Here is a 57,671-nt window from a genome sequence, read left to right on the forward strand (position 1 = left end):
TTGGGTGCCCTGAATGCTCCAGTGGTAAATCCCCAAGGAGCAGCCACTGCATATAATCCCAATATGCCCTATGCAAAAGAGAAGGTAATGAGAGGAGGATCTTTTTTATGTAATGCTTCCTATTGTGCCAGTTACAGGATATCTTCCAGGATGGCTTCCAGTTTGGATTCTTCCTTGGAGCATCTGGGATTTAGGACCGTGGCTACTGTGGACATGCTTACAGAGGAAAAGTAGTATTTTCTAGAATATTTTAAATTTTAAATCCCCTTTGGCTTGCCAAGGGGATTTTTTTTTGCCAAGATGTTTTAAGTGTAAGTTTTGACGGAATAAGCAGCTACTATAAACGTAAATTATACATTTATAAAAGATATTTTTTTATATTTGCGCTCTAACACACTTTAAAGTATATGTCGTTTCCGGAAAATTTCACCCCTGAACTAGTTGTTGAATCCCCAGGAAGGATCAATTTGATCGGGGAACACACAGATTATAATCTTGGTTATGTAGTGCCTACGGCCATAGAGAAGAAAATTACTTTTAAATTCAAAAGGAACCATACGGATAAGGAGTGTAACTTGTATAGTTTGGGTTACAATACCGGGTTCACCTTTCAATTGGATAAAATTGCCAAGAGCAATGTGGAATGGGAAAACTATATTCTGGGCGTTTTAAATGAGATATTATTAAGGACCGATAAATTAAGGGGTTTTGACTGTACCATTGAAAGTAAATTACCAATGGGTTCTGGTCTAAGTTCTTCTGCAGCCTTGGAATGTGGACTGGCTTTTGGACTCAATGAACTGTTTGATCTTGGGCTTTCCAAAATGGATATTGTGCTGCTTTCGCAAAAGGCGGAACATACCTTTGTAGGAACTCAATGTGGAATCATGGACCAATTTGCTTCCGTAATGAGCGAAAAAGGGCACGTAATCTTGTTGGATTGCCAGTCTTTGGAACATCAACAAATACCTATCCAAATAGATCCATATAAGATGATAATGCTGAATACAAAAGTGTCGCACAACTTGGCCTCCAGTGAGTACAACACTAGGAAAAGGGAATGCGAGGAGGGTGTTGCAATTCTACAAGGACACTATCCAGAAGTAACTTCCTTAAGAAATGCCAATAACGAAATGCTGGAAGTTTGTAAAAGTGAAATGAGTGCCACTATTTTTAAAAGATGTTCTTTTATCATCAATGAAAATGATAGGGTGTTGAAAACGGCAAATGCTCTAAAGTCTAATGATTTAAACCTCTTTGGAGCCTTACTATACGAGGCACACGAAGGAATAAGCAAATTATATGAAGTGAGCTGTCCGGAATCTGATTTTTTGGTCGATTTTTCCAAACAGTACGATGCCGTGTTGGGGGCTAGACAAACCGGTGGTGGATTTGGAGGTTGTACCTTAAATATTGTACATAAGGACAAGGTAGATGATTTTGTGGAAGCGGCCAGCAAGGCATACAAGGCAGCTTTTAATATTGAATTGGATGCATTTGAGGTAAAACCCAGTGCAGGAACCTACATACAAAATTAAGCGCAATGACAAATAGTTTCAATGATAATCCGCATAGAAGGTTAAATATTCTAACGGGAGAATGGATTTTAGTTTCTCCCCATAGGACCAAAAGGCCATGGCAGGGAAAGACCGAAAAAAGTGCTACTACGGACTTACCAGTGTATGACCCTTCATGCTACCTTTGCCCTACGAACGAAAGAATGGGAGGGGAGTTCAATCCCAGTTACGAAAAGCCATATTCCTTTGTCAACGATTTTTCTGCCCTACTACCGGATGTTAAAGAAGAGACATACGAAAATGGTCTTTTATATGCGGAAGCCGAATCCGGTATTTGCAAGGTGGTTTGTTTTTCGCCTAACCATGCCCTTACATTACCATTAATGTCTGTATCCGATATCACAAAGGTTATTTCACTTTGGCAGAAAGAATATATGGAATTGGGTGCCAAGGAAGGCATTAATCATGTTCAGATTTTTGAGAATAAAGGGGGGATAATGGGGTGTAGCAACCCACACCCACATGGACAAATTTGGGCACAGAATAAAATCCCACAGGAAGTCCATAAGAAAATAGGAAATCTACAAGCTTATTGGGAAAAGCATGGCAGAAGTATTTTGGAGGATTATATAGAACAGGAATTAAAGTTGGACGAGCGTATTATTGTAGAAAACGAGCATTTTGTAGCGCTTATACCCTATTGGGCAGTATGGCCTTATGAAACTATGATCCTTCCTAAAAGAAAATTGGCACATATTGGTTTACTTTCGGAGTCCGAAAAGATATCCTACGCTGATATCCTGAAACAACTTACCATAAAGTACGATAATATATTCAACACGTCCTTTCCATATTCTGCAGGAATACATCAGGCACCTACAGATGGGAAGGAGCATCCCGAATGGCATTTTCATATGTCTTTTTACCCACCCTTGTTGCGGTCGGCTACAGTAAAAAAGTTTATGGTAGGTTATGAAATGTTTGCCAATCCACAGCGCGATATCACGGCCGAACAGGCAGCAGAAACCATGAAGTCACTATCCGATGTTCACTATAGTCACTTGGGCTAAAGGAAGTAAATTATAATATTTGGAAATTGTGATAATCCCCAAAGGGAACAGTTACAATGGAGACTAAATAGGGTATTGGGTCTGTAGGGAATAACCTACTCGGCCCAATTCCTTTTTTGCCTTGTCCAATACAAATGGGTTATTGTAGACCAACGATATTGTCTTATTGATAACATCAATATCCAATATTCTCAAATCCAAAATCCGACTTAGGTTTCTGGAAATAATGTTTTTACTTTCTTCGGAAATAAGCTGTTCAACTTTAAGCAATGTCGTCATGGAATCAAGGTTTTTATTAATCAAGACGAAATTAGGTATTTAGGACCTTGTCCAAAATGACATAAATCAGTTTTGGTAATTATATGCTAATTCAATTCTCAAAAGTCCTAAGAATATGTATTTAATCCTAATAGGTGATATCCAAATATTTGGAAAATCCCTTGATCTTTGTTAGTGGAATGGGGAAATACAAATCCTATGGAAATGCGCCCCTATTTGTATAGATCCAATTTATTTTTTAACTGGGTAATTTCATTTTGCATTTTTTCCATCCTATTTAGAAGTCGTGTTATGACCGCTATACCTTCCAAATTGATGTCGAGATCGGAATGAAGTCTCAGTATTTTTTCCGCTTTTGGCAATTGCTGAATAGGGAGATAATGTATATTTTCTTTAACCACAACATCTACCAGTCCATACTCGTAAAGCTCCATTACAAAATGGGTTTCTATATTGTGACTCGTACAAAAGTCGGTAATCAGTATATATTCCTGTTCCATAAGGATTAAATTAGTTGAAGGTGATTGTTTGATGCCCTAGTGCAGGTTCCTCTTTTCATAGATAAAATTATTTTCGCTGGTTAGCCAATTCCTTAAGAAGTTCTTTCTCTTTGGCGGTTAAATTGGTAGGGGTAACAATATTGTAGGTAATATACAAATCCCCGTAAGCGTCTGTTTTTTTATAAACAGGGAAGCCCTTGCCTTTTAATTTAATTTTGGTACCGTTCTGCGTTTCTGGTTTAACTTTCAATTTTACCTGTCCATCAAAAGTATTCACCATTATTTCTCCGCCTAAGAGGGCAGTATACAAGTCCAGGTCTACAGAGGTATAAAGGTTGTTGCCATCCCTTTTAAAATCTGTATCATTTATGATACCAAAGGTAATATAAAGGTCGCCCTTCGGCCCACCTTGATGTCCTGGGCCGCCATGACCGCTAATTTTAATGGTTTGCCCATTTTCAATTCCGGCAGGAACGGTAATTCTGATATTTTTACCGTTTACATTAAGTGTTTGCTTATGTGCCGTATATACATCCCTAAGGTGCAATTTTAACTCGGCGTTTAGATCCTGGCCTCGAAAACGAGCCTTGCCACTTTGTGAAAAGCCACCGGAACCTCCAAACATGGATTCGAAAAAATCCGAGAAATCATGTTCCCCATAATTTTGGGAATAACTTTGCCCGCCACCTCCGTAGGCCGATTGTTGGGACGCCCTGGCTTTTTCAAACTCCTCGGCATGCTCCCAATCCTTTCCGTATTTGTCGTATTTTTTACGTTTTTCCGGATCGCTAAGTACCTCATTGGCTTCATTGATTTCCTTAAACTTTTTTTCGGCCTCCTTATCATTGGGGTTAACATCTGGATGATGTTTTCTGGCCAATTTCCGATAGGCCTTTTTAATTTCGCTTTGACTGGCGCTTTTGTCCAATCCCAAGATTTTGTAGTAGTCTATAAATTTCACTTAGCAGTTATTTATTTTCTTTATTCTTATCGATTGTCGAACCAAATGTAATGGATACTGGTAATGGGTATTTGAGCAATACAAATTGCAAAAATATTGGCAACCCTAATAAATACCATTGTAAAATTATAAAAAACCATAGTGTGTGAAACTGATTAAAATCATGAATTAATCGTTTTGTTCTTATTAAATTTAATGGAAAATAGTTAAGAATGGGACTTGAAACCTATTTTGTTATGCATAGTCCCTTCAAGGTAAATATTATAAGTACTGTTTGTTACCGTCTTACTTTTACCATTATTTATGATAAATAAAGCACGAAGAGATGAAAAATATTTTAATACCCACGGATTTTTCCGATAATGCCTATAAAGCGATCTCCTATGCAGTTCTTTTGCTCAAAGACGAGAATTGTACCTTTTATTTGTTGCACACCTATACTCCTGCTATTTATCAGTCCGAGTACTTATTGCACAGTCCGGGACAATTGGGGCTGGGGGATATTTATCGTACAGATTCCGAAAAAAAATTGGAAGATTTAAAACTAAAGGTCATTTCAGAATTCGATAACCCGAAACATCTTTTTAAAACCTATAGTGCCTTCAGTGTTTTAATGGAAGCAATTGATGAACTGGTAGAAAGTAAAAACATGGACCTTTTAATTATGGGAACCCAAGGGGCTACTGGAGCAAAAGAAATATTTTTGGGCAGTAGTACCGTGCATACCATACAAAGGGCCAAATGTCCTGTACTGGCCATACCCTTTGATTTCGATGTTAAGATGCCCACGAAAATTCTATTTCCAACCGACTATGAAATAGAATATAATTTTGAATTGATAAAACAGGTGTTGTTTATAGCCAAGGTGCATAAATCAACTTTGGATATTATGCATGTACGATCTGGTTATGAGCTCAATGAAGAGCAAAAAAAGAACAAAAGCAAATTGGACCATTTACTTGCGGGAACTAAACATAAGTTTCATGAATTACCGGATCAAGGAATCATTGAGGCTATCAATAGTATTCATTCCGAGTTGCATCCCCAAATGTTGGTTATGGTAAAGAACAAGCACAGTTTTTTGGAGAATCTTTTTCTAAAACCGGTAATAAATCAAATTGGTTTTCATTCAAGCATCCCCTTTATGGTCTTGCCTTATAATTTGTTGGGATAGCTAAATTAAGAACTACCAAAAAGCTTTTATATTTCCCCTAGAGCAATGAAGAGGTTTTCTTCTGGCAGAAGTATTTCCAATTTTACAACAAAATGGAACATTTCCGTTAAAAGGGCTAGCATCCATAATTTATACAACTAGTTTTATAATAACTTTTTATAACTTTTGACGTAAGTTTTTTATTGAAAATCCTACTTTTGCTTTCTAACAAGTATAATAGAAGTTTTTTATTATGGCAGATAAAGTAGAGCGTTTAAAAACGTTGATTATTGGTTCGGGACCTGCAGGCTATACTGCAGCTATATACGCCTCTAGGGCAGATCTACATCCGGTGTTGTATACCGGGATGGAACCTGGTGGACAATTGACAACGACAACAGAGGTGGATAACTTTCCCGGATACCCAGAAGGAATTGACGGACCTACCATGATGATGCAATTGCAGAAGCAGGCCGAAAGATTTGGTACCGAGGTTCGTATAGGTATGGCTACCGCTGTTGATTTCAGTGATGAAGTAGGTGGTATACACAAGGTTACTATAGATGACAGTAAGGTTATTGAAGCGGAAACCGTAATTATTTCCACTGGGGCTACGGCGAAGTATTTAGGCATCCCTAGTGAGCAAAAGCTTCGTGGGGGCGGCGTATCGGCCTGTGCCGTATGTGATGGTTTCTTTTATAAAGGACAGGAAGTAGCAATTGTAGGGGCAGGGGATACTGCTGCTGAGGAGGCTTCCTATTTGGCCAATATTTGTAAAAAAGTGACTATGTTGGTACGAAGGGACGAAATGCGTGCTTCAAAGGCTATGCAACATAGGGTAAATAGCTTGGATAATATTGAAATCCGTTATAATACGGAAGTGGATACTGTTTTGGGCGATCAGGTTGTGGAAGGTTTAAGAATGGTGAATAATGTTACCGGAGAAAAAGAGGACATTGCCATTACAGGATTGTTCATTGCTATTGGTCATAAACCAAATACCGATATTTTTAAGGGACAACTGGAAATGGATGAAACCGGTTATTTAATTACCCAAGGTAAAACTACCAAAACTAGTAAGCCCGGAGTTTTTGCAAGCGGTGATGTACAGGATAAAGAATATAGGCAGGCTGTTACAGCTGCTGGTACCGGCTGTATGGCAGCACTTGATGCGGAGCGATATTTGGCGACCATTGAAAGCCATGAAGAAGTTTCGTCTTAAACGATATTATAGTAGTTCCCAAAATTTAGATAATATTTAAATTAAGGGCAATTTGAAACGATCTGTACTCGGAACCTATGTTCAAGGTACAGATCGTTTTTTTTAGTCATGGGGTGTAAACTTGTTATACCTCAATGGAAAGTCTTACTAGAACCTAAATCTAGTTTAGACGTTTGTAGTTTTCAGAATTTATTCGGTTCCCATCCGCATCAATAAAGATTTGGCTGAATTTATCCCCTTCCAATTTAAGTTCCATATGCCATTCCATATTTTCATTGGCAACTTTTTTCATGGAAGCGGACATATATTCCAATTTTTCGGTTAATGTGCTATCGGTAGCTTTATAAGACCCGTAGCCAAACCATTCAATGGAATCTGTGGGTACATATCGGGTCCACATTACCTTTCCGTTATAATACATTTTAATTTGACGGTAGCCATCTGTAGGAGGTATGGTCTTTACAACATCGTTACCATCGTAATTGTTAAAGCTTACTAATTCCCAAGTACCTTCAAGGGTTTTGGGGTTTTGAATTTTTGTAGATGCAATTTCGGTCGCGGATACCAAAAACAACATCAAGAAAACTATTCCAAGTATTTTTTTCATGACGATTTCATTTATGAGTTTAGATACTAATAAGTTACGACTTTTTTAGAATATTAACATATGAAACTGAGAATATGTTAAAAAAATCTTATCAAAAAGAATTAAATAATAGCAGTATATATCCTGAATTTTGTGATAAAAGCTTTGAGAACTAGTGCTATTATTGTATAAATCACATTTCGTGCGATCAATGTTTGATTTTTATGATTTTTTTATGACTTTTAGCTCAGATTAATAAAAACAAACTAATATGATACAAAAACTATTGTTATTGTGCACCTTCATGCTTACTTGGCATGGCTTTGCGCAAAATGTTTCCGGTAACGTAAAAGATGAAAGTGGTATGCCACTTCCAGGGGTTACCGTTTTAATTGTTGGGACCAATACAGGAACCACCACTGACTTTGATGGTAATTTTGTTATTGCCGCCAAGCAAGGCGACCTTGTGCGATTCTCATACTTGGGAATGAAATCGCAGGATGTCAAGGTTACATCAAATGCTGAATTAAGTATTGTTCTTTCCGAAGATGCCAGTGCATTGGACGAAGTTGTGGTCACGGCCTTTGGTGTGGAGAAGAAACAAAAATCCCTGGGGTACTCCGTAACCCAAGTTAACACTGAAGACCTAAACCTTGCTGGGCAATCAAACCCCATGGAGAGTTTGCAAGGTAGGGTTGCAGGGGTACAGATCAATAGAACATCTGGATCCTCAGGTGGCGGTGTGGATATCTTGATAAGGGGTATTACTTCCGTTAACCCAAGTAGGAGCAATCAACCGTTAATTGTTGTTGATGGGATTGCCTTGAACAACGATACCTTTTCTGGAGAGGTAAGACCAAGTGCAGGGTCCAACTCCGCCAGCAGTTCCGAACAATTTGCCTTTTCCAATAGGGCAGGGGATATCAACCCTGAGGACATTGAAAGTTTCAACGTACTTAAAGGAGCTGCCGCAACCGCATTGTACGGTGTAAGGGCATCCAATGGGGCCATTATCATTACAACAAAAAAAGGAAAACAAGGGAAGGCCAAAATTAATCTAACGGCTTCAACCACCTTTAGGGATATACAAACAACACCTTCTTTACAAACTACATACAGGGAAGGATTTAGTGGCGCTCCCAGGACACTATACGATCCAGATTCCGAAACCGGTTTCAATAGGGTGCAAAATGCCACCTCTTTTTATAGCTGGGGACCCAAATATTCTGATGATTCCTATACCCTGGGCAATGGCACAGTGGTCGATTTAACAGGAGATCAATTTTACAGTCCTTACGATATATTTAGAACGGGCTTTAATTCCCAAGTAAACCTAAGTATTAGTGGAGCCAATGAAAAATTGGATTATTTCTTTTCTATGGGGAAAGACCAAGAGGACGGGGTTCTTCCAAACACCGATTACGCCAAGAATAATTTTAGGTTAAAGGCGGGTTATAAGATTTCTGATAAATTGACATTAAATTCCTCTATATCCTACACTAAATCTGGCGGACGTAGGGCCAATGGTGGGGATAAATCCGTTATGAGTGCTCTTTCCTATTATTCAGGGACATTTCCAATAAACGACTATATGAATGCCGATGGTACCGAAAGGGATTATTCTTTTGGGATAATTGACAACCCTAGGTATTTAATGGAAACAAGTAGCCTTATGGATAATGTAAATAGATGGATAGGTAATGCCACTCTGAACTGGAGTCCTAAGGAATGGGTAAATGTTACTTACGCTGCCCAAATAGATAATTATTCCGATCAAAGAAATAGATATGTTGGTGCAGATTTGGATGGAGGTTCACAGGTTGGTGGATTTGTCTTAAATCAAAACATCAATTTTACCGGTTTGGAATCCAACCTTTTGGTTGCATTTACCAAGGATTGGTCGGACGATTTTACCACAGACCTTACATTGGGACATCAGATTTCCGATTCCAAAAGGGATTATGCCCAAGCTAGGGGTGAAGGTTTGAACGTTCCTGGAATTAATGAAATAGGAAATACCATTAATTATTTTGTGGATAACAGTGTTACACAACTACGTAACGTTGGTGCCTTTGGAGAATTGAAATTGGGTTACAAAGACAAATTGTTCTTGACGGTAACCGGTAGAAATGACTGGTTGTCTACCTTGCCCAAAGAAAATAGATCGTTCTTTTATCCATCTGCAAGTTTGGCCTATGATGTTTCCGATGTATTTGGAGATAATGATGTCTTTACTTTTGGTAAACTTAGGGCTTCTTGGGCCGAGGTAGGTAAAGGACCCGGTTTTGGGGATGTTGGACAGTATTTTGTGGTAGATGGGGATTTCCCTTTCGGCGGTGCCGGTGGATATAGAAGAAGTACCTTATTGGGAGATTTGGATATAGTTCCGGAACGTAACCAATCCACAGAATTTGGTGCGGATCTTAGATTTATGAAAGATAGGATCAGATTGGATTATGCCTACTACAAGACACGTGTTAAAGATCAAATATTTACCGTTGGAACCGCTTATTCTTCCGGACTTTCAGGAATTACAAGAAATGCAGGGGATTACGAGGTATTTGGACATGAATTGTTGATTAGTGCGGACATTATTAGAAGCAACGATTTTAGATGGGAGTTGATTCTAAACTGGTCCACTAGTGAAGGAAAGGTATTGGAAATTCCAGAGGATATTGAGTCCATCATTTTTGCTGATTCTGGATTTGCCGGAATTACTTCGGAAATTAGGGCCGGTGACAACATGGGAAATCTTTATGGATATAAATGGAGATACGAAAATGGTGAACGTTATTTGGACGCCAATGGTTATCCGGAAATTGTATTGGATGAGAGGGTAAAGGTTGGTAATGCCTTTCCAGACTTCATATCTTCCTTGGGCAGTAATTTTAAATGGAAGGGAATAGGATTCAATTTCTTATTGGAATATAAGGAAGGTGGAGATCTTTATGATTCCGGACTTAGAAATTCTATCAGGAACGGTAATCCTTTGAGTACTTTGGTTAGGGATGAAGAAGTGGTCCTGTCCGGAGTAATGGACAATGGAAGCGGAGGTTTTACCACCAACACTACGCCAGCTTTGATAGATCAAGATTACTATAGAAATTCAAATGTCTACAATAGGGCGTCAGAAATACTGGTACAGGATGCATCTTGGGTTAAATTGCGCAATGTTAGTCTGTCTTATGACATGGACAATAAATTTACCAGGGATCTTAAAATGGAGAAACTAAGCCTTTCTGTTAGTGCATCCAATATTCTTGTATGGACTCCATTTGATGGTTTCGATCCAGAAGGTAACCAGTATAGTGCTGGTAGTAACGTTTACGGTTTTACAGGACTTAGTGTTCCGTTGAGCCAAAGCTACTCCTTCGGTCTAAATATTTCATTCTAAATATGATAAACATGAAAAACAATATTATAAAAACAGGAATTTTATCACTTCTTTTAGTTGCGCAGATTTCGTGTAGTGATGATTATTTTGATGTAAATACCCCTTCCAATACAGCAACTTTGGAGGAGTTGAGAATGCAGGATTTAATGGCACCGGTAATTCATAGCACCATGGAAGGTCAGCGATCTGCCGAATTGGCCTTTGGAAATTATGTACAGAATTTTGTATCTACCGGAGGTGGAGCTGCAGGACAAACAGAAGCAAGTGGCTTATGGAGTCAGGTTTACCTTTATATTTTGCCTAATCTTAAGGCAATTAAGGAGAAGGCTGCTGAGAGCAATGCCACACACATTGGAGCTATATCGGATATTCTTATTGCCATAAATCTTGGAATAGCTACCGATACTTGGGATAATATACCCTATTCGGATGCTACAGACGGCCCGGATAATAATTTTCCAACCTTTGATACCCAAGAAGCAATTTACACGGAAATATTCACGCTCCTAAATTCCGCCATTACTGCGTTGGAAGGTCCAGATAACTCGGGCTTTAATTTGGGAAGCTCGGATCTTATCTACGGGGGTGATTCCGATCAATGGTTAAGGGCGGCCTATACCGTTAAAGCAAGATATCAGTTGCATTTGGTTAACAAAGGTACTGTTACTGCCAGCGAGGTTTTAACTTCAATTGCCAACGGTTTTACTTCCAATGACGATAATTTTCAGATGTCGTACAATGAGAAAAACATCAACCCTTGGTACTCTGCGGAAATTTTAGCTAGGTCTACAGGTAACCTGAGCAACGATATAGCTAGCCAGTTGGTGAGTTCTATGAACGGGGATTACTATCCATTTGAAAGTGGAGCGCTTACTATAGATCCAAGACTGCCCATATTTGCCGAAAATGGGGACGAAGCGGAGTGGAAAGGATTTGTGAGCGGTGGAGCGGGTGTAGCCCCGGACGGTAGTGATGCCAACACTCGTTTTAAAACCGATGGTTACTATACCAGTGTAGATTCTCCTCTATTGTTGATCAGTTATGCAGAAGCCAAATTTATTGAGGCGGAGGCTGCTTTCTTGGCCAACGGAGGCAACACTACAAGTACAGGTTCTACTACGGCGGCATATGACGCTTACATGGAAGGTATTTCGGCCAGTATGGAGATGTACGATGTGGACGGAAGCGATTACTTGGCCGATGGCGCTATTGCCGTTGGTGAAGCAGGTTTAATGTTGCATCATATCATGAAGGAAAAATACATAAATAACTTTTTGAATCCAGAGACTTTCGTGGATTATAGAAGATATGATTTTTCTGCGGATGTCTTCACGGGTCTGCAAATAAGATTGGAGGAAGCAAGTGATGATAGTGAGTTTTTTGGACAATGGTTCAGAAGGGCTATTTATCCTTCAACCGAGTTGAATAGAAATGAGGCCAATGTTTTGGCCAATCAACAAACCCCGGTTACCCCAGTATGGTGGGATAATTAATTTTATATAAGGGAATTGTTAAACAGAGCGGCCATCCAAAAAGGATGGCCGCTTCGTTTTATAAGTAGGAATTAATAATATTACATAATAGAAGGATATCCTCCCTTTTATGATGGGCACTTATTACAATTCTGCTCATAAGGTGTGAATCCTCATCGGGATAACGAAAACTGGTCACCAAAACATTTTGCCGTTCCAGGTAATTTACAAGCTTTTCATCCGTAAAGCTGTAGGCCGGATGACCCTCCATGAATTTAAATCTATCCAAATTTTTAACATTGGACTTGAATAAGTCCATATTATTGATGAGAATAGCCCTTTTTTCAAGGAAGAGCGTCTTTCCGTCCATAAGACAGGCCACAGCTGCAGGTGCCGCCGGACTTGCCCCGCCAAAAAAAGGAGTATTCGTAAACTGTTCAATTCTCTTCTTAGTTCCAAAAACGGACCCCGCCTGAATCCCAAACCCTTTTCCCAAGGAGCAACAAACAATGAGTTCTTTAGGATTTAATTCCTTCAAGCTGCGAAAAACACCTCCACCATTTTCGCCTACAATTCCAATTCCATGGGAGTCGTCCACTACCAGAATAATACTTTCCAAAGGTAGCGTTCGCAATCCTTCAAAATCGGGATAATTGGCCCCTGAAAAATCAATGGCATCCAAAAATACCACGGGAGTAGTTTCTTTATTGGTTTCCAAATGGGCTCTAACGGCAATGTTCAAGGCCGTAAAAGTGATATATGGTTTTAGCTTTGTTGATGGAGTAGGGGAATAGAGGGCAGAATGGGTATTGGGGGCATAGAACAGTCTATGCTCCTTGGTATCCATAGTTTGTCTTACCAATTGTCCTGCCAAATAACCAGAAGATAAAGTGACGCTGGACTCACAACCCACCAATTGGGATAAATAGTGTTCTGCTTCTTGAAAAACTGAAATACGTACATTGGATTTTCTGGATGCTCCATAATTGGTGCCGTATTTCCTGATATTGGAAATAAAAATTTCCAGAAAAGCCTCGTCGGTCTGCAGTCCTAGATAGGAAGTGCCTCCAAAATACAAAAATTTCTTGCGGTCCAAATCCAATTCCCTACCTGGGAACCCATCAGTATAAATAGTCATCAACGCAAACGTATTCCGCTTCCACCAGAGGTAGGAAAGATTACTTTTCCATTTTCCTGAATGATAACCCCGTCGGCAATATCTTCCTTTAACAACATGGCGCCGTCCATATCCACATAATCCAATTGTGGAATTAGTTGGGCAATGGCCGAAATACCAACAGTGGATTCTGTCATACAGCCCACCATTACCTGCAGGTTTAATTCCTTGGCCCTTTTAATCATTCGCCTTGCCGGGGTAAGGCCACCACATTTTGTAAGTTTTATGTTGATTCCGTTAAAATGTAATGCGCATTTCTCCACATCGCTTTCCACTATACAGCTTTCATCGGCTATTACGGGCAGAACGCTTTGATGCATCACCGCTTCCATTCCTGTCCAATCATCGGCTTTAAGCGGTTGTTCCAAAAACTCAACGCCCAAATCCTTCAATAATGGGGCATTAGCAATGGTCTCTTCCGCTGTCCAGGCACAATTGGCATCTACCCTGAAAATGGCATCGGTATGTTTGCGCAGTTCCCTTACTATCTCGACATCTTTATCAGTACCTAGTTTAATCTTATATATGGGCCAAGGCATTTCTTTCATCTTGGCCACCATTTTTTCAATGGAGTCCAATCCAATGGTATAATTGGTTATAGGATAACTACTGTTGTCCGTATTCCATATTTCATATAATGGTTTGCCCAATATTTTACCATACAGGTCGTTGGCGGCAAGATCCAATGCGCAGATAGCGAAATTGCTCAAGTTTTTGGATACCAAGAACGCATGAAAGGCCTCGGGTTCCCTAAAATTGAAATCCTCTATTTCCTCCCTGACATTTTCAATCTCCGCCTGCATGGTTTCGAAGGTTATTTTGTAGTAGGGGTTGGATGTTGCCTCCCCAAAGCCCGTTTTGCCATCCAGTTCCAGGGCAACGATCATAGAATCTTGAAAATCATGGGATTCCCTGGAAATACTGAAAGTGTGCTTTAGCGGAAGTACATATTTTTTGATCTTTATTTTCATAACATAATTTATGGAACGAATATAAAGAAAGATGATGTATTGGAAAATGAAAACCCACTGAAATCTCAGTAGGTTTTGTAAATTTTAAGAAGGTGGAATCCTTATTAATATTTGGTCTAGCTTTTATAATGCACTGACACTTCCGGAGCTCGATTTTTTATGTTCTACTTTTGCATTTCCGGTATAGCGGATGTCTCCCCCGCTACTAGCTTTTGCTATTAAGGTTTCGGATGCGTTTACCGTAATACCGGCACCACTACTTGCACTGGCATTACAATTGGCCGCGCTTAAATTTTCAGCTTTTATTCCAGAGCCACTACTGGCACTACTGTTAAGCGTTTCTGTTTCCCCGGCCACTCTAATATGGGCGCCACTGCTGGATTCCGCTATTACATTGTAGGCCTTGAGTTGCTCAATTTGAAGATTGGAACCACTGCTGGAGCTCAATTCAATGCTTTCGGCCTCTATTTCATTTTTGGTAGATAGGCCGGCACCACTGGAAGTTTCCAAGGCCGTGATGACAGGGAGAGTTACATATACATTTTTTGTAGCCCTACCAATATTTTCAATGGCATGAATCCTTAAGGTTCCATTTTTGATATCAGTTCCAATCAGGTTTATAATGTTTTCGTCGGCCTCTACTACAATTTCGAAATCATTGCCTTGGGTAACATAAGCGTCCAAGCCTTCAGAAACTGAAATAGCCGTGAATTCGGAAGTCACCCTGCGGTTGTCTTTTTTAACAATTCCATTGCCTTTTTTGCCATGTCCGATATTGATATCAAAGCCGCAGGAAGAAAATAGGATTGCCAAAATAAGTACGATGGTAATTCTTGCTAGTGTTGTCATGATTGTTGTTTTTGAGTCTTGTAATGAACTCTTGGGGGGCGAGTATTTCAAGGATTGATTAAAGTTACTATTTTATGGTTTGTTTAAAATTATGAATTAGGTTTTTTTGGCCACATTATAAATTACTGAGTTGTTAAAAGAGTCTACTGAACAGTATCCTTTTTTAAATCGGTACTTTTGGTCTCGTTGGTTTTGATCTGTACTCCCTTGTCGTCTATTTTAAGTTTAAAACTATCTCCATCCCCTTTTAAATCAATATCCACCCCATCTTCATTGATAATAATTTTACCATTACTGTTATCATCATTATCTTCTTCTTTTACGGGGCAATTTAGACATATCAACTCACCACTGTCCTCCATTTTCCATTGGTATTTGGTCATTTTACAACCTGACATGTTGCGATCCAATGGCGCACTCATTATCCAGCAATGATTATTGTCGCTTTCATAGGTCAATACGGTACCCACCGGTAGATAGAGATATATCCTTACCTCTTGGTCTCTATATTTATTCTCTTTGGCCGTAGTTAAAAAATCGTCCAAGATTATTGTATTCCCTTGTATTTCATAACCATAGTTGATATTATTGGCCGTCTCGGTTGCATTTTTAAAGGTATTGCCATTCGCATTTTTGCGTACTTCTAACCTTGCTATAGAATCTTTGGACATTTTTAAGTTGATACGAATATCTTCCGATACCAATACTTCTTCCCCATTTTCTGTATAATCCAGTACCACACCGTTAATACCAATGCCATTGCCATTATTTTGGAGGCGAGAAGATTTTAAGCTAATCTTTATGGGCTGTTCCGGTAACTGGAAGGCCAGTTCTTTTTCTGTGGAAACACTTCCTGTGTAGGCATGGGCAGCCGCCTGCCTTATACCAAAGACTGCTAATAGAATTATGGCGATCAACCACATTCCCAAAAGTGTAAATTTTGCGATATTCCCGATAGATTTTAGGTTATTCACCAAAATTTTAAGGCCTAAATACATAAGAAAGAAAAAGGGAATCCCAATAGCAAAAAAGCCAAGAACGGACACCAGCCATACCGGAGTGTTCGTGGAATTTACCATATAGTAAAAATCTATTCCGGGAAGGTGTACGATGTCTAAAATTCCTACGGTAAACATACCTACGAACAAGGCAACAATTCCCGCAGCACCGATTATTATAAGGATAATCCCAATAAATTTGCCAATGATCTTAAAAAAAAACATGATGATATCGGCAATGGCATTAAAGAAACTTCGACTACCGTCCTTTACCTTGCTTCCCACTTTTTCGTAGTCTACGTTTTTTACTTTTTCGGCTACATCGTCAAAACCTTCCTTTACTTTTTTTTCAATATTACTAATGTTGACCGCTTCGCCACGCATGTCCAACTTCTGGGCAGTAGTTACGGCCTCGGGGATTAGTATCCATAATAGACCGTAGATAAATACAAACCCACCCCAGCTAAAGATGGTCAACAAAATCCATAATAATCTAACCCAGAGCGCGTCTATACCAAAATAATGCCCAAGCCCGGCAGATACCCCTCCTATATATTTGTTGTCTATGTCCCTATATAATTTTCTTACCCGTCCAGGGATTTTGGAAGTTTTGGGTTGATCCTCAAAAATGTCCTCATCAACCATATAATCTTCCGGTTGTCCCATAATGCCTATGACTTCGTCCACTTCTTTTTCTGTGATTACCTGTCTTTCGTTTTCCATTTTTTCATGGAACAGTTCGGCAATTCTGGCCTCTATATCCGCTATTATCTCGTCACTACCACTTGTATTGGCAAAAGAACGTTTTATGGCCTCTAAATAGCGTTGAAGTTTAGTATAGGCTACTTCATCTATATGAAAGAATAAATTGGCCAGATTTATATTTATTGTCTTGTTCATTTCTTAGTTGTTTTTTGTTTTGGTTACGAGGTTCGTCGCATTTCTTAATTCATCCCAAGTGGTATCCAGTTCTTTTAGAAAAAGCTTACCTGTTTCTGTTAAGGTATAATACTTTCTTGGGGGACCCGAGGTAGATTCTTCCCAACGATAGTTAAGAAGTCCCGCATTTTTTAGTCTTGTGAGCAATGGATAAATGGTACCCTCTACCACCAGCATTTTAGCGTCTTTTAGGGTGTCCAAAATTTCGGAGGTATACTTATCCTCCCCATTGAGAATGGAAAGTATGCAGTACTCCAGGACTCCCTTGCGCATCTGTGCTTTTGTATTTTCAATATTCATAGTTGCATGATTATAATAATTTAACTGTTCGTTTTTTTGATGTCCGCATTTTACTGTTTCACTTTTGATTGATTGGATGAATAAACTCTCGAATTAGTGTGATGAGTACTAATTGTATTATACATTATTTAATAAATTGAATGCTTATCGGATATTTAAAATCTAGTCCTTCACTGGTACGAATGGTGGCCAAGATGGTGTAAACTATATTTACCAAGAAAAGTCCCAGCTGTGCAATTCCCGCTATTCCCAATGGCCAAAGCAATTTTCCCATATGGAATGGATGAAAGTCGAAATCGAAATTAAGACCGTTGAATTCGTTTAAATTGGAAAAGTTAAAATCGCCCAGATGAAATATTTCCGGTATAATTCCTATAAAAAAAGGAATAGTGAAAATACCTAGGATAATGGAATATAATAAGAGACTGATTTGAAAATTTAAAGCCTGTTTGCCATTTTGGTCCACGAAGTTATAATCCTTTTTATTTGCTGTCCACAGTACTAGGGGAAGCAGGAAATTCCCAAAGGGAATAATATACTTGGAAAAGGTAGAGGCGTGTATTATTGCCGCCAAATTTTTTTCGTGTTTGCTCAGTGTTTCGGTCATTGCTTTGTAATTAGTGTTGCCAGTGGTTGCTATAGCTACTTTGCCATGTGTCTCGTTTAAAATATCTGGTGGTAGCTAAATCTATCTTTAGGTGCTAAACCAGGCTATTTTTATGGACTGATCTTTTTAAACCTAATAACTTTCTATGCAAATATATATCTAAAAGAAGGTACTATGCAAAACCAAGTACTAAAATTTAACAATTTATTAACAATTGTAGGTTCGTACATTTTATATACTTTTGATGTAAATTAAACTACAACTATGGCTTCCGATGCAAGTAAAATTAACATGTTCAGCTTTTTTAAACTCCCCGCCGTATGGTGGACAGGAGTACGATTAAGGTACATTGATGAAAAGAAGGCCATTGTAACGGTTAGGCATAGATGGATAAATCAAAATCCGTTTAAATCTTTGTTTTGGGCCGTTCAAGGAATGGCAGCTGAGTTAACTACAGGAGCTATGGTCATGAACCAGATTAGAAAGAGCGGAAGGAATATTTCCATGCTAGTGGCCAATAACAATGCTAATTTCTCAAAAAAAGCGACAGGAAAAATTACCTTTACCTGTGAGGAGGGCCACCTTATTGCGGATGCCATTAAAAAAACCATCGAAACAGGCGAGGGGCAGACCGTCTGGATGAAATCGGTTGGGGTCAACGAAGAAGGGATTGTAGTTTCTACTTTTAATTTTGAATGGACCCTTAAGGTTAAAGGTTAATGCCCTTATTTATTAATAAATCAATGAGTCAATCAATGTACTAATGGATGAATTGATCAATGAAGCCAGGTACCAAAATACTAATCCAACATTGTAACAAAACGCTTGTTTTTGTTACTTATGGTCTGAAAAAAAAATCAAAATATTAAAGTTATAGTATGAACGCACACGAAATAGACTATGTAATTTACGGGGAGGAAATGCAATATGTGGAAATAGAATTGGATCCGCAGGAGGCCGTTGTGGCGGAAGCTGGGAGTTTTATGATGATGGATTCCGACATTAAAATGGATACCATTTTTGGAGATGGTTCCAATCAGGATACAGGGGTCCTAGGGAAATTATTCTCGGCCGGAAAACGTTTGCTTACAGGAGAAAGCCTATTTATGACAGCATTTTTAAACATAGGTCATGGCAAAAAGCAGGTAAGCTTTGCCTCTCCTTATCCTGGAAAAATTATTCCGATAGACCTAAGCGAGTTTCAAGGCAAATTCATTTGTCAGAAGGATGCTTTTTTGTGTGCGGCAAAAGGGGTTTCAGTGGGTATAGAATTTTCAAAGAGACTGGGGCGCGGTCTATTTGGAGGTGAAGGATTCATAATGCAAAAATTGGAGGGAGACGGAATGGCTTTTGTACACGCTGGTGGTACCACCGCTAAAAAAATATTGGGCCCAGGCGAAACCTTAAAAGTAGATACGGGCTGTATTATTGGCTTTACCAAGGATGTGGATTATGATATAGAATTTATAGGAGGAATCAAGAACACCATTTTTGGTGGTGAGGGATTGTTTTATGCCACATTAAGGGGGCCTGGTACTGTTTATATTCAGTCCTTGCCTTTTAGCCGGTTGGCCGGAAGGGTCTTGGCATCTATTCCAATAGGAGGAAAAGACAAAGGGGAAGGCAGTATTTTGGGCGGCTTGGGCGACCTATTGGATGGGGATAACCGATTTTAAAGAAAATATGAATTCCTAATATTACCCATAATAACATTTCCTATTAATGAATTTCACTTCCCTGTTTCAATTTCTGACCCAGCTCAACCAGAATAACTCCAAGGAGTGGATGGATAAAAACCGAAAATGGTACAAAGAAGTTAGGGATGAATATATAGGATGGTTGAATGATTTGGATCTTGCATTAGCGGCCGTGGATAATGAATACTATAGTACGCCAGGCAAGAAAGGAATAAATCGAATCAATAATAATTTAATGTTTCACCCCAATAAACCTACTTACAAGGACCATTTTGGGGCCGGGTTGGACAAGGCGCCCAATACGGGTGATTTTTATATTGAGATTGGACTTGGTCGGTCTATGTTGGCCGGCGGAATTTGGAGACCAGATCCAAAAACCTTGCGCAGTATTCGCGAAGCCATTGATTATGACGGGGAAGAACTCAAAAAAATTCTGAATAAAAAATCATTTAAAGAAACCTTTGGGGAATTGGTTGTGGATGAAACCCTAAAGCTGGCACCTAAAGGTTTTTCCAATGACCATCCCCATATAGATCTATTGCGCAATAAAACCTTTGCCGTTATGCATCCCTTGACCCAGAAAGAAATATTACAACCTGGTTTTAAGGAGAAGGTAATCTCGGTTTATACGGAAATGCTGCCCTTTAGAAGGTATTTGAACAAGGCCATTACTGTGTAAGGGTAGGAGGCTGAAAAAATGAATATTGAAGGATGAATGTTTACCTTGAGCATATTTGTTTATAGAACTCTATCCGTTATTGCGAGAAGCAGTGGCAATGAAGCAATTGAAATAGGAACTCCGACTAAATGACAAGGCAATTCATTTATCATAAACCATTAGAGTATTTCATCTCACAATCGTGGTGCAATACTTTCTTTTACCGTTCCCGAGGGTCTAAAAATCTCTAGCTTTGTATGAATACTAGAATCTCCTAGAAATGAGCAACAAAAAAGTAAGAAACATAAACAGGCAGTTATTGTCCGATAACTGGTATACACTTGAAAAGATAACTTTTGAGTATCAGAGGGAGGACGGCAGTTGGGAGTCCCAATCCCGAGAAGCCTATGATCGAGGAAATGGAGCGGCCATTTTGTTGTACAATAAAAAGAACAAAACGGTAATACTTACCCGACAGTTTAGGATGCCTACCTATATAAATGGTAATGATTCCGGAATGATGATAGAGGTATGTGCCGGATTATTGGATGGAGACCATCCCGAAGACTGTATAAAAAGAGAGACCGAGGAAGAGACAGGTTATAAATTGGACAAGGTAGAGAAAGTATTCGAATCCTATATGTCGCCAGGTTCCGTAACCGAGATCCTTTATTTTTTTATTGGATCATATGAAGAAAAAATGAAGATAGGCGCGGGGGGAGGTGCTGAGGAGGAGACAGAAAATATTGAAGTCTTGGAGTTGGGCTTTGACAAAGCTGTGAAAATGATACAAACTGGTGAAATTAAAGATGCCAAGACCATTATGCTACTACAATACGCTAAAATGAATGGGTTATTTTCCAACAAGTAATACGACCAAACCATTATGGAAACTGATCATAAAATTGCCTTTGGAGGTGGCTGCCACTGGTGTACCGAAGCTGTCTATAAATCCTTAAAGGGAATAATAAGTGTGGAGCAAGGTTTTGTAGCTTCGGAAGGGGAGGAGTCTTCCTTTTCCGAAGCTGTAATTGTTCATTATGATCACAGGGGTATTAGTATGGAAGATTTAATTTTGATACATCTTTTTACCCATAAATCGACTTCTGCGCATAGCATGCGAAAAAAATACCGTTCTGCCATTTATACTTTTAACACCACGGATTACGAAAAATCGAACTTGGCATTGCAGAAATTTCAGGAAAATTTTAAAAGTCCCCTGGTAACTAAAGTTCTACCGTTCAGGGAATTTAAAATTTCCGATAAAGCCTTTCAAGACTATTACTATAAAAATCCATATAAGCCATTTTGCAAAACCCATATTGCCCCTAAAATCAAGTTGTTATTGTTGAAATTTGCGGACAAAGTAGATCATATTAAGGTCTTGGATCAATAATTGTCCCTGATCATTTCAAAAATAGATTCCATATGTTGTTTTACCTCACTATTGCTCTTGGTAAAATGGTTGTTCATAAAACTAAATATTAAAGTTTTTCCAGACTGGGTTATTAGATATCCGCTAAGGCAGTAATTATTGCCAAGTGATCCGGTTTTGGCGTAAATATATGGGCGGTCATCACCATTAAACCTCCCTTTTAAGGTCCCGGTAAGGCCGCCAACGGGGAAAAAGTTGAATAAGCGTTCCCTTGGTATTTCTTGGTACATTTTATTCAATACATAGACCATTGTTCCAGGTGTAAACAAATTGTATCGTGAAAGCCCCGAACCATCTACCCATCGTGGTGGTTGTTCAAGTTCCTGTAAATAATTGTCCAAAACATATTTTCTGGCCTTAGCACTATTTAGGGTATCCGAAAGGGTAGAAGAGCTCAAAATTAATAATTGTTCCGCAAGAAAATTATCACTTACCTCCATCATTCTTTTAAGCACAGAATCCGAAGATACACTGTACAATACCTGTTTTTCCGCATTCGGCATCTTTTGTACAATATTGACCTTTTTAAGGAGGACTTCTTCCAAGAGGGTTTTTGTAAGTGTGCTATCTATCATAAAGGGACTCTCCAAGGTATCTTTTCTCTGAGGGTCGAAATAAAAGGTATTGCTGTACAATTCCCGATTTACTCCATAACTAATGGGCACTACTTGGTTTTTGAAATGTTCAGGGATAACTTCCAAATTCTCGTTATTGGCAATGGTTACAACATTGCCGTATAAGGGAATACTATTTCTTTCCGGGCTAAAATAGAGGTCATAATCCTCCCAGGCCCAACCTGGACCATACCTACTTTCCTCAAAATTATTGAGATAGAGGGATACGTTCTTGTAGTTCTTGGCAAATTTTATTGCGGTACTGTCACCAAAATAAGTATGCAACAAAGTTGGGTCGCCAGTACCTTCCATATAAAGGGTGTCATTTTTTACAATATATTTTAGTGCCGGGATCTTTTCCGGTAGGGTTTTAAGGGAAGTATACAGCGTAATTATCTTGGTATTGCTTGCCGGAGTAAAATATTTTTGGCTATTATGGTTATACAAGGTGTCTTTTGTTACAGGGTCATAGACCAATAGACCCTGAAAGTAATTATTGGCGGTTTGTGAGCTTATCTGCTGGCCAATACTTTTGTTTAACCTGTTGTTATTTAATGTTTTACACCCAATAAAGCTCATTGAGGCACCAACTAAAATTAGTTGTCCAAGTATCCTTTTTTTATTGTAAAAAAGCATTTGAATTTGTATGTTCATCGACTTTAACATCTTTTTATCTATTATTTAACGGAAAGACGACAATAATATATACCTTTTATTGGTTATCTTAGTCCAAGCAACCTAAAATTATTTTAAAATATGGCAAGAGCTATGTTAGAGTACACCAAAACTGTACTGCAAAAGGTTAGTTTCGATACAAAGTTATTTTGCAAAGAACTAGAAAAAGCAGTGACTAGACTATTACCATTTGAAATAGAAGAATTAAAACTCTGGTTAAAGCAATTTATTAATGACAAACCAGAATTGCAACAAAGCCTTCTTTATTTGAAAGCATAGATATAAGCCGCCTGTATTAGGTGGCTTTTTTTTTGAATAATCCTTTGTGGCAGATTTAGTTTTTAAGACTTCTTAGACTTTAAAGACAACTATTTAGGCTAATTGAACCGTATATAATGGCGGACCCCCAATATTATATATAATGAAACAATTGACCTACCTATGTATTCTATTCCTTCTAAGTTGTGGTAAGGATGAAGATACCTTGCCCCTAATTACCAATGAACTTCTTGGAAAATGGCAATTGGAAGCCACTAAAATTAGCCCCGGCGATATAGTCGAAAATTGGACGACAGTGATGAACGGACCAATATTTGAATTTAAGGCCAATGGTGCATATACACACAATGAAAAGGCTTGCGGTGGTATTGTTATTGGAGTTTACAGTACAAATGACCAAGTACTAACATTGAGATATCACTGTGAAAACAATGCAATAGAGACCAATTTTAATATGAATTTCGCCGAAGGAAGACTTATCCTATCCAATGTAGGCTGTATTGAGGAATGTTCGTATAAATATCGGAAAATAGAATAATTATTTGTTTAACGGACTAATAATTTTCACATCCTGAAAAGCAATGGCACCTCTTACTACACTGGCAATAACATCATATAATGCTTCTGTAATTTGTATTTTAAGTTCGCTTTTATGATAAATTAGACTTACTTCCCGAGCGGGAGAAGGATTTTTAAAGAATTTAAGGTTCTGCTTCTTTTTATCATCCAGTTCAATTGTATTGAGGAAAGGTAGGAGGGTCATCCCTAATCCTTCATTGGAAAGGTTGATCAGGGTTTCAAAACTACCGCTCTGTAATTGAAAGTGCTCTTCCTGATAATTTTTTGAGGCATTGCACAAATTTATGACGCCATCCCTAAAACAATGTCCGTCCCTTAAAAGCAGCACATCCGAAATTTCCAAATCTTCGGGTACTAATTCCGTTATTTTTCCCAGCCTATGATTAGGTGGTACATAGCCCACAAAAGGTTCGTAATATAATGGGCGTTCCTTAATAAATTCGATTTCCAAAGGCGTAGCCGCTATAGCTGCATCTATATGGCCATCTTGCAGGTTACGGATTAAATTCTCCGTGTTTTGCTCTTTAATGATCATGTTCACCTTAGGATATTTTTTTATAAAAGTCCTCAGGAACATGGGCAATAAGGTTGGCATAATGGTAGGGATGATCCCAAGTGTAAACTCACCGCCTATAAAACCTTTTTCCTGATCTACTATGTCCTTAATACGGTTGGCTTCATTGACAATATTCTTGGCCTGGGCAACTATTTTGGCGCCTACTTCCGTTATGGTAATAGGTTTTTTGCTCCTATCGAAAATTAATATGTCCAACTCGTCCTCCAGTTTTTGGACCTGCATACTTAATGTAGGTTGGGTAACAAAGCTTTTTTCGGCCGCTAAGGTAAAATTCTGGTACTCGGCAACGGCTAGTACATATTGCAATTGTGTAATGGTCATGAAGTGTTATTTAAAGTGATAAAATTAGGAAAACTATAAACAAAACCTATGCTGTTCGACCCTTACTTATAAAATCTTTTTTACCAACCTATAATTTTTGAGGGCGGTTGTTGGATCTGTTTCTTTTTATCAAGGGCTTTTAATCAATAATAATATTCTCCGCTTCAATTTTTTTGTCATTGATAAAATCGTAAAGTGTCAGCTTTCTCAAGGTATAGTAGTCTGTCCAGAAATTTTGCAAAGAATTTAGGTATTCCAGTTCTGCCTTGTCTTTTTCCTGTTGCGCCAAATTAAGATCCGTAATGGTAATTTTTCCTAGAATATATCGCTCTTTGGTAATTTGATAGCGCTTAATGGCAATCTCTTTGGCCTTTTCCGAGGTAGCCAGAAAATCCCTTTTGCTTGACCAATTTAAGATGTGTAGGTAAATTTCCTGTTCAAAGGCCTGTTGTTCCTGTTCAATATTTGTTTCTACCAGACCTAGATCGGCTTCTCCCATTTTTCTTCTGGACTTGGATACCCCCCAATCGAAAATGGGAATGCCCAAGGATACAGAAACGTTTTGTTGTCTATCGTAGTCTTGGAAAAGGGCGTCATAATCCTCGGCGCGTTTGTTTAATCCAAAATTGGCATTGACATTAATTTCCAATCTATTGGTGCCTTTTATTTCTGCAAGGTTTCTTTCCGCCTCCAAACGTCTCCTTCTAAATTCTATCACGGATTTTCTGTTATGTGTAGCTTCATCCAGGGCGGTCTCCACGCTTACATCAAAATCTACCAATTTCTCAGGAATGAACAGTTCTATATCTTCGGTTTCCAGTTCCAGATAGCGGGCTAAATTTTGTGAAGTCCTTTTAAGGGAGATGGTATTGGTAGTTACTTCATTTTTTGAATTTAGATGCCCAAGTTCCATTTGCAATAATTCGTTCTCGGCTATTTTTCCAATCTCAAACCGTCCTTTGGCAATCTGCAACAAGGTGTCTTGGGTTGCTAAATTATTCTGGGAATTCTTTAATCTCATTTGCGCGGTCAGAAGGCCAAAATAACGCTGGCAACTGCTTAGGGAAATATCTTCCATACGTTCTATGAATTCGCGTTTGGATTCTTCATATTTTAAGGGTTCTATTTGCCGGTCCCACTTATATGGATTAAAGAATAGGGAGTTCTGATAGTAATTCAGGGAAAACGGGGTTAGGGAGTAATTACTGGATTCGATATCACCATAGCGATCCACCCGTTGTATTTGGGAAATTAGGGAAAAGTCTCCTCCCGTAAAAGGTACTTGCTGGGTAATGGCAAGTCGCCCATCAATTCTCGATTGGTTTTGACTTACGAAAATATCCTGTCCTTCATCATTGGTAATCCTTTGAATAGAATTGGAGTAATCCGGTACCGTAGCAATTAATCTAAATTGGGGCAGAAATTCGGCCATGTAGGTCCTGTACTTCCAATAGCTGGCTTGGGATTGGTTTAGGACGGCTTGGTATTCGGGGGAGTTCTTCTTCGCCATTTCTATGGCTTCCGTTAGTGTTAGCTTTTTGGACTGTCCCAGGACAATTAGGTTTGTACATAGGAATAACAACACAATACATTTTTTCATATTGGACTATTTTGATTGATAAAATGGGGGAGGGCAATTGTTCTTGGTGTTATCTGGAAAATATTTCTATTCACGTCTTATGGCTTCAATTGGATTCTTGTTGGCCGCCGATTTAGCAGGTAGAACTCCAAACGCAAGCCCTATAAAAGTGGCTACAAAAAAGGATAAAACAATGGAGTTCAATGAAAGGATGGTTTCTATTCCCGTTGCCAATTCCAATCCATACGACGCTACAATTCCCAATAATATACCTATTATACCTCCGCCCAAACTTATGAGGACGGACTCTGATAAAAACTGTAGGATTACATCTTGTTTGGTGGCTCCAATGGCCCTCATGATGCCTATTTCCTTTGTGCGTTCCAATACAGAGGCCAACATAATATTCATGATGCCGATACCACCTATAAGAAGGGATATCCCGGCAATAACGCTGAGTACAATATTAAATATCTGTTTGGTTTTCTGCTGCTGTTTTAGCAGTTGTATAGGAATGGTAATTTCAAAATCCAACACCTCGTTATGTTTTCTTTTGAGAAGTTTGCTCAATACTTCCGCAGTAGCTTTAAGTTCATTGGAATTATTTACCTGGACCGTTAATTTGTCCAATTGATGGTAATTGCCCCTAGGGATCCTTTTCTTGGGTCCATTATTGGCACCACTAATGATGATCATGCCTCCGCCACTAAAATCCAAGGGTTGGTCCGATATGATCTTTCTATCCTTATATCTAACCAAAAAGGTCTTTACTGGAACATATATGTCCTGGTTCAGATCTCTAATGCCCAGGTTTTCCTGTGCTTTTTCCGAAATGAGTTTTTCCTCTATTATTCCAATGACCTTAAGCCAAACGTCCTTTACCTTAATTTGCTTGCCAATGGCACTCTCACCAGGAAACAATTTCTTTTCTATCTTTTCACCAATGATACAGACTGAAGAAGCATTTACCAAATGTTCTTGGGAGAAGTTGCTTCCTTTTCCTATATGAATATTGGAAGTTTCAAAAAAGGAATTGTTGACCCCAATTAATTTCACCGAATTTTGCCTACCCTTATTGATCACGTAGGTTTCTAGGATTATCTCTGGACTAATGGCTTTTATAGTAGGAATATTATTTGCAATACTGGCTACATCCAAGAGATCCAGTCCCTTTGAAAATCGGGTAGTTTCCTGGGCACCTTCCTCTTCCTCACTGGTGTTTTCATCTTCTTCGTCAGGAATGGGTGTTACCACAATGTTGTTAACGCCTACCAGTTCCAGTTGTGCCAAAATTTCCTTTTCGGCCCCATTCCCTATAGACAGCATTGTAATTACAGCTGCAACGCCAAATATGATTCCCAATGCCGTTAAAAAAGTTCTAACCTTGTTGATTGTTACCACGCGAATGGCTTCCCTGAAATTAGAGACAATCTGTTCTAGAAGTATCTTGTCTATCATGAGTCTAATTTAAAGACAGTATGCCCTTTTCTTCCAGTCCTTCGGGTTTGCTCAGATATACAACTTCATTCTCATTTAGACCATTTTTGATAATTACTACATCCAAATTGGATTCGCCCATCTCAATTTCCTTTTTATCAATAGATAAGCCGGACTTGGCGTACACAAAACTTATGGAATCTTGGGAAAATACCGCTTCCAGCGGTATCATTAGAACCTCCTCTTCCTTATGGATAAGGATTCTATTGGAGGTGGTCATTCCTGGCCTTACATTTTCATTATTCTCGTCAAAGTTTACCAGTACCTGAAAAAGTTTAATATCCGAACCGCGTTTCTCTTCCCCTACATTGGCCACGTTGGTAATGGTTCCTTTTACGGTTACCTCAGGAAATGCATCAAAACCAATAATAACAGGAAGGTCTTTTTTTATCTTTCTGATGTCTACCTCATTGGCATAGGTCTTGGATTCCATTTTGGTGAGGTCCGGTAAGGTGGCAATTGCAGGGTCCCACATACTTATGGACGAACCCACCTTTCTTTTGGAGCCATCCCAGTTTTTGGCGTAAGTTACCATTCCATTGGCATCGGAATGAATGGTGAAGGATTTTTGAAGATTTCTTAGTTCCTCCAGCATTTTGCTTATTTTGGATACTTCAGTTCCGACCTCCACCATCTTGGCCATGGCTTTCTGTTCCTTAATTTTGTAATCCTCGGTTTTCTCCTTTAGATCGCGTTCCAGACGTTCAATATTTATTTCCAACTTTTTAATTGTGGCCGGCGGCTCGTAGATAGATTGTTTGAGCTCCAGCTTGTTTTCTTGGATATCAAATAGCAGATCTTTTATAGCTGTCCGCTCCTGTTTCAAGGTAAGGGTAGTGTCCAGCTGTTCTTGAGTGTATTTGGACTGGGCAGTTTCCAAGTTTAATTGAGCGTCCAAAATCTGCTCGTTCACTTCTGAGGGATCCAATCGCCCTACATAGTCGCCTTCCTTCACCAGTGAACCTTCAGGAATAAGATCTTGGATTTTTACGTCACGCAGTTTGAATTTTCTGATGTCATCCGGGCCATTGATTTTTTTCAAACTGGTGGATTGGGCCTCTCCGGAAATAATTACTTCATTTACAAACTCGCCCTTTACCACTTTGGTGGTAATGGCTACATCTTCATCGGCGGTGTTTCCGAACAAGGTGTAACCTACAAGAATAAGAACAATGGGGATACCAAATAGGAGTAGTTTTTTTTTATTCATTTTTAGGTGGTTTAGTTGAAGGGGGGAGTAATCAAATTTAAACTAGTACCTCTATAATCAAGAGAATATTTTGTTATTATTTTCTTAATTAATCAGCAAAATTGATGCCAAGGGATTAATTCTTGAGTTTCTTTAAATTTTTATGTTAAATTATTAGTATTTGTATCAAGAATCATACCATTGCTAAACCTTACTTTCTTCCTATCTTATATTACTATACCATCATAAAATCTATCAATAAATCAAAGCATCTTTAGGAAAGGGATTTCTGTAATTTAGGGGTATAATTAAAAAGACAAATTATGCAATTAAACAGTATAGGTTTGGATGTTGCCAAATCAAAATCGTTAAGTAAGGATTTAAATCAATTATTGGCAAATTTCCAACGCTACTATCAAAATCTCAGGGGAATTCATTGGAATATAAAAGGGAAAAGGTTTTTTGATCTTCATGTGAAATTTGAAGAATTGTATACCGATGCCAATCTTAAAGTGGATGAAATAGCAGAGCGTATACTTACCCTGGGGGGTGTACCCTTACATACTTTTGAGGATTATATAGAGAATTCCAAAGTGCCGGTAGGTAAAAATATAACCAAAGATGAGGACGCTATTCGTTTAATAGTGGAGTCGCTTAGCGGGTTATTGGTAATTGAAAGGGCAATTTTGGATGCTTCTGACGAGGCCTCCGATGAAGGTACCAATTCTATGATGAGCGAGTTTATCACTGAACAGGAAAAAACCGTTTGGATGATGAAGGCTTGGTTGGCGGAGGAAATTTAATCCAAAGCAATTGAATTTTTTATAAAAACCAATAGTCCATAAATGGATTATTAGGTTACAGATCATCCCCAATATGGACAATGTTTTGGCAATAAAATACCATAACAATCCCTATTGGGGATGATTCTTATTTTGGGAGGTTCAATCCAAAAACTGCCTATCGAATGTAAAGGGGTAGTCCAGTGTCGTATCTACGGTTATTTTTACGGCTGTGTCCCGTCCATCTATTTGTAGACGGGTAATGTTTTGTTCCGGCCAGGGTTTATTTTTGATCCAAAAGTGCCCATCTCCCTGAACCATTAGAACCGGTTTCCCGAAAGATTGGGCAGCAGATCTAAACAAATCCGTAAAGGGCTTAAACTTATCAGGGCCGGCTTCCACTATGTTGGCGTGTCCAAAAACTACCATGGCCTCTACCTTGTTCAGATGTTCTTCCAAGAGTTTTTTAACCCATTGGCCATTTTGGGTTAATCGGGTCTGCCATTCCAAGGAGTCATGAACTTGACTTCCTACGAGATTAACTCCTATAAATAAAACTTTGTTCTCTATCCAACTAAAATTTTCTGTACGCTCGGGCTGGTAGGTTACAGCTGGTTCAAAAGCCCAATTTTCATTAAAATGCAGGAAGTACTGGTTCCAGTATTCCAATCCTTGCTGTGGGTCCGTACAGTCGTTATATTCATTGTCTCCCAAAACGATAAAGGTGGGCGCCTCAAAGGTCTTTAATATGTCCGAAACATCCTGGTAGACCGTTTCGTTACATTCCACGGCACCAGGTTTTATGTCCCCAACATGAATAACAAATTCCGAAGGATCAATGGCATTATGCCTGGATATCATATCGATCAGGCCATCCCTTTGTTCCTCGTCATAGGGAACATCCCCAATAGCTGTAAAGGAAATAGCGGTTGACTCCTCAGTCAACTCATCATTGTCCATGGATTTGGGCTGTTGGTCATCCTTGCAAGAAAAAAGCAATAATGCCGCTCCCATAAAAATCCAATGTGTAAAATTGGACTTCTTGAAATTAAAACTGGTATTTTTATAAGGCATGATAAAGTGGAACCGTAAAGAATTAGATATTAAATATAATTTAATTACGGGGTTTATCACCTTATTTCTGCATTTTTAAATAATAATCAGTGGAATGTTTTCCCGAACCATAAAACATAAAGAATACACATAGCAATAAGGTTATGGAAGCCAAAACCAGATTTCTAGCATTCATCTCGCCTAAAAAATTTACCAATACTGCACCAATTAGAATTGGTAATTGAGTCACTACGGCCCATCGGGTCAATAAGCCTATTACCAATAAAAACCCACCTACAAAATGTGCCGGAGCAACATAATGCATAATCAACATACCTCCCGGAATGTCTTGGAAGGGTTTAATAATTTCTGCCATTTGTTGATGATTCGACATAAAATCCACGCCTTTCATGAAAAGAAAAACTCCCAATGCAACTCTTAACAAATCCAAGGGATAATAAGTATGTGCATTGGCCCATTTGTTTAAAGATTTAATTGTTGCCATAATTGTAGTATTATATGTTACCTATTCTAAGGTACTCATTTTTAACGAAATATGAAAGGTTTAGGGGTTCCTGTTTAATCAATATGGTCACTATCAATAACGTCCGGGTAATTCATATTGGTCCAATGTAAGAGCAATTGAAGGCAGCATGTTGTTCTATAAAAAAAGCACGGCAGGTTTTTCTATACCAATACATTTTCAAAATCTGAGTCGGAACAAAAAACGGCCGATATTCTGGAATCATTTACAATTTTGACCATATCGTCAATAGTGACCCCTTCCTCAATATTAAAAATATTGACATCCGCATTTTTCTCTTTAGAAACATTTTCGAGCAGATTTCCCTCATGTGTTTTAATGATGGTTCGCTTTGGGAAACGCACCATGGTCTTTAAATCTTCTATGTCATTCTCTCCAAATATCAAATCGGGATTATTATTAAGTATGTGCACATCTATGTTCCCTTTCCAATTACGGCAAATAAGAAGGGAGGTCAAGGCAGATAGGTTGTTGTTATTTACACTAAAGGTTTCCTTCCAGTCTACCGGAATATTGGTCATCCACAAATTGATGCTTTTTTCAATGGCCAGACTCGCGGTGGCAAAGGGTATGTAAATAATCATCCCAAAGTTATTCTTCTTTGTATCGGCTATTAGTTTGTTGTAATAGGACAAATTGGAGGTGGCGGTATCTATACTGATGAAAATGATGTTGGGTTTAAAGAAAGCAGCGTTTAAGGATTGCATACTTACATTTACGGTGGTATTGAAATCTGTGTTATCTATTACGGAATAGGAAACGGACAGATCACTCTCTTTAAATTTCTTAACAGCGTTTTTAAGGAAATTTTCCATGTTTCTCTGCTCCGTCTCATTTTCATTTCTAAGGGCCAATATCTTTACGGAACCTTTGGGGTAAATAATGGAATGGATAAGCTTAAAGGAACTTCTAAGCTCTTTCGGCATGGTAACCGGAATCAACAAATCCGGGCGCCATGATCTCACTTCCCTTTCTTGTCTTAGACTATTTGTCTTTTTGGTGGCCCATTCTGCCAAGGCTGTGAATAGACCACTTCTAGAATCCCCTGCAGCTGATTTAATGTTCATTTTAACCAGATAGAGGTAGAAAAGCACTATGAAGATCAAGGAAAATAAGGCTACGATTACATTCAGTACAAACATAATTGCAATGGAACCAAAGGCCCCGATTGCGGGAATAATTATGGGAATTTTTAGGGTAGGCCTATAACTCGGCAATCCCAAGGTCTGTTCTACCAGTGCTACTATATTTACCATGGCATAGGTTATCATAAAAAACATGGTAAGCAAAGGGGCAATGGTATTTAAATTTCGAAGCGAAATACCAAATAGCACCAATCCCGCTGTAATTAACATGGCATTGACGGGCTCTCCTTTTTTGGATTTTTTGGCGAGTTCCTTGCTTTTGGGAAGTATGTTTTTTTCTCCCAAAGCCAATAATATTCTTGGGGCTCCTACAAAGGACCCTAGGGCGGAGGATAGGGTAGCACCCAAAAGACCCGCTAGGACAATGGGTCCAAAAAGGGCTTTGTCTATAAAAATGTTATAATTTTTAGCCAGTTCGTCGGGAGATGCAATAACGGCTGCAACAAAAATTAAGCTGATATAAATTATAGTGGTAATTATTACGGAAGATATAGTACCAACAGGAATACTCTTTCTTGGATTGGTGAGATCGCCGGACATGTTTGCTCCTGCCATAACTCCAGTAACCGCTGGGAAAAAGACGGCAAAAACCGTCCAAAAGGAAGATCCGCCAAAATCGTTTTCCACCGAACCAGGATATTGCCCGATCCATTGGATATTAAAATTCAACTCATTTACAAAGAGGGAGCCGTAGATTGAAACAAGAGATAAAACAATGATACCCAAAATGACGAATTGAATTTTAAAGGCAAAACTGGTACTGATAAAGGCAATGCCCATAACAACAGCAAAAATGACCAAATCCAGAATTACTGGATTAATGTCCGGGGTCAATGTTTGTAACCCTTCCCTGAAACCGAAAATATACATGGCAACGGCTATGGATTGGGCAAAATAAAAGGGAATCCCAATGGCCCCTCCAATTTCCAAGCCCAAGGATTGCGAAATTAAACTAAAGGCACCACCACTGCCTATTCTAATGTTGGTGGTGATGGAGGATAGGCTAAGGGCCGTCGTCAAGGTGATGGCGACAGACAATAAAACTATGCCCAAGGCTCCCACAACCCCTGCATTGCCAACGACCCACGGTTGACGTATATACATAATGACCCCCAATATAGTTAGGGTGGTAGGTGTAAAGACCCCTGCAAAGGTCCCAAAAGTTTTCTTGGTCATATCGGTTTTCTGTTAAAAGGGCTGAAAGTAATTGGCTTAAAGCCTTAAGGTAAGAGCAACTTAGAACATGCCATTTGCACAAAAGAGAAATGGATAAATTTACTGGCAGTCTATGATTGCGCAATCTCTTAACGCTATTACCTACCTATAAGATATTCATTTATTTTTGAATAAGCGCAAATTCTGCTCTTTGGTTTTAACATTTTTGATGTGCCGTAGTTTTCCATGGAATTTTTGTACCACAGGTTCACCATCTACAAATTTCAAAATCGGAATTTGAGATAACCATAAAATAGCGGGCATGGTCTAAAGTTTGGATACATCGATCTTAAAAAGATCGGCAGCATTCTTCCATAGGATAAGTTCCTTTTTTTCTTCAGGAAGATCCAATTGCTTCATAAAGTTGAGATAGGAATGCATATTGGAAATGGGCCAGTCCGTACCGTATAATAGGTACTGGGGATTCCCGGCATAGGTAATCATTTCCTCCAATTCATTTTTCATGAATCTTTCAAATTTATACGAGAAATTGCCTAATACCAGGCCAGAGACGTCGCTATAGACATTTTTGTTCTTGTACACTACTTCCATGCAGTCTTTGATCCAAGGATTGCCCACATGGCAGATGACTATTTTAAGATCAGGAAAATCCACGGCTACGTCGTCTATATGAATGGGATGGGAGTATTTTATCCTTCCCGTTGGGGAATAGGTGTCCCCGGAATGAAACATTACTGGTATATCGTATTCAACCGCCATGTCATAAACTACCTGTAGCCCTTTGTCATTGGGGTAAAAGGGTTCATAGCCTGGGTAAAGTTTTAGTCCTTTTATAAGTCCTTCATCCAGAAATTCACTTATTTCCTTTAAGTCCCTATGGGTGTAATTCAAATAACTGATGCCAGCAACCACGCCAAGATTATCTCGTCCACTAATGGCTTCCACCACCTTCTTGGTACTGGGTCTATGTTCGTTTACCTTATAGGAAGATAGTACCAAAGAATAATCTACCTTATTTTCCTGCATGGTCTCAGTTAGAAGGTTTAGGCATTCTTCCAAGGAAACTACCCGGTCTTCATGGTAATTGTTGATATGTGTGTGGACGTCTATGATCATAAATTTTTAGTTATATGTTTTGTGGTAATATGCAATATTTTTTTCAATGGGTGCTACGGGCAACAGGTTGTTTTTTTTAGTATTGAACAAAGCTGATATACTTGGACTTTTTTTATTTGTTCGACTTCTTGGCCCCATTTTTTTTTCGATTCTTTTTAGTATCGCGAATTGTAATCAACATGGCAAGGATCAATAGCGTTAGCGTGATGATTCTTGCCCAAAATCCAAAGTCCATATTGTTCCAAGAGTTAATGAAACTTACAATGATCCAAAGGGTACTTGCAATTATTAAAAGGAGGGGATAGTTTATTTTGCGCATTGGTCTATCGTTTTTTCTGGGTATATGGGTTATTAAGGCTAACGGCGTTTAAACTTTCATTGTTGAACTCCACATGGTATTGTTTTCCTTTTTCCTGTAAAACTAGTTCAAAGTCGGATGCAAAGGCTTTATCATTGGTAGGGTACCATTTTTTATGGTCCCTGTCAATGCAGATGAACAAACCGTTTTCATCGCCGATGGCACAAAAATTCCCCAATCCGCCATCATAAATTGCGATGTCCAAAACATTTCTTAAGGTGTTGAATTCCCTTTCAATATCTGTTGTAGGGACCCCGATTTCAGATATTTCCAGAAAATGCTCAGGTCCAAAATTTTGATCAGAATCATTCCTTAGGTTCTTACGAGCAATGAGTTCCACAATATTTTGGTCCTGGTCATAGAAGTAGATGGCTTTGGCATTCCAGGCCCTAAAATTGATAATCTCATCTTGGTCGTCCTTCAATATAGAAAGTTTGGACTTAAGCCATTTCAATGCTTCAACCTCTTTATTGGCAGGGATATTGATCGCAAAATGGTATGGGGTAGCCTCTTTTTTTAATTCAAAATGGAGTAGGGTATTGCCAATTGGAAAAGTAACATTTTTCGGAGATTTCTTCACTATTTCCAATCCCAAAACTTGGGAGTAAAACTCGGCTTGCCCCTCAATATTGGAAGTATATAGTGTCAGTTCCAGGATCTTCATTCTTAGGTTATGTATTAGCCGGCAAAATAATCTGATCATAGATCAAACCTCTGCTTCCTCTAAGATAGCAAATCTTGAACATTCATCCCGCAATATAGGCTAGGGAAAGTACGGGAGCCTTAATTGCAAATACTGCAGTTGGAATCCCCAACGAGCTTGCCCTCATTGTTTATTTCAAATTTACAGCAAGCATTAAAATTATGGATAAGAAGTGATTTAGCGCGCCTAATTCTTGCTTTTACGTTGGCCAAGCTAATTCCCATCATTTCTGCTGCCTGGCCCTGGGTCTTGCCCTGTAGGTAAACCAAATGAACCACTTCTTTGTACGGTTTGGGTAAATTGGTTACAAATCGATCAAAGCAACAGAAATCCTGGTAGCTATCGTATGTGGATGAAATTTCATTCAAAGGGCTTTGCAAGGTTTTGATGGCAAGGTTGTAATAATTGGCAATTTCATTTCTAACAATAGTAAATACCCAAGCCCTAACCTTTTCCGAGTCCTTTAAGGTGTCAATTTTTTGATGGATTTTAAGGAAGGCATTCTGAATTATTTCCCTGGTAGCTTCTTCATCCTTCACTTTTTTCAGAATAAAAAAGTAGATTTCACTATGGTGCTTTTTCCAAATGGCTGCCGTTTCAATCTTCATACCCATAATATACAAGGTTGGCCTTGAAAGACCAACCTTTTTTTAACAACATTCACATTTATTGCAATCGCATTTGCTGCACGGACAGTTTTTTTCCAAACAGTTGACACAATTACATTTGGTGCATTCGCACTGGGTACATTTACAATTATTCATTCCTAAAAGATTTTAAGTTTATTAAGTAGACCAAAACTTGCCTAAAAGGATACAAAAAAAGGTGTGTTTTTTTCTACATTATTTCAGCATGTGGAACAAGTTACTGGTTTATGGAGCCCAAAAAATATATTTTTTACAGGAATGCTCTCTAAAAATTTATTCAACTGCTAAGCCCACTTTCTTTGGGAATATAGCCATAAACAGTAATACCAAAACTCAGAATATTTTCTGTGTTAATCCCTTTGGTTGTATGGTGTCACTAGTGATCACTTCAAAATCTATTATGCCCAAAACCAATTCTTCCTGGGTAAGCACCTCCACTTTCCATAAGCCTTCGACTAAATTGTTTTTATAGGTGTAACCGCGATAACCGCCATCCCTACCACCAGTGATGTCATAACCGATATCCTCTATAATTTCCCATTCCTGGGTTGTATTATTAAACCATTTCCAACGATGAAATACCGATTTCTCCAAACTGGTCGGGGCAAATATGGACGAAAAAACATAGACATCTTCATTGGGCTTCTGTATGAATTTTAGTCTGTGTTTTCTCCAAAATACGTACCATTCATCAGTTTCATAGGTAACAAGGTAGTTATTGTTTTCTACCTTAACTTGATGCGCAACAATACCATTGCTCAAGGCAAGGGGTACTGGAGGGATAAGCCTAAAAAAATAGAATATATTGATTATTAGGTATATGGAAAACACTATTCCAATGAGTTTTCCCAGATGTATTTCGGCCCTTGTGCTAGGACTTGCACGATAAATAATAGCGATAAGTGCCAGGGTAGTAATTAAACTTATTAGACCCGAAAGTATAAATATATTGGGATTCATTTCCTTGATCAACACGGGTACCATAAAGGTGAAGAAGGTGAAACTGATAAAGAAATATACGCTGAACTGTAAGTACTTATTGGATATTCTTTTTTTTAAAATTTCATTGGCAAATAGTAATACAAGGAGTATGATCAGGAAGAAAACGGTTTTGGACATGGATACACTACGCGAGTAATAAATGACATAAGCACTGGAGAGACCACCGAAGAAAAATTGTATGGCCAAGGGATAATATTCCTTAAACCTTTCAAGTATGGTATTGTTCCATTTACCATCATCAGCTAGATTGTAGAGGTAGAGCGTAATGGTCAAGGAGGTCATATGAAGGCAGAGTACGCTAAGGTCATATAGCCGGTCTATGCGTCCTAAGGTAAGGGTGTCAAATATAAATCCGCCAATGAAAAATAGGATTGGAGCATATTTTTCATGCTTTCTTATAAATCTCAGTAATCCGTTATTCCTAAACTGTACCAAGCTTCCTTTCATCTCATTGTTAAGTACATAAAATTATAGCATTGAAAGCCATTGCTATGACCCGTATCAACAAGTTTTTACTTCTTTTACATTATGGATTACCGTAAAATAATTTTTAAGATATAATTACGGGTATCTTATTTTCCGCCGTACAACTTATAAACTTCCGAGCCGGCACTTAGAAAGGCTCCCGTGCCATAAACTTCAGTTTTGTCTGCCCAGGCCTTCCCAGGTGCGGCACCAATAGGCTGAACATAGCCCAACATTCCTTCATTGGTAACATGGCCCACCAAGGCGTTCCATCCCTTTTTTACGGCAGGGGTGTAGGTGGACTTATCCAAAATGCCTTGGTTTATGCCCCAAGCCAAACCGTATACATTAAATGAAGTTCCACTGGTTTCTGGAGTAGGGTAAAATTTTTGTCCCAATAAACTCATGGCCCAGTGGCCTTCTGGAGTTTGGATCTCCAGCAGTTTGGCAGCCATTTTTTTGTAAATATTCAGGAAATATTTGTACTCCTTGCTTTGTGGATCCAATTCGTTCATGATATTAACGAGTCCGGCAAACACCCAACCGTTGCCCCTTGCCCAAAATATTTTTGTACCGTTGTCCAATTTGCCCATATAACTTTCGTCCCTGTAGTATAGGCTTTCTTTTTTATCGAACAGGAAATCGGTGGTTGCCTTGAATTCGGTCATCATAAAGTCCAGGTATTTTTTTTCACCCGTAACATTGTACAATTTTGCCCAGACCGGAGGAGACATGAAAAGGGCATCGCACCAATTCCAACGATCCTGATGATAGGGAGTCTTCCAATGTAGGGAGCTTAGTGAAGGATGGTACATGATAAAATTAAACTGTTCCTTGGTAGGTTCTATCATATCCTTGTCCTGATATTTTCTATACAGATCAATATACATTTGTCCAACAGTATGATCATCGGCATGGTATTTTCTACGGTGTAATTGCCATTCATGTTTTTGCCCAATGTCTTTAAGCCACTCATAATACTTGACACTATCGGCCATGGCGGCCCATTTTACCATACCTACATACAAGGCGCCATTGGTCCAGTCCAATGGGTGGTGCGGTTTATCATGTCCACTGTATAACCCCTGGTAATTGTCTATCTGCCAGTCGGCCACTTTCTTCATGACCTTTGTAACTTCGGTCGGCTTTATATCCTGGGCTTGTGTAATGGTGGTAAACGCAAATACTAAAAACGACGTAAAAATGGTTGCTCTTCTCATTGATTGGTTAAATTATTATAGTGGATCATTGGTGTTGTACAGCATTAATAGCCTTCAATTTGTTATTTCCAAAGGTTTTGAATAATACGGAAAATCCATTGTTAATGATATTAGTTGTCAATAATAATAAATATTCGGTTAAAATCTTTTCAATTGAATGAATAATATGGCTGTATTATGATAATGATGAAATATTAGATAAAATATAGTCTTGGCTTTATAAGTGGGAAGAGCAGGAATAAGGGGGATGCTGCAACCATTGAATCATGGGTGCCTGTTATTCAGACTTGTCTGATAGGGCCGTTAAAACCAGCATTGCCTTTTCCGAATCCTTTGTATCCACAAAAATATGGTCGTGATAATAGCCGGCTATTACATTACAGCTTATATCATTTTTGGCCAATGCTGTTGAAAATACAGCGGTTAGACCTACCGCTTCCAGCGAAGAATGAATTTTTAGGGTAATCCAAGAGGCTACATATTCATAGGGTAACTTTAATTCGTCTGCCTTATTTCTGGAAATTACAATGGTTGTCCCTTCCTTTTCCTTGAATTCACAGATGGTATCCTTTCTATCTATACGATCCAAGTTTTGTACCGTAGAAAATACGTATTCCCTTTGGTTCAGAACAGGGGACATTTCATTTATTAGTCTGGATATGTTGGTTTCTCCACTCATTTAATTATTCATATTTAATAAAGCTTACACATTTAGTTTATGGGCCATTTTTTGACCTTTCAGCGCTAATTCCGTAGCAAGGAAACAATGTTCCTGTGTCATGGCCGTTTCGGTACGGTGCACCACATCGTTGACCAGTTGCTCGCCATAGGGCATATAGATATTGGAACAATCGTAATATTTTGTTTCTTTTTGGTTCACTAAAAATAGGTGGTTACCACCCTCTCTCCCTGCAATGTCGATGTATTTTCGCATTTCTATATAGCCTTCCGTTCCCAAAATAAAGGTGCGGCCATCTCCCCATGTACCTAGACCTTCCGGTGTAAACCAGTCGATTCTAATGTAGCCGGTAGCGTGTGCACTTCTAACACTCATATCCCCAAAATCTTGATAAGTTGGATTATGCGAATTTTTAAAATTTCCTATTTGGGAAAAATTTACATCTGCTTGTTTGGAGTTGGTATAAAATAGAAATTGGTCACACTGGTGCGAGCCAATGTCACATAGAATGCCTCCAGCCTTGTTGGGGTCGAAAAACCAGTCGGGACGGGATTCAGGACGCATTCGGTGCGGTCCCAGTCCTATAGTTTGCACCACTTGCCCTATGGCCCCGGCACTGACCAATTCCCCAGCTTTTATGGAGGCCGGATTGCCTAAACGTTCGCTATACATTATGGAATAAATGCGCTGCGTTTCCCTTTGTACTTTTTTTACTTCATCCAATTGTTCCAAAGTAAGTATGCCAGGCTTGTCCGCCATAAAATCTTTTCCGGACTTCATAACACGAATTCCAATTGGCGCCCTTTCTACAGGAATGGCGGCGCTGGCCACCAGCTGAATTGAATTGTCCTCAATAATTTCATTTTCGCTTTTTGCGATTTTAACCTTGGGGTAGCGTTTAGTGAATTGCTCCAACAATTCGGGTTCCTTGGCGTAAACGGCCAGCATAGTACCTCCACCGTTGATGAGCGAGTCTACCATGCCATAAATATGGCCATGGTTCAAACCTATTACAGAAAATTTAATGGATTCTTTAATACTGTAGGGTTTATTGGGTGGCAATATGATTTCTTCCGGTCTCGCGGTGTTATGTAAGTTGTGGCCAAATATTTGGTTCGGAATCATGGAAGTAGCGGCTATTCCTGCTAGTGAAGCAAAGGATTGACCAATAAATTTACGTCTGTTGGATGGCATTTGTTTTTGGTTTAGGTGTCAAGTAATATAGCAATAAACTTTAGTTAATCCAGTTAAAAGGGAATTCTAATGCCCACTTTATATTCTAAGGGAGATCATTTATAATGGTAGAATCCAAAGTTTTTCGAATCTGTTTTGTTCATTAAGTGCTTATGGAACTATTCGCAATCAGACCCTTAATGTTCCTCGGAATCCTCTAGCCGCATAATAGGAATCGGCACCATTGTGATAAACAAATACATGGCCATACCTATAATCAGCAAAGAGTGCTCCTCCAAGTTGTCTAATATTAGACGGAGTCCGTATCCAACTAGAAGTTTTTGTATCAAATTCCCCCAGTTTTTGTAGTTTTCTATAGTCCTCTTCGGTCATAATGTTCACGCCCATAGCTATGGCCATGTCACAGGCATTTTGTTCGGGTTTGAATTTTTTTCTCGATTCTTGTGCCTCTTGATCATAACAGGCGCTTCTTCTTCCTACAGGGCTTTCAGCTGAGCAATCAAAAAAAACGTAATCACCACTTTCTTCATCAAAATCCACTACATCCGGTTCACCACCTGTTTTTTCCATTTCATAAAGGGACCAAAGTTTACCTGGGTTCTCAATCAATTTATTTTCCATAGCCTTCCATTCAAGGCTTTTATGCCGATGCATGTTTTTATGAAAACGGTCTTTTAAAACTTCCAGAATAGTGGTCTGTTCTTTTGTGGTTAATTTCTTTTTTATCATGATTGGTAGCATTTTTTATGGCCTTATGCAATAGGGGAGGGTTAACTCCTTTCTATGTAGGATGAAATTAAGCTATTTTCATCATTCAAGGAAGGTGTTTGGCAGCTTTTGGGTATAGCCTATCTCCCATAATCACCCTGTGCATAGGAAGCTACAATACTACTGTTCGGAGTTTTGCAGTTAGTGGGAAAGTCGAAAAAATAAATACATTTCGGCAAACCATTGTCAAAGTCGATTTGCACCCAACCTTGACTACTACTACCAAAACCTGCATAACTATAATTGGCTTTCAAAGATTTAGGCCTCCCTTCATTGTCTTTGGAAAGTACGGAAACAGCTGAAATACTTCCAGGAGTATAACGATTGAACGACCAGGTTTTGGATTGGTTGGATACAAGGTCATCGATCAACTTAGTATAATCCTGGGATCCCGTAGGTCCCCCGGATTTTTTCATTGCGGCATATTTACTGCTACCGTCCATGCGGATTGAGGGTTTGTTCAGGGCAAACAATTTTAGGTTCTCTTCAAATCTTCGAACACCAGGACTATTACAGCTGTTTATCTTGAAAATCTGAAGCATATCATTTTTTAGACCTTTGGCCTGATGCATTAAATCAACAGAATTACCCATGGAATTTGGATCCAAGATCATTTCCATTGTAGTGCGTACGGCATCGGATCTTTGGATATTTTCAACCTCAATTTTGGCATTATACAAGTCTCGGCGGGCAAATAAGCCCGTGCCAACCCATTTATATTCTATACATACCCTGCTAAGCACATCACCATATATATTTTTTGAAACCTCTTCCACGGCGCATTCCTGTTCCAGAATTTCTACCTTGTCATCTGGAAGGTAGCTGGGACATTCTCTTCCAAAGGCCCTGAGGTATTGTTCAAAAATCATAAGGAATCTCATGTCCTCGCGTTTTAAATCAATATTTTCAAAATGACCTCTAAAAATATAATCGAAAAACTCGGCGTTGTACAAGCCGTCGGTATTAAATACCAACGATTGTGGAGGTGAGCTCTCTTTTTCTGAAGGGTGCGGAATTGAATGGTTATAGGAAGAAATAATAACAAATAGAAAACTTAGGAACAAAATCCGCATAAAATAATTGCTTTTCCACATGTGAAGCTTTGGTTGTTTTTAGACGAAAGGTCTGGATTAAATGATTGATTACATGATAAATATACAAATTATCATAAATTTATAAAATCCTACATGCCATTGTTTTTCGGTGGATTTTTCCAATTTATGTAATTCAAGTGTTCCATGTGGTGGCCCATAGTTTTCTGCAACTATTCCTGACTTCAAGCATTAAGGATAAGTACCTATGTATTGGCGCCTTTTTAAATCACAAATTGGAAATATGGCACTTAAATAAAATATACTCCCCTTCATTTGAAATTCCTTCGGTTACTGCCTCCCATCCCGACTTCAAATAAAAATTGACGCCTAATCTATTTTGTTTTAAACACTTTAAAGTAATGTCGAAATCGGCCTTTTCAATGACTTTGTTCAATAGCATGGTGCCAATGCCTTTACGTTGATATTGGTTGGAGATATACAGATGGTGAAGGAAGCTGTCCTGTAGCCATACCGAGGCAAAACCAACAATTTCTTTTTCCACTTTCGCCACTAAAATGTATTCTCCTTCAGTGTCATTGTTAAACGATGATTTGTTGATGGATTCCTTGGTCAGCCATGTAAAGGTAGTATTCCGAACTTCAAAATAGATTTGTTGAAGCTGTTCCCTATCATTTTCCTCAAAATCTGTTATCTCTACTTTCAACCTAAATCACAGTTTTATCATACATTTTCGACCCTACTGTTTCTATAATTAAGGGACAATCTTAATTGCAATTTTTTCGCAGACCTAACAATTAGGTCTTATTCACACATCCACTTTTTTGGTTTACCCAACACTTCTCAAAGAACTGGTTGCACTTGCTTTTTCCTTCTTTAAAAAATGAATGAACAGCAACATGAATGCTGCACTGGACAATGCCAAGAGGGCAATTATATACCAGGTATACCTATATCCCAAATTCGCCACTAAATTCATCCCGATGCTGTGCCCAAAAATATGGGCTATGGAGAACGAAATGGAGTAATAGGCCATGTATTGTCCTTGGTTTCCCTTTATGGATCTATTTAGGGCCAAGGAATTGGAAAACGGAAATACGATCATTTCTCCAAATGACATAAGAATCATACCAATAATTAAGGCACCTATCCATCCGATGAGATTAATTACAATGAAGCTCATTGCGGTTAATAACACCCCGATAAGGATGAGTTTGGACATACTATTTTTACCGCCTTCCAACCATTTTATCAATGGCATTTCAAAAATAAAAATAAGAAAGCCGTTCAAGCCTAGGAGCAGGCCGATCTCTGCCTCCGTTAAATGGTGCACATCTTTGTAAAACAAGGGAAGGGTAGATAACAATTGAAAGAATGACAGCCCAAACAATGCCATTGCCACCAAAAGGATCATAAAGGCCTTATCCGTGTAAGCCTCTTCTGGATTTGCCACCTTTATTTGCTCAATAACCTTTGCTTTTCTAGGATTAAGAATTTTTAATAATAAAATACCCGCAATAAAACAGGTAATGCCGTCTATCCAAAACAGTCCCCCGTAACTTAGGGCAAAAATAATGAGGCCTCCCAAGGCAGGTCCCGCAGAAAAACCTAAATTTATGGCCAACCTGATCAGCGTTATGGAGCGCGTTCTATTTTCTGGTTTACTATAGGAGCTTAATGCTACAAACATGGCCGGACGGAACATATCGGCGATGGCCATTAGAACCAAGACTCCAACACAAAAACCAACAAATGTTGTAATGTACTGTAAGAGGATAAATGAAACTCCTGAGGCCAATAGGCTTATTACCATCACCTTGTAATAGCCTATTCTATCCGTTAATTTTCCTCCCAACCAAGAGCCGATCACAGACCCCAAGCCGAAAAGTGCCATGATCCAACCCACATCCGAAAGGCTAAAGTTTAAACTTTGGGTAAGGTATAGGGAAAGAAATGGTATAACCATGGTACCGGCCCTGTTAATAAGTGTAATAAGTGCCAGCCACCAAACTTCTCTGGATAGTCCATTAAAGGTGTTAAAATAACTGGATAATAGCTTTCTCATTTTTGTCGTTAATTTTTAATCCCACTTGGTATAATGGTATATTCCTACATTGGTGATAGATACGAGATAATTGTTACAGATTATCATCCCAATAATAAAAATTTGATTCCTTGTTCAACGCAAATCCGGTTTTTGAATATAGATTATTGCCCTTTAATTGAATATTTTCGTTTCCAAAAACATCCCGCTGGCAGATGTCTCTTTTACTAATTGCTTGGTCCTTTCAATTAAATGTTTGGAAATTGAAAGTACTCCTTAATTTGCTTTTACCAATAAATCATCCAATAACCATAACCTTTTTATTCCCGTAGATGAAAATAATAGGTAAAGTTGCGTGAAAGCGGTTAATTAGTATTATCCCTGATATACTGTACAAATTTACCCTACCATTGATTTATTACAGTAGGTGGCTTTCTCAAAATCCCTGATGTTTATGGAAATAATAGGAACTTCGGGAAACATTGATTTTAATTCAGAAACTATTTTTTTTGATAAATCTTTTTTTTCGGGAATGCTTCTTCCTTCCATAATATTGGCGAAAACGTGCATAAAGTCGTCCCTGGTATTGCCTATCGTATAGTATTCAAAGGGATTGATCCTTACCTTGATGTCCCCGGCTTCAAAAAGACCGGATGCTTCAGCGGTATCATAAACCCTCTGAATGATTTCGTTAGGAGCTTTTTTGTTTAAAATGTTTTGCGAACAATCAATTACAAAGTGTGGCATACTATTATTCTTTAGATTATTTTAGGCAAGTCCAACCTGCTTTATAAGGAGGTTGAACTTGCCATTCTTTTTCTCAATTCTATTTGGTCAGGCAGTTTGGAATAATTCTTCCTTGGTCTTTCTTATTTTTAATCTATTCTGGGATTTATCGGAAGCGGATCTATACCCTACAGGGGCTATCACGGCTGCATTAAGTCCCAGTTCATCCAATCCCAATATTTGATTATAGGCCTGGTTGTCAAAGCCTTCCATGGGACATGCGTCTATTTTTAGCTCGGCACAGGCAATAAGAAGATTGTTCAAGGCCAAATAGGTTTGCTTTTCCGACCAACTTTTTCGTTCCTCTGCCGACATCTTGGCGATGCTTGACTTAATGGATTCTCCATATTGTTTTATCCCATCGGAAGAAGTGCCCTGTGTAGTGATAATTCGTTCTACATAATCGTCTACATGCCTATCATAATCAAGGGTGTAATTACAAAAAACAAACAACTGGGATGCGTCGGTAATTTGCGATTGATCCCAAGAAGCTTTTCGCAGTGCTGCCCTGATTTCATCGTTTTCAATGATCAATACTTTATAAAGTTGTAGGCCATAGGATGATACGGAAAGCCTTATGGCTTCTTTTAGAAATTCCAAGTCTTGCTTGCCTACCTTTCTTTTTGGGTCGAACATTTTGGTGGCATATCGCCAATTAAGGTGATCAATTAAATTCATTTTATACTGTTTTAATGTTTTACAAAATTTTGAATAAGGAAATCTTCTTGAAATCCGGTTTTTAGATATAGTCCTTTTGCCATGGAAGACGCTTGTAGGGTGGCATAGATTGCACCTTGCTTCTGGGCCAGGTACAACACATAATTAAGTAGGTCTGCGGCATATCCCTTTCGTCTATGGTCCGGGACAACACCAATGGAGTGAATGCCTGCCGTATTGGGATTATCTCTATAAAGAACAGCTGTCCCAATAGATCGGGATCCATGGTTCCCAATGAGATAGTCCACCCGACCCATGGTGAGTTCTACTGTTTTCGGGCTGATAAAGTATCCAAAGGCTTTAAGGAAAAGATTGGACCACAGTACAGCTGAGCTGGCATCGCTTACCTTTTGGAAGGATAATCTATGTGTTCTATTGTGGGTGCCATTCAGCTGTAAGGACATTCCGGTCAATTCATTTTTTAAGGAGAAACCACGGGACTTTAATAGTCCTTCCGGCACAATGTTTTGCCATATGGGAATAGTGATGCCGTCACTTTCACACCTAGTAAGGATTTCCTCCAATAGCTCTTGGGTTGGAGGCCTATGAAACCATAATTTATTAGGCCAATCTGATTCTACCACGGTGCTGATGGCGTAATTGGCATCGCTGATAAATGTACCGTCCTTAAGGCCTGCCAAGCTCCATAAGCTTGTAAGATTTTTAATGTTTGCTGTAATCAAATCCATAATCATTAATATTTTATCAGTATTACTCCTAAGGTCATCACTATCATTCCCATAACTTTCTTAATGGTCATGGGTTCCATGGGCATTCCGAACCAACCAAAATGGCTCGCTATCGCTGCAAAAATTATTTGACCACTTAGTCCAAAAATTACCGCTGTAGATATCCCAATACGTGGAATGATGTAGTAAAAGAGCGTAACTGCCAAGAAACTTAAAGCCCCTCCTGTAAACCACATATAGGTGGGTATAGATTGTATTTGGTCTATACTTGGAAGTTCGCGGACGGTCATGAAAACTGCAATTAGTGTAAAACTTGCACTCATTACCAAGGCAGCGGTGGTAGCTAGCAAGGTGTTGTTTAGCAGTATCCCGAGCCTAGCGTTAATTCCACCCTGGATTACGACCAAAATACCTACCGAAAACGAGAGAAGTAATAGCGATGAATTGTTCATGACTTACTTTTTTGTGTTAAAAGGGATGGCAAGGGGCCGCATTGGGGATCCGCTTGCACCCCTTAATTTTAGGGATGCCGCAATAAATGCAAATTCATAGACCTCATCTTTGGATAGCTCTTCCAAGGATAGCTGCTCTATGAACATTACCCCTTTTTCGGCGAGTAGATAGGTGTGCACGGGTACCCAATTGTCTTCCCGTTCTGGCGGAAATGCCTCAAAACTAAGGTTATCTGCACCCAAGAGCATAATTCCTTGCTCTTCTACCAACCACTTAACGGCCTCAAGGCCAATACCTGGATAGTTATCTAGGTAGTGTGAGGCATCTTCGTAGAATTCGGCTTGGCCGGTTCTGATCAAAACAACATCCCCGCTCTTTAGCTTTATACCCTGTTTTTTAAGAGTGAGCTGTAAGTCTTGGGAGGTGATGTGATAGTTTTTTGGAAGGGGTCCTTTTGCATTCGCCACATCCAAGAGTACTCCTCTGGCAATAATTGGAGGAATAGTTTCTGCTCCGGTCTTCTTCCAGCCTTTGTTTCCTAGGTATTCCTCTGGGGTAAATCCGTTCCATATTTTCCCATCCAGGCCAAAGTGGTTCAGGGCATCTATGTGTGTGCCCATATGGGTATACAAGGAGATGGCGTCCCCGGTATAGCTTACCTTTCTGTTCATTTCCTCTCCTAGGCCATTGGGATTGTCCACTATAGTGCCGTGTGGTGTATGTGTAAGCCAATACTGGTATCCCGGATCTCCCAGCGAATGAAAACTGGGCATCCCAACAAAGTATTCTACACTGAGGTCGTAGGTCTTTCCAGAGGATATTTTGGAGAGTACCTGAAGCTTTGAAGCTTCGGTCATCATATTTAGGGTGCCAATTTGATCCTGTGGTCCCCATGGGCTTTTACCCACTGTTTCTTGTTGTTGCCCTCTCAACATTAACTGAAAAAAGAGCAGGACTGTAATTAAAATGTTCGTTCTTTTCATGGTTTAAATAATTTGTTTGTGCAAATATTAAAACCATGTGGAACTATTTCATTAAGGTATCTTAAGAACGCTAATAATCCCTTATATTTTTCCGGATGGAGCTTAGGTGCTCAGGGGTCACCCCCAAGTAGGAGGCAAGCATATATTGAGGAATCTGTTGTTCTATGTCTCTGTATCGCTCAATAAACTCAAGGTAACGTTGCTCGGCGGACTGACTCATATTATTGATCGTTCTTTCCTGTAGGGCAACATAGCCATTCTGTGTTTTGATACGGAAAAATCTATCCATCATATGGATTTTATCAAAGAGTTCATTTAATCTATCCCTATGTATTTGAAGTACGGTACTCTGTGTAATGGCCTGAATGAAGAATGTTGCAGGTTTTTGGGTGAGATAGGCATACAAGTCGTTGATCCACCATCCACTTATCCCAAATTGTAGAATATGTTCAGCACCCAATTCATCTAGGTTATACAGTTTTACGCATCCTTGGGAAATGAAGCGCATATGGTTGGAATATTCCCCGCTTTGAAGTAAAAATTGTTTCTTTTTAAGATGGACCGGTTCAAACGATTTCTGGATCAGCTTGGATTCATCTTCGGTAAGAGGTACTAATTCCTTAATATTTCCAATGAGGAGGTCATACATTATTCACAGATTGGATTACACTTAAATTTATAAAGTTAAACGTCGAATAAAAATATTATCAGTTAATTTCTATAATCAAGGCGGTATTGTCATGATCTAAATAACAGTGACGGTTGATTGGAATAAAAATAGTTAATTAAGGTAAACGACGATAATGGTGTTGATCTTTTTCGGTTTATATGTACCCATTGTTATTTCTTATGGTGTATGTGGGAATTTAAGTATAGACGTGAAATTATTTTTTTGTTCTTTATCCATTTTTATTCAACTAATCCAAGCTATAGTTCCACAATTTTTAAATAGTCAGCTTTTGATATTGTTGTATCGCTTTAGTAAAATTGCCCTCCCCAGTAAATTGGGATTTATCGGTTCCAATTCTCCTTGTCTATCCGAAATATATTGAAGGATTTTATCTTTTTTTCGAATGTCATTCCATTTCTCAAAGCGACTTTTTCAGAGCTTAGGTTATCTATGTGAATCATAGAGATCAATGAATTAGCAAAATTATTCTCAAAAGCATAATTTTTACATTTTTTAGCAGCTTCAATGGCAAAACCATTTTTCCAAAACTCTGGAAGGATAGAGTAACCTATTTCCAATCTCTCCCTATTTTCAATGGTTTGGACTAGGAGCCCGCATTGACCCACAAGTCGGTTTGTTTTTTTATCGATCAGCACATTCATTCCGCCCAGATCATTTTCATATCTATGAAAAGCTTTGTCGAACCAAATCTGGCATAATTCCAGTTCCGTTAGTTTTGGATCAAGGTCTAAATATTCCGCAACATTATCTGCCTTAAATAAATGCACCCAAGAATCGAAATCCTCTGATTTAAGTAGTCTAAATTTTAGCCTTTCGGTTTCCTGTCCTGTAAGTAGGTATTTCATTTGTCAGCAAGTGTAACACAAAGATAAAGGATCATGGTAAATATGTCTTTTATAGCCTTAGTATAGTAAATCCAAATTATTTCTGTAGTTCGGATACTATTGGTGTAAAGCCCAAGAAAGGCTTCATAAATACAAGGCTAGGGTTGAAACCTATTCTTAAAAAAACAATTGAAAAAAGATGGAAGACAAATGTAAATTTTTTAAACAGTCATTGATTATGTGGATCAGGTCACCAAAGTCCAAATTTATTTATTGTCTTTTCTTGCAATTGAAATTCAGTAAATATTTGCGTGCAAACAAAAAGAGAAATGAAAAAGGATCTACAGTGAATTAAATTTCTCAGAAGATATTTCCTTATATTTAATGGTTTGTCTATCGCATGACATATTTGGTGAATATCAAAACACTTTAATAAAATAGTTAATGAGTATGAACCACTTCAAAAAATCAATAAAATCAATTGTCCTTATTTCCCTAGTTGGTTTAAGTTTTCTATTCAGTTGTAATTCAGTAAAAATTAAGGAAAATTCCAAAAAGCAGTTTACTGTTGCTCCGGATTTATTTAATCGTAGAGCAATGGTAGGACCTCAGGAGGATGGTAGCCATGTAGTTGCTACTTCACAAATAATAAATCCTGCTGGTAATACGGTAGTTTTTCCTGGAAGGCCTACTGATCTTGCTTTAAATAATGCAGAAACTATTGTAGCTGTAAAAAATAAGAGTGATTTGACATTCTTGGATGTAAACAGTCAATCCATTATACAAACATTGGAATTGCCCAAAGGCGGTAATACATTTGCAGGTATTGAATGGACGTCAAATGATTCTATTGTTTGGACTACCGACACCGAGGGTATTTTAAGGTCGGCCATATTGGGTGAAAATGGGTTTAATTGGCATAAAGAAATTACATTAAAAGGTCCTGAAAAGGAAGAGAACAACAGGTCTTATCCTGGTGGTTTTGTTATTGATGAAGCCCAAGATTTGATTTATGTAACCCTTAGTCGCAATAATAGTCTTGGAATTGTGAACACAAAAACAATGGAGTTGGAAACGCAGATTCCTGTTGGAATTGCTCCATTTACTGTAATTATAAAAGATTCAAAGGCTTATGTAACCAATTGGGGAGGGCGCACTCCAAACTCGGAAGATATAACAGGGTTAACCTCTGGGTCAGATGCTGTTATTGATCCCAAAACGGGTATTGGTTCTTCAGGAACCATTACGGTAGTTGATTTAAAAAGTAGAACGGTGTTGAAGGAAATCGAAGTTGGTTTGCTTCCATGTAATATGGTATTGTCAAATGATGCTTCCAGATTATATGTTGCCAATGCCAACAGTGATGTCATATCTGTTATTGATACCAAACAGGATGTAGTATTAAAATCCATAGAAACAAAACCCAGTGCAGAACTACCTTTTGGGAGTGCTCCCAATGCTCTTGTATTGGATCCATCTGGGAAATTATTATATGTAGCCAATGGTGCTAATAATTTACTTGCCGTAATAGACCTTGAAACAGATAAAGTAACTGGATTAATCCCTACAGGATGGTATCCAGGGGCCGTTGTTATGAATAAAGCCGGGTCAGGGTTAATCGTGGCTAATGTAAAAGGCACTGGAGGTAGATGGGAAGAGCGATCTAAAATTCCTAAGGGAGGTTATAACTCACATGATCATATGGGGTCTGTCTCCTTTATACCGGTTCCTGGAGAGGTGGAGTTAAATAGCTATTCATTGCAGGCGGCCTCTAATATGAGACTTCCAAAAATAATTAACGAATTGAATATTGAAGCTACTGAAGAAAAAGTGGTGCCTTTGCCCACCCGTCCGGGTGAAAAGTCTGTATTTAAACATGTGCTTTATATTATCAAAGAAAACCGCACATATGACCAGGTATATGGAGATCTTCCTCAAGGCAATGGAGATGCCGGTTTATGTCAGTTTGGGAGGGAAGTAACCCCCAACCAACATGCTCTTGCAGAGAAATATGTTTTGCTGGATAACACTTATTGCAATGGAGTGCTTAGTGCCGATGGTCATATGTGGGCTATGGAAGGATTTGTTACCGATTATCTCGAAAAAAGTTTCGGAGGTTTTGTTAGAAGTTACCCCTATGATGGAGATGATGTCTTGGCATATTCTTCGGGCGGTTTTATATGGGATAAAGTTTTGGATGCAGGACTTTCTTTTCGCAATTATGGCGAATTTGTTGCTGCTGATATAGAACCAAAAGATGCCACCTGGACCCAGCTTTATAACCAATTTAAAGCAGGTACCAATGAAATAAAGATCAGGGCAACTACAGAGGTCAAGTCTCTGGAGCCTTATCTTTGCCCAACCTATGTTGGATTTCCGGGAAAAGTACAGGATGTTTACCGCGCAGCTGAGTTTATAAAAGAATTAAAGGAATTTGAAAAGAATGATAACTTTCCGAATTTTACAGTAATGCTTCTACCTAATGATCATACAGTGGGTACCAGAGCTGGATATCCTACACCTAGAGCAACTGTTGCAGATAATGATTTGGCGTTAGGGCAAATAGTAGAAGCGGTAAGTCATAGTAAATTCTGGGCAGAAACGGCCATTTTTGTTATTCAGGACGATACTCAGGCAGGTTTAGATCATGTAGATGGCCGCAGAACAGGTGCCTTGTGTATAAGTCCGTACACCAAAAGGGGAGAGGTAATAAGCACTCACTATAATCAAAATAGCTTTCTCCGAACTATGGAATTGATTTTGGGATTATCGCCTATGACACAATTTGATCTATTAGCGGAGCCATTGGTCGATTGTTTTACCAGTGAGCCAGATTTTTCTCCCTATACAGTGATACCTAATAATATTAAATTGGATGAGATGAACCCAGAGTTGTCTTCGATTTCTAATGAGAAACAATTGTATTATGCACAAAAATCAATGGAAATGCCACTAGATGATATTGATGAGGCAGATGAAAGCATTTTTAATAGGATAATTTGGCATTCCATAAAAGGCTATGACGTGGAGTATCCAATTTTGGTCAATAATAAGGATAAATAGAAAATTAGAGATTTACTTTCGTTCCCTTAGCAAGTTTTGTAATAAGTTACATTCGGAGTTAAATCAGCAGATAATAGTTGAATCCAACCCGTGTAGGTCTTGAGTTTTATTTCCTCAAAATTACCTTTACTGGAACATGGGTGATCACTATATTTGGTTACAATAACTTTGCACCATAATCCTTTGACTTCTTGGGTAAGTTTTATTTCCAATAAATCTCCTTTCAAATCTAAAATTAGTTCAGAATTTTCTGAAGGATTTTCCCTTAAATGGAGACCAGGTTCTTTTGCATAGTACCCAATTACTTCCGGACTTTGCTCAATGAGGTATTGCATCCAATTAACAATTTGCAATCCCTTATCTTCCAACTCTGCTACTTTAATCCAATAGCCATTTTGCAATTTAACAAAATTTGAATGTTCATCAATGTACAGCAGAGCTGTAATGTCATCGCCTATTATTTTTATGTTTGGATGTTCTATTGGTTCTAATTCCCCTTGCACTTTAATGAATATTCCCTTTATTTTATTTTGACGATCTTTTCCGGAGTCTTGAACAATTCTTCCTTGAACTTCACCATTGGGTTTGTTATAAATCTGGATGCCAGACTCCGGAACATAAGCACAACAAAAATTAGAGACGTTAGCTTCTTTGGGTACAATTAGACCCTTAGTAATTTGGGCATAAAAAGATTGACTTAAAGTGAAAACGGCAATAAAAAGGAGTTTTAATTTCATTGGGTTACAAGTTGAATCTGAATAAAAGGATTGCCCTTTGGCTCAATAATCATTTATAAAAGGCGTGCAGCCTATTGTAAAAACTGACTTAAAAGTATTATTTTTTAAGTGAACTACTGTATATCTATGAGAAAGACATTTAAGCCAATAATACTTCTTGAGCATTAGACTTGCGCTTTTTGCATAGCAGAAGTTATTAATATGACCCTTAATTTCTTTGGGTTAGATTTAATCACCGCACCTTTTAAAATATTTTTCCGTAACTTATTGTACACTAAACATATACGATCATGAAAATTAAAAAGGAAAGCATTCCGACCACCATGCAAGCACCAGGTACTACTATGCGGGCTCAACCTGATTTTGGAGGAATGACCGTTTGTTTCAATGAATTACCAAAGGGCACCGATTTCACACCACTCTTACAAGGTTTGAATAATGACAGTTGTCATTGTCCTCATTGGGGATATATATTGGAAGGTGCTTTGTTAGTTATCTATGATGATGGAAAAGAAGAATTACTCGAGAAGGGAGATGTTTTTTATATGCCATCAGGACATACGGCTATAATTCAGAAAGATGTTAAAATGATTGATTTTAATCCAACAAAAGAATTCAACGAGGTAATTACCCATGTTGGAAAAAAAATGGCCGAATTGGGAGGATAAATCTCATTCAATTTAACTCCAGCTATAACAGGGCAGGTTAGTAGAATTAATATACTACGATATTCTTTAATAGTATATATTGGTAATGAAATTCCAAAAGCAGCTGCTCCTGAGAACTGTTTCATGCTTGGATGAAAATAATAGGTGAAAGCAATATCAAAATTGTGGTTGGGTCCCAATTCCAATCCAATAGAGCAGGGGACGTGAACAATTTTGTGGGGATTTCATCTAAATGTACAGGTGGTTTTACCAGTGCCTTTTAAGTAGTCCGTATTATAATTTGGAAGTTTTTTGTTACATTGACTACCTATCATATCTGTCCCACCGATTCTTCCAATCATTCATTACATTATATCGCCATTTTCCTATAGTCATTTGGCATTCGGCAGGAGATTTGTCAAGATCAATATAGTAATTCGGATGAGTATTTTTGTCTGAATGCCTAAACTGTCCGCCCCAACTTTCTTGGGTGGGGTCATCAACGTTTCCCACACCACCAATTATAGGAGACATTAAATATAACAGTGAAGGGCTATCTCCTTCCTTTAAACTGTTTTTGGGATAATTGGCCAATGGAAAGACATCACCGCATTTTTCTTGAAACAAGCCATCGTGGGTAGAGCCGTGGTTACGAATATTGAAATCGGTGAAACTGGTATAGGACCATTCTCCATCTTGAATTCCGGACTGATAAACACCACGAAAAGTTTCATGTTTGCCCCTTGGAAGGATTCCATTTTCAATCCACCATAATTCAGGGTATTCATTTTCCATGAAGGTATATACAAAATTCCTGCTTACGGGGTCATGTAGGGTGTTGGAAGAACTGATATAGTAGATCCTTATTTTATCGGCAATGTCAGGAGCATCGTGAAGTGCCTGGGCAGTTGTTGTTAAACTTCCCCACACCAATATCCATATTGGACTTTCCTTCGTATAATTTTGGGCTGTTTTAATTATCCATTCAGAACCTTCTGTACTTTGGTTGTCCGAAGGGCCTCCTGGTTTTTTCGCTCCCGATTTTATGATGGAGAGCAAATCTTCCTCCCGCATTATTTGTCGGTAACCGTTTTTACGCAAATGTTCAACATCTATCCTCTTGATCCAATTTTCAATGAGCCTTGTATGTTCTATGGTATCCCAAGGGTGGTGATCAATATCTGAATTGGGCGTTGCTACAATACCTTTTATCTTGATTATATCAGAATAATGCACAGCTCTGAACAATGATTGTATATCATCGGGATCACCTCCCAGATCTGTATCAATAATGACATCAAAGGTTTTGTTTGATGTTGACTCTTGTGCATTCGCAAACAAGGTGGTTGTCAACATAATCAGGAAATATACCCTATAATATCTCCCACTCTTGGATATTCTTTTCATTTTCAATTGTTTATGAGGCTATTGTGTCTTCCAAATAAGGGTTCCATTTAATAGAAGTAGCGGTATTTAAGTATCAATCTTGAGGTCTTAAAGACAGATGTTTAATTGAAAATAGTACGTTAAAAAATTTGTTTAATAAATACATCATCAATTAAATAACTCGAAAGCTTTTGTTTTTCATCGGCACCCTTTAAGGGTGGCATTTCCACTTCGTTGGGAGTCTTCCTGCTTGGTATATCGCGATAAGCCCCCGTTCTAAATGAAATTCTTTCAGCAGATTTTACAGCCACTACTGCAGCTAAATTATCTGCTACTGGCTTATCATTGATAGTAAGGGAATAGGAACCCAAGCCACGGCTGTCATAATTTATTTTGCAGGAATACCATTTATTGACCTCGAACTTCAGTAAAGACATCATTTTAGCCCCATTTGCAGCCTTAATATAACCATCTGTGTCAAATGATATTTGTACAGGTCTGTTGCCATAACGGTCAGTAATGTCAATATCGAACTGGGTAGTATCCATTGCTTTAACTTTCAACTTAAAACTTGCTGTAACTACTTTGCTTTCTTCAAAAACACGTATCGCCCTGCAATAATCATATGGGTCCATGTCCTTCATTTGCAAACATTGATTGCCGTTGTCTTCTTTGATCAAACTTGCTTTTGCCCAGATTGGCGAATAAATGTTCCAATCTGTAATATGTCCAGTGATGTCCATATTTTCAAAGTCATTGGTAATGTCTTCGTCCACTTTGTATTTAATAGGTGTAGGAATACGGGATACCCACATATCCTCTTTATTCATACTGTAGGTCATCCACATGTCCGTACCTGGAGGGTTTCCATTACCTGGCGTAATGCCTCGCATATAACAGGGGCCGAAATCTTTCCATATGCCATAGAATCGCCTGGCAGGAACTTCTCCTTGAACGAGCAGCAGATCATCATAGAGAATACCGTCATCACTACTTATAATTGCCATGGGAAAACGATACTCCGATTGATCTACAGGGTTATATGAAATTGCATATCTGTCATCTTTTGTTCTTTGCCCCCACATTTTACCTCCGGACATGACTAAAGAATTTACTTTTACAGGGTCTGAAAAGGTAATACCCCCATCGTTGGAAAGTGATGCAAAGGAGTGTTTAAAAAGTCCCACTATCTTTCCATCTTTCCTTACATGCCAATTAAAAGCCTGTTCAGAATTGTTGAAGGTGTAAAAACCATCAACGCCATTATCCTCTTCAAACCATTGTAGGGTCATTAATTTATCTTTCAAAAGAGAATCGCAAGCTTCTAAAAATCCTTTATCTGTTGATTTTTTAAAGAATGGATGTGAGGTGTTGGATTCATTCCAATTTGTTTGGCTATCATACCTTATAAAATAGATGGGACCCAAGCTCCCATCTTTATAAATTTCGCGTACTACACGCCCTATACCATTTTCCCGGAACGGATCTTCCGTGTGACCATAAAAAGCCAAGGTCAGCAATCGGCCATTGGGTGCAACATAAAAGCCCATTCGCTGATGCATCATATAACCCGTTGATCCCTCCGGGATTTTAACTCCTTCCGGAGCTTTGTAAGGAGGAAAAATCACTTTGGGAAAACTCCAGTCTTTTCC

57 protein-coding genes (2 of these 57 running past the window's edge) are annotated in these 57,671 nt (G+C 38.6%); 17 read left to right on the top strand and 40 right to left on the bottom strand.

The annotated features are described in order from the left end of the window. From KO529_RS15930 to KO529_RS15940, 3 genes are all read left to right on the top strand, one after another. Positions 1–234, top strand: the 3' end of a protein-coding gene (locus KO529_RS15930) for a formylglycine-generating enzyme family protein (RefSeq protein WP_215948861.1). Its footprint begins 906 nt before the window's first position; only the last 234 of its 1,140 coding nucleotides appear in the window; its start codon lies off the left edge, out of view; its stop codon occupies positions 232–234. A 173-nt stretch (positions 235–407) separates the two neighbouring features. After that, complete coding sequence (gene galK, locus KO529_RS15935; RefSeq protein ID WP_215948862.1) at positions 408–1,538, top strand: galactokinase; 1,131 nt, start codon at positions 408–410, stop codon at positions 1,536–1,538. A gap of 5 nt (positions 1,539–1,543) precedes the next feature. Beyond that, positions 1,544–2,587 carry a UDP-glucose--hexose-1-phosphate uridylyltransferase gene (locus KO529_RS15940; RefSeq protein WP_215948863.1) on the top strand — a complete coding sequence of 348 codons (1,044 nt, stop codon included), beginning with the start codon at positions 1,544–1,546 and terminating at the stop codon, positions 2,585–2,587. Between the two features lie 63 nt (positions 2,588–2,650). On the opposite strand, the gene KO529_RS15945 is transcribed toward KO529_RS15940, so the two are convergent. The 3 genes from KO529_RS15945 to KO529_RS15955 form a co-directional block, all read right to left on the bottom strand. After that, positions 2,651–2,866: a hypothetical protein gene (locus KO529_RS15945; RefSeq protein ID WP_215948864.1), complete on the bottom strand. Its 216-nt coding sequence runs from the start codon at positions 2,864–2,866 to the stop codon at positions 2,651–2,653. 212 nt (positions 2,867–3,078) lie between these two features. Beyond that, positions 3,079–3,366 (bottom strand): chaperone modulator CbpM, encoded by a 288-nt coding sequence (locus tag KO529_RS15950; RefSeq protein ID WP_215948865.1) that lies wholly within the window; start codon positions 3,364–3,366, stop codon positions 3,079–3,081. Between the two features lie 67 nt (positions 3,367–3,433). Further along, positions 3,434–4,327, bottom strand: a complete 894-nt coding sequence (locus tag KO529_RS15955) for a DnaJ C-terminal domain-containing protein (RefSeq protein WP_215948866.1) — start codon at positions 4,325–4,327, stop codon at positions 3,434–3,436. Between the two features lie 325 nt (positions 4,328–4,652). On the opposite strand from KO529_RS15955, the gene KO529_RS15960 reads away from it, so the two are divergent. Continuing rightward, on the top strand, positions 4,653–5,501 hold the full coding sequence (locus tag KO529_RS15960) for a universal stress protein (protein WP_215948867.1): 849 nt from the start codon (positions 4,653–4,655) through the stop codon (positions 5,499–5,501). Between the two features lie 232 nt (positions 5,502–5,733). Beyond that, complete coding sequence (gene trxB, locus KO529_RS15965) at positions 5,734–6,702, top strand: thioredoxin-disulfide reductase (RefSeq protein ID WP_215948868.1); 969 nt, start codon at positions 5,734–5,736, stop codon at positions 6,700–6,702. 160 nt (positions 6,703–6,862) lie between these two features. Here trxB and KO529_RS15970 read toward each other — a convergent pair whose 3' ends face one another. Then, positions 6,863–7,309, bottom strand: a complete 447-nt coding sequence (locus KO529_RS15970; protein ID WP_215948869.1) for a hypothetical protein — start codon at positions 7,307–7,309, stop codon at positions 6,863–6,865. A 250-nt stretch (positions 7,310–7,559) separates the two neighbouring features. Here KO529_RS15970 and KO529_RS15975 point away from each other — a divergent pair, with 250 nt between their 5' ends. Then, positions 7,560–10,682, top strand: a complete 3,123-nt coding sequence (locus KO529_RS15975) for a SusC/RagA family TonB-linked outer membrane protein (protein WP_215948870.1) — start codon at positions 7,560–7,562, stop codon at positions 10,680–10,682. Positions 10,683–10,693: 11 nt separating this feature from the next. Continuing rightward, positions 10,694–12,175 carry a SusD/RagB family nutrient-binding outer membrane lipoprotein gene (locus KO529_RS15980; protein ID WP_215948871.1) on the top strand — a complete coding sequence of 494 codons (1,482 nt, stop codon included), beginning with the start codon at positions 10,694–10,696 and terminating at the stop codon, positions 12,173–12,175. A gap of 58 nt (positions 12,176–12,233) precedes the next feature. Here the strand turns inward: KO529_RS15980 and KO529_RS15985 are convergent, their stop codons facing one another. The 6 genes from KO529_RS15985 to KO529_RS16010 form a co-directional block, all read right to left on the bottom strand. Further along, positions 12,234–13,292 carry a pyridoxal phosphate-dependent aminotransferase family protein gene (locus KO529_RS15985; protein WP_215948872.1) on the bottom strand — a complete coding sequence of 353 codons (1,059 nt, stop codon included), beginning with the start codon at positions 13,290–13,292 and terminating at the stop codon, positions 12,234–12,236. Further along, complete coding sequence (locus KO529_RS15990) at positions 13,292–14,302, bottom strand: dipeptide epimerase (RefSeq protein ID WP_215948873.1); 1,011 nt, start codon at positions 14,300–14,302, stop codon at positions 13,292–13,294. The genes KO529_RS15985 and KO529_RS15990 overlap by 1 nt, the downstream gene beginning before the upstream one ends. 123 nt (positions 14,303–14,425) lie before the next feature. Beyond that, complete coding sequence (locus tag KO529_RS15995; RefSeq protein WP_215948874.1) at positions 14,426–15,151, bottom strand: head GIN domain-containing protein; 726 nt, start codon at positions 15,149–15,151, stop codon at positions 14,426–14,428. Positions 15,152–15,294: 143 nt separating this feature from the next. After that, positions 15,295–17,049 carry a PspC domain-containing protein gene (locus KO529_RS16000; RefSeq protein WP_215948875.1) on the bottom strand — a complete coding sequence of 585 codons (1,755 nt, stop codon included), beginning with the start codon at positions 17,047–17,049 and terminating at the stop codon, positions 15,295–15,297. A gap of 3 nt (positions 17,050–17,052) precedes the next feature. After that, positions 17,053–17,388 carry a PadR family transcriptional regulator gene (locus tag KO529_RS16005; RefSeq protein WP_215948876.1) on the bottom strand — a complete coding sequence of 112 codons (336 nt, stop codon included), beginning with the start codon at positions 17,386–17,388 and terminating at the stop codon, positions 17,053–17,055. Positions 17,389–17,512: 124 nt separating this feature from the next. Next, positions 17,513–17,995: a DUF4870 domain-containing protein gene (locus KO529_RS16010; protein WP_215948877.1), complete on the bottom strand. Its 483-nt coding sequence runs from the start codon at positions 17,993–17,995 to the stop codon at positions 17,513–17,515. A 264-nt stretch (positions 17,996–18,259) separates the two neighbouring features. On the opposite strand from KO529_RS16010, the gene KO529_RS16015 reads away from it, so the two are divergent. The 5 genes from KO529_RS16015 to KO529_RS16035 all read left to right on the top strand — a co-directional run bounded on the left by KO529_RS16015 (position 18,260) and on the right by KO529_RS16035 (position 21,746). Next, positions 18,260–18,715 carry a DUF4442 domain-containing protein gene (locus KO529_RS16015; RefSeq protein ID WP_215948878.1) on the top strand — a complete coding sequence of 152 codons (456 nt, stop codon included), beginning with the start codon at positions 18,260–18,262 and terminating at the stop codon, positions 18,713–18,715. Between the two features lie 158 nt (positions 18,716–18,873). Next, positions 18,874–19,671 carry a TIGR00266 family protein gene (locus KO529_RS16020; RefSeq protein ID WP_215948879.1) on the top strand — a complete coding sequence of 266 codons (798 nt, stop codon included), beginning with the start codon at positions 18,874–18,876 and terminating at the stop codon, positions 19,669–19,671. A 46-nt stretch (positions 19,672–19,717) separates the two neighbouring features. After that, positions 19,718–20,371: a DUF2461 domain-containing protein gene (locus KO529_RS16025; RefSeq protein WP_215948880.1), complete on the top strand. Its 654-nt coding sequence runs from the start codon at positions 19,718–19,720 to the stop codon at positions 20,369–20,371. 259 nt (positions 20,372–20,630) lie between these two features. Then, complete coding sequence (gene nudK / locus KO529_RS16030; RefSeq protein ID WP_215948881.1) at positions 20,631–21,221, top strand: GDP-mannose pyrophosphatase NudK; 591 nt, start codon at positions 20,631–20,633, stop codon at positions 21,219–21,221. A 15-nt stretch (positions 21,222–21,236) separates the two neighbouring features. Beyond that, positions 21,237–21,746 (top strand): peptide-methionine (S)-S-oxide reductase, encoded by a 510-nt coding sequence (locus KO529_RS16035; protein ID WP_215948882.1) that lies wholly within the window; start codon positions 21,237–21,239, stop codon positions 21,744–21,746. Here KO529_RS16035 and KO529_RS16040 read toward each other — a convergent pair. Then, positions 21,740–23,053, bottom strand: coding sequence for a D-alanyl-D-alanine carboxypeptidase/D-alanyl-D-alanine-endopeptidase (locus KO529_RS16040; protein ID WP_252734434.1), 1,314 nt, complete (start codon positions 23,051–23,053; stop codon positions 21,740–21,742). The two genes, KO529_RS16035 and KO529_RS16040, sit on opposite strands and share 7 nt — an antisense overlap. A 102-nt stretch (positions 23,054–23,155) precedes the next feature. Between KO529_RS16040 and KO529_RS16045 the strand changes: the two genes are divergently transcribed. Next, positions 23,156–23,353 carry a hypothetical protein gene (locus tag KO529_RS16045; protein WP_031443636.1) on the top strand — a complete coding sequence of 66 codons (198 nt, stop codon included), beginning with the start codon at positions 23,156–23,158 and terminating at the stop codon, positions 23,351–23,353. Between the two features lie 142 nt (positions 23,354–23,495). Next, positions 23,496–23,891: a hypothetical protein gene (locus KO529_RS16050; RefSeq protein ID WP_215948883.1), complete on the top strand. Its 396-nt coding sequence runs from the start codon at positions 23,496–23,498 to the stop codon at positions 23,889–23,891. Here the strand turns inward: KO529_RS16050 and KO529_RS16055 are convergent, their stop codons facing one another. The 4 genes from KO529_RS16055 to KO529_RS16070 form a co-directional block, all read right to left on the bottom strand. Further along, the gene (locus KO529_RS16055) at positions 23,892–24,830 is read right to left on the bottom strand and encodes a LysR substrate-binding domain-containing protein (RefSeq protein ID WP_215948884.1); all 939 of its coding nucleotides are present in this window, start codon (positions 24,828–24,830) and stop codon (positions 23,892–23,894) included. It lies immediately after the preceding gene. A 139-nt stretch (positions 24,831–24,969) separates the two neighbouring features. After that, positions 24,970–26,430 (bottom strand): TolC family protein, encoded by a 1,461-nt coding sequence (locus KO529_RS16060; protein WP_215948885.1) that lies wholly within the window; start codon positions 26,428–26,430, stop codon positions 24,970–24,972. Positions 26,431–26,496: 66 nt separating this feature from the next. Further along, positions 26,497–27,867 carry an ABC transporter permease gene (locus tag KO529_RS16065; RefSeq protein ID WP_215948886.1) on the bottom strand — a complete coding sequence of 457 codons (1,371 nt, stop codon included), beginning with the start codon at positions 27,865–27,867 and terminating at the stop codon, positions 26,497–26,499. A 4-nt stretch (positions 27,868–27,871) separates the two neighbouring features. Then, positions 27,872–29,116: an efflux RND transporter periplasmic adaptor subunit gene (locus tag KO529_RS16070; RefSeq protein WP_215948887.1), complete on the bottom strand. Its 1,245-nt coding sequence runs from the start codon at positions 29,114–29,116 to the stop codon at positions 27,872–27,874. 302 nt (positions 29,117–29,418) lie between these two features. On the opposite strand from KO529_RS16070, the gene KO529_RS16075 reads away from it, so the two are divergent. Further along, positions 29,419–29,898: a Dps family protein gene (locus KO529_RS16075; RefSeq protein WP_215948888.1), complete on the top strand. Its 480-nt coding sequence runs from the start codon at positions 29,419–29,421 to the stop codon at positions 29,896–29,898. Between the two features lie 141 nt (positions 29,899–30,039). Here KO529_RS16075 and KO529_RS16080 read toward each other — a convergent pair whose 3' ends face one another. The 22 genes from KO529_RS16080 to KO529_RS16185 all read right to left on the bottom strand — a co-directional run bounded on the left by KO529_RS16080 (position 30,040) and on the right by KO529_RS16185 (position 50,207). After that, a complete protein-coding gene (locus KO529_RS16080; protein WP_215948889.1) occupies positions 30,040–30,951 on the bottom strand; it encodes a metallophosphoesterase in 912 nt (303 codons plus the stop codon). 61 nt (positions 30,952–31,012) lie between these two features. After that, positions 31,013–31,435, bottom strand: a complete 423-nt coding sequence (locus tag KO529_RS16085) for a DoxX family protein (protein WP_215948890.1) — start codon at positions 31,433–31,435, stop codon at positions 31,013–31,015. Between the two features lie 182 nt (positions 31,436–31,617). Further along, the gene (locus tag KO529_RS16090; protein ID WP_215948891.1) at positions 31,618–33,795 is read right to left on the bottom strand and encodes an amino acid permease; all 2,178 of its coding nucleotides are present in this window, start codon (positions 33,793–33,795) and stop codon (positions 31,618–31,620) included. A gap of 306 nt (positions 33,796–34,101) precedes the next feature. Next, positions 34,102–34,911 (bottom strand): amidohydrolase family protein, encoded by an 810-nt coding sequence (locus KO529_RS16095; RefSeq protein WP_215948892.1) that lies wholly within the window; start codon positions 34,909–34,911, stop codon positions 34,102–34,104. 112 nt (positions 34,912–35,023) lie between these two features. After that, positions 35,024–35,230 carry a hypothetical protein gene (locus KO529_RS16100; RefSeq protein ID WP_215948893.1) on the bottom strand — a complete coding sequence of 69 codons (207 nt, stop codon included), beginning with the start codon at positions 35,228–35,230 and terminating at the stop codon, positions 35,024–35,026. A 4-nt stretch (positions 35,231–35,234) separates the two neighbouring features. After that, positions 35,235–35,933, bottom strand: coding sequence for a VOC family protein (locus KO529_RS16105; protein ID WP_215948894.1), 699 nt, complete (start codon positions 35,931–35,933; stop codon positions 35,235–35,237). 119 nt (positions 35,934–36,052) lie between these two features. Continuing rightward, entirely contained in the window at positions 36,053–36,586 is a 534-nt protein-coding gene (locus KO529_RS16110; RefSeq protein ID WP_247097376.1) for a sigma-70 family RNA polymerase sigma factor, read from the bottom strand. A gap of 366 nt (positions 36,587–36,952) precedes the next feature. Beyond that, a complete protein-coding gene (locus KO529_RS16115) occupies positions 36,953–38,068 on the bottom strand; it encodes a DUF2914 domain-containing protein (RefSeq protein WP_215948895.1) in 1,116 nt (371 codons plus the stop codon). 125 nt (positions 38,069–38,193) lie between these two features. After that, positions 38,194–39,306 carry a glycoside hydrolase family 88/105 protein gene (locus KO529_RS16120; protein ID WP_215948896.1) on the bottom strand — a complete coding sequence of 371 codons (1,113 nt, stop codon included), beginning with the start codon at positions 39,304–39,306 and terminating at the stop codon, positions 38,194–38,196. A 277-nt stretch (positions 39,307–39,583) separates the two neighbouring features. Continuing rightward, on the bottom strand, positions 39,584–39,985 hold the full coding sequence (locus tag KO529_RS16125; RefSeq protein WP_215948897.1) for an ACT domain-containing protein: 402 nt from the start codon (positions 39,983–39,985) through the stop codon (positions 39,584–39,586). A gap of 24 nt (positions 39,986–40,009) precedes the next feature. After that, positions 40,010–41,179: a Gfo/Idh/MocA family protein gene (locus KO529_RS16130; RefSeq protein WP_215948898.1), complete on the bottom strand. Its 1,170-nt coding sequence runs from the start codon at positions 41,177–41,179 to the stop codon at positions 40,010–40,012. Positions 41,180–41,347: 168 nt separating this feature from the next. Next, on the bottom strand, positions 41,348–41,908 hold the full coding sequence (locus KO529_RS16135) for a DUF4256 domain-containing protein (RefSeq protein WP_247097388.1): 561 nt from the start codon (positions 41,906–41,908) through the stop codon (positions 41,348–41,350). A 119-nt stretch (positions 41,909–42,027) separates the two neighbouring features. Continuing rightward, the gene (locus KO529_RS16140) at positions 42,028–43,041 is read right to left on the bottom strand and encodes a hypothetical protein (protein ID WP_215948900.1); all 1,014 of its coding nucleotides are present in this window, start codon (positions 43,039–43,041) and stop codon (positions 42,028–42,030) included. Positions 43,042–43,267: 226 nt separating this feature from the next. Then, positions 43,268–43,705: a GNAT family N-acetyltransferase gene (locus KO529_RS16145; protein WP_215948901.1), complete on the bottom strand. Its 438-nt coding sequence runs from the start codon at positions 43,703–43,705 to the stop codon at positions 43,268–43,270. Positions 43,706–43,828: 123 nt separating this feature from the next. Further along, positions 43,829–45,064 carry an MDR family MFS transporter gene (locus KO529_RS16150; protein ID WP_215948902.1) on the bottom strand — a complete coding sequence of 412 codons (1,236 nt, stop codon included), beginning with the start codon at positions 45,062–45,064 and terminating at the stop codon, positions 43,829–43,831. A gap of 378 nt (positions 45,065–45,442) precedes the next feature. After that, positions 45,443–45,790 (bottom strand): 5-carboxymethyl-2-hydroxymuconate Delta-isomerase, encoded by a 348-nt coding sequence (locus tag KO529_RS16155; RefSeq protein ID WP_215948903.1) that lies wholly within the window; start codon positions 45,788–45,790, stop codon positions 45,443–45,445. Between the two features lie 87 nt (positions 45,791–45,877). Continuing rightward, the gene (locus tag KO529_RS16160) at positions 45,878–46,507 is read right to left on the bottom strand and encodes an NAD(P)H-dependent oxidoreductase (protein ID WP_215948904.1); all 630 of its coding nucleotides are present in this window, start codon (positions 46,505–46,507) and stop codon (positions 45,878–45,880) included. A gap of 11 nt (positions 46,508–46,518) precedes the next feature. Next, positions 46,519–47,235 (bottom strand): GNAT family N-acetyltransferase, encoded by a 717-nt coding sequence (locus tag KO529_RS16165; RefSeq protein WP_215948905.1) that lies wholly within the window; start codon positions 47,233–47,235, stop codon positions 46,519–46,521. Between the two features lie 5 nt (positions 47,236–47,240). Next, positions 47,241–47,687: a DMT family transporter gene (locus KO529_RS16170; RefSeq protein WP_111624591.1), complete on the bottom strand. Its 447-nt coding sequence runs from the start codon at positions 47,685–47,687 to the stop codon at positions 47,241–47,243. Positions 47,688–47,690: 3 nt separating this feature from the next. Next, positions 47,691–48,671, bottom strand: a complete 981-nt coding sequence (locus tag KO529_RS16175) for a cyclase family protein (protein ID WP_215948906.1) — start codon at positions 48,669–48,671, stop codon at positions 47,691–47,693. A gap of 70 nt (positions 48,672–48,741) precedes the next feature. Then, positions 48,742–49,320, bottom strand: coding sequence for a Crp/Fnr family transcriptional regulator (locus KO529_RS16180; RefSeq protein ID WP_215948907.1), 579 nt, complete (start codon positions 49,318–49,320; stop codon positions 48,742–48,744). Between the two features lie 362 nt (positions 49,321–49,682). Then, complete coding sequence (locus KO529_RS16185; protein ID WP_215948908.1) at positions 49,683–50,207, bottom strand: GNAT family N-acetyltransferase; 525 nt, start codon at positions 50,205–50,207, stop codon at positions 49,683–49,685. A gap of 429 nt (positions 50,208–50,636) precedes the next feature. Between KO529_RS16185 and KO529_RS16190 the strand changes: the two genes are divergently transcribed. After that, the gene (locus KO529_RS16190) at positions 50,637–53,249 is read left to right on the top strand and encodes an alkaline phosphatase family protein (protein ID WP_215948909.1); all 2,613 of its coding nucleotides are present in this window, start codon (positions 50,637–50,639) and stop codon (positions 53,247–53,249) included. A 26-nt stretch (positions 53,250–53,275) separates the two neighbouring features. Here KO529_RS16190 and KO529_RS16195 read toward each other — a convergent pair whose 3' ends face one another. Continuing rightward, a complete protein-coding gene (locus KO529_RS16195) occupies positions 53,276–53,986 on the bottom strand; it encodes a hypothetical protein (RefSeq protein WP_215948910.1) in 711 nt (236 codons plus the stop codon). A 290-nt stretch (positions 53,987–54,276) separates the two neighbouring features. On the opposite strand from KO529_RS16195, the gene KO529_RS16200 reads away from it, so the two are divergent. Then, positions 54,277–54,654 (top strand): hypothetical protein, encoded by a 378-nt coding sequence (locus tag KO529_RS16200; protein WP_215948911.1) that lies wholly within the window; start codon positions 54,277–54,279, stop codon positions 54,652–54,654. 303 nt (positions 54,655–54,957) lie between these two features. Here KO529_RS16200 and KO529_RS16205 read toward each other — a convergent pair whose 3' ends face one another. Next, positions 54,958–56,040: a nucleoside hydrolase-like domain-containing protein gene (locus tag KO529_RS16205; RefSeq protein ID WP_215948912.1), complete on the bottom strand. Its 1,083-nt coding sequence runs from the start codon at positions 56,038–56,040 to the stop codon at positions 54,958–54,960. Between the two features lie 119 nt (positions 56,041–56,159). Beyond that, positions 56,160–57,671 carry the 3' portion of an exo-alpha-sialidase gene (locus KO529_RS16210; RefSeq protein WP_215948913.1) on the bottom strand. The gene runs 303 nt beyond the window's last position, so the window shows 1,512 of its 1,815 coding nt (coding positions 304–1,815); its start codon lies beyond the right edge, outside the window — the gene reads right to left on this strand; it ends in the stop codon at positions 56,160–56,162.

The sequence above is a fragment of the Arenibacter algicola genome (assembly GCF_018860365.1).
GTDB lineage: Bacteria > Bacteroidota > Bacteroidia > Flavobacteriales > Flavobacteriaceae > Arenibacter > Arenibacter algicola_B.

Excerpts from the sequence above, each read along its gene's own strand:
- KO529_RS15945 (WP_215948864.1), bottom strand. The coding sequence starts at position 2,866 with ATGACGACATTGCTTAAAGTTGAACAGCTTATTTCCGAAGAAAGTAAA.
- KO529_RS16155 (WP_215948903.1), bottom strand. The coding sequence starts at position 45,790 with ATGCCACACTTTGTAATTGATTGTTCGCAAAACATTTTAAACAAAAAA.
- nudK (WP_215948881.1), top strand. The coding sequence starts at position 20,631 with ATGAGCAACAAAAAAGTAAGAAACATAAACAGGCAGTTATTGTCCGAT.
- KO529_RS16075 (WP_215948888.1), top strand. The coding sequence starts at position 29,419 with ATGCAATTAAACAGTATAGGTTTGGATGTTGCCAAATCAAAATCGTTA.
- KO529_RS15950 (WP_215948865.1), bottom strand. The coding sequence starts at position 3,366 with ATGGAACAGGAATATATACTGATTACCGACTTTTGTACGAGTCACAAT.
- KO529_RS16010 (WP_215948877.1), bottom strand. The coding sequence starts at position 17,995 with ATGACCGAAACACTGAGCAAACACGAAAAAAATTTGGCGGCAATAATA.
- KO529_RS16020 (WP_215948879.1), top strand. The coding sequence starts at position 18,874 with ATGAACGCACACGAAATAGACTATGTAATTTACGGGGAGGAAATGCAA.
- galK (WP_215948862.1), top strand. The coding sequence starts at position 408 with ATGTCGTTTCCGGAAAATTTCACCCCTGAACTAGTTGTTGAATCCCCA.
- KO529_RS16100 (WP_215948893.1), bottom strand. The coding sequence starts at position 35,230 with ATGCGCAAAATAAACTATCCCCTCCTTTTAATAATTGCAAGTACCCTT.
- KO529_RS16205 (WP_215948912.1), bottom strand. The coding sequence starts at position 56,040 with ATGAAAAGAATATCCAAGAGTGGGAGATATTATAGGGTATATTTCCTG.
- KO529_RS16015 (WP_215948878.1), top strand. The coding sequence starts at position 18,260 with ATGGCTTCCGATGCAAGTAAAATTAACATGTTCAGCTTTTTTAAACTC.
- KO529_RS16190 (WP_215948909.1), top strand. The coding sequence starts at position 50,637 with ATGAACCACTTCAAAAAATCAATAAAATCAATTGTCCTTATTTCCCTA.
- KO529_RS16005 (WP_215948876.1), bottom strand. The coding sequence starts at position 17,388 with ATGAATATTGAAAATACAAAAGCACAGATGCGCAAGGGAGTCCTGGAG.
- KO529_RS16110 (WP_247097376.1), bottom strand. The coding sequence starts at position 36,586 with ATGGGTATGAAGATTGAAACGGCAGCCATTTGGAAAAAGCACCATAGT.
- KO529_RS16090 (WP_215948891.1), bottom strand. The coding sequence starts at position 33,795 with ATGACCAAGAAAACTTTTGGGACCTTTGCAGGGGTCTTTACACCTACC.
- KO529_RS16130 (WP_215948898.1), bottom strand. The coding sequence starts at position 41,179 with ATGCCATCCAACAGACGTAAATTTATTGGTCAATCCTTTGCTTCACTA.
- KO529_RS15940 (WP_215948863.1), top strand. The coding sequence starts at position 1,544 with ATGACAAATAGTTTCAATGATAATCCGCATAGAAGGTTAAATATTCTA.
- KO529_RS15960 (WP_215948867.1), top strand. The coding sequence starts at position 4,653 with ATGAAAAATATTTTAATACCCACGGATTTTTCCGATAATGCCTATAAA.
- KO529_RS16165 (WP_215948905.1), bottom strand. The coding sequence starts at position 47,235 with ATGGATTTGATTACAGCAAACATTAAAAATCTTACAAGCTTATGGAGC.
- KO529_RS16105 (WP_215948894.1), bottom strand. The coding sequence starts at position 35,933 with ATGAAGATCCTGGAACTGACACTATATACTTCCAATATTGAGGGGCAA.
- KO529_RS16060 (WP_215948885.1), bottom strand. The coding sequence starts at position 26,430 with ATGAAAAAATGTATTGTGTTGTTATTCCTATGTACAAACCTAATTGTC.
- KO529_RS16000 (WP_215948875.1), bottom strand. The coding sequence starts at position 17,049 with ATGAACAAGACAATAAATATAAATCTGGCCAATTTATTCTTTCATATA.
- KO529_RS15995 (WP_215948874.1), bottom strand. The coding sequence starts at position 15,151 with ATGACAACACTAGCAAGAATTACCATCGTACTTATTTTGGCAATCCTA.
- KO529_RS16160 (WP_215948904.1), bottom strand. The coding sequence starts at position 46,507 with ATGAATTTAATTGATCACCTTAATTGGCGATATGCCACCAAAATGTTC.
- KO529_RS16115 (WP_215948895.1), bottom strand. The coding sequence starts at position 38,068 with ATGAAAGGAAGCTTGGTACAGTTTAGGAATAACGGATTACTGAGATTT.
- KO529_RS16055 (WP_215948884.1), bottom strand. The coding sequence starts at position 24,830 with ATGACCATTACACAATTGCAATATGTACTAGCCGTTGCCGAGTACCAG.
- KO529_RS16170 (WP_111624591.1), bottom strand. The coding sequence starts at position 47,687 with ATGAACAATTCATCGCTATTACTTCTCTCGTTTTCGGTAGGTATTTTG.
- KO529_RS15970 (WP_215948869.1), bottom strand. The coding sequence starts at position 7,309 with ATGAAAAAAATACTTGGAATAGTTTTCTTGATGTTGTTTTTGGTATCC.
- KO529_RS16175 (WP_215948906.1), bottom strand. The coding sequence starts at position 48,671 with ATGAAAAGAACGAACATTTTAATTACAGTCCTGCTCTTTTTTCAGTTA.
- KO529_RS16065 (WP_215948886.1), bottom strand. The coding sequence starts at position 27,867 with ATGATAGACAAGATACTTCTAGAACAGATTGTCTCTAATTTCAGGGAA.
- KO529_RS15985 (WP_215948872.1), bottom strand. The coding sequence starts at position 13,292 with ATGACTATTTATACTGATGGGTTCCCAGGTAGGGAATTGGATTTGGAC.
- KO529_RS16150 (WP_215948902.1), bottom strand. The coding sequence starts at position 45,064 with ATGAGAAAGCTATTATCCAGTTATTTTAACACCTTTAATGGACTATCC.
- KO529_RS16025 (WP_215948880.1), top strand. The coding sequence starts at position 19,718 with ATGAATTTCACTTCCCTGTTTCAATTTCTGACCCAGCTCAACCAGAAT.
- KO529_RS16045 (WP_031443636.1), top strand. The coding sequence starts at position 23,156 with ATGGCAAGAGCTATGTTAGAGTACACCAAAACTGTACTGCAAAAGGTT.
- KO529_RS16080 (WP_215948889.1), bottom strand. The coding sequence starts at position 30,951 with ATGCCTTATAAAAATACCAGTTTTAATTTCAAGAAGTCCAATTTTACA.
- KO529_RS16180 (WP_215948907.1), bottom strand. The coding sequence starts at position 49,320 with ATGTATGACCTCCTCATTGGAAATATTAAGGAATTAGTACCTCTTACC.
- KO529_RS15980 (WP_215948871.1), top strand. The coding sequence starts at position 10,694 with ATGAAAAACAATATTATAAAAACAGGAATTTTATCACTTCTTTTAGTT.
- KO529_RS16070 (WP_215948887.1), bottom strand. The coding sequence starts at position 29,116 with ATGAATAAAAAAAAACTACTCCTATTTGGTATCCCCATTGTTCTTATT.
- KO529_RS16185 (WP_215948908.1), bottom strand. The coding sequence starts at position 50,207 with ATGAAATACCTACTTACAGGACAGGAAACCGAAAGGCTAAAATTTAGA.
- KO529_RS16200 (WP_215948911.1), top strand. The coding sequence starts at position 54,277 with ATGAAAATTAAAAAGGAAAGCATTCCGACCACCATGCAAGCACCAGGT.
- trxB (WP_215948868.1), top strand. The coding sequence starts at position 5,734 with ATGGCAGATAAAGTAGAGCGTTTAAAAACGTTGATTATTGGTTCGGGA.
- KO529_RS15975 (WP_215948870.1), top strand. The coding sequence starts at position 7,560 with ATGATACAAAAACTATTGTTATTGTGCACCTTCATGCTTACTTGGCAT.
- KO529_RS16095 (WP_215948892.1), bottom strand. The coding sequence starts at position 34,911 with ATGATCATAGACGTCCACACACATATCAACAATTACCATGAAGACCGG.
- KO529_RS15990 (WP_215948873.1), bottom strand. The coding sequence starts at position 14,302 with ATGAAAATAAAGATCAAAAAATATGTACTTCCGCTAAAGCACACTTTC.
- KO529_RS16050 (WP_215948883.1), top strand. The coding sequence starts at position 23,496 with ATGAAACAATTGACCTACCTATGTATTCTATTCCTTCTAAGTTGTGGT.
- KO529_RS16140 (WP_215948900.1), bottom strand. The coding sequence starts at position 43,041 with ATGTGGAAAAGCAATTATTTTATGCGGATTTTGTTCCTAAGTTTTCTA.
- KO529_RS16135 (WP_247097388.1), bottom strand. The coding sequence starts at position 41,908 with ATGATAAAAAAGAAATTAACCACAAAAGAACAGACCACTATTCTGGAA.
- KO529_RS16040 (WP_252734434.1), bottom strand. The coding sequence starts at position 23,053 with ATGAACATACAAATTCAAATGCTTTTTTACAATAAAAAAAGGATACTT.
- KO529_RS16125 (WP_215948897.1), bottom strand. The coding sequence starts at position 39,985 with ATGAGTGGAGAAACCAACATATCCAGACTAATAAATGAAATGTCCCCT.
- KO529_RS16035 (WP_215948882.1), top strand. The coding sequence starts at position 21,237 with ATGGAAACTGATCATAAAATTGCCTTTGGAGGTGGCTGCCACTGGTGT.
- KO529_RS16120 (WP_215948896.1), bottom strand. The coding sequence starts at position 39,306 with ATGAGAAGAGCAACCATTTTTACGTCGTTTTTAGTATTTGCGTTTACC.
- KO529_RS16085 (WP_215948890.1), bottom strand. The coding sequence starts at position 31,435 with ATGGCAACAATTAAATCTTTAAACAAATGGGCCAATGCACATACTTAT.
- KO529_RS16195 (WP_215948910.1), bottom strand. The coding sequence starts at position 53,986 with ATGAAATTAAAACTCCTTTTTATTGCCGTTTTCACTTTAAGTCAATCT.